The sequence below is a fragment of the Alistipes sp. An66 genome (assembly GCF_002161445.1).
GTDB lineage: Bacteria > Bacteroidota > Bacteroidia > Bacteroidales > Rikenellaceae > Alistipes > Alistipes cottocaccae.
The window spans coordinates 1-57,671 of sequence record NZ_NFHT01000008.1; the positions used below are offsets into that span (position 1 = coordinate 1).

42 protein-coding genes, 1 pseudogene and 1 riboswitch (1 of these 44 running past the window's edge) are annotated in these 57,671 nt (G+C 61.0%); of the genes and pseudogenes, 29 read left to right on the forward strand and 14 right to left on the reverse strand.

Annotated features, from left to right (window positions below; all coding sequences use genetic code 11):
• Positions 1–443 precede the first annotated feature (443 nt).
• The 7 genes from B5G16_RS06855 to glpA all read right to left on the reverse strand — a co-directional run bounded on the left by B5G16_RS06855 (position 444) and on the right by glpA (position 7,869).
• A complete protein-coding gene (locus tag B5G16_RS06855) occupies positions 444–674 on the reverse strand; it encodes a hypothetical protein (protein WP_087262582.1) in 231 nt (76 codons plus the stop codon).
• Between the two features lie 17 nt (positions 675–691).
• Entirely contained in the window at positions 692–1,063 is a 372-nt protein-coding gene (locus B5G16_RS06860) for a hypothetical protein (protein WP_162612035.1), read from the reverse strand.
• 96 nt (positions 1,064–1,159) lie between these two features.
• On the reverse strand, positions 1,160–1,894 hold the full coding sequence (locus B5G16_RS06865) for an MIP/aquaporin family protein (RefSeq protein ID WP_087262588.1): 735 nt from the start codon (positions 1,892–1,894) through the stop codon (positions 1,160–1,162).
• 98 nt (positions 1,895–1,992) lie between these two features.
• Complete coding sequence (gene glpK / locus B5G16_RS06870; RefSeq protein WP_087262590.1) at positions 1,993–3,489, reverse strand: glycerol kinase GlpK; 1,497 nt, start codon at positions 3,487–3,489, stop codon at positions 1,993–1,995.
• Between the two features lie 69 nt (positions 3,490–3,558).
• Positions 3,559–4,782 carry an anaerobic glycerol-3-phosphate dehydrogenase subunit GlpC gene (gene glpC / locus B5G16_RS06875; protein WP_087262592.1) on the reverse strand — a complete coding sequence of 408 codons (1,224 nt, stop codon included), beginning with the start codon at positions 4,780–4,782 and terminating at the stop codon, positions 3,559–3,561.
• A gap of 208 nt (positions 4,783–4,990) precedes the next feature.
• Positions 4,991–6,253 carry a glycerol-3-phosphate dehydrogenase subunit GlpB gene (gene glpB, locus B5G16_RS06880; RefSeq protein WP_087262594.1) on the reverse strand — a complete coding sequence of 421 codons (1,263 nt, stop codon included), beginning with the start codon at positions 6,251–6,253 and terminating at the stop codon, positions 4,991–4,993.
• The gene (glpA, locus tag B5G16_RS06885) at positions 6,250–7,869 is read right to left on the reverse strand and encodes an anaerobic glycerol-3-phosphate dehydrogenase subunit A (protein WP_087262596.1); all 1,620 of its coding nucleotides are present in this window, start codon (positions 7,867–7,869) and stop codon (positions 6,250–6,252) included. Before glpA ends, glpB begins: the two co-directional genes overlap by 4 nt.
• A 483-nt stretch (positions 7,870–8,352) precedes the next feature.
• On the opposite strand from glpA, the gene B5G16_RS06890 reads away from it, so the two are divergent.
• The 11 genes from B5G16_RS06890 (at position 8,353) to B5G16_RS06940 (ending at position 25,895) form a co-directional block, all read left to right on the forward strand.
• Positions 8,353–9,360 carry a glycoside hydrolase family 130 protein gene (locus tag B5G16_RS06890; protein ID WP_087262598.1) on the forward strand — a complete coding sequence of 336 codons (1,008 nt, stop codon included), beginning with the start codon at positions 8,353–8,355 and terminating at the stop codon, positions 9,358–9,360.
• Positions 9,360–11,618, forward strand: coding sequence for a GH92 family glycosyl hydrolase (locus tag B5G16_RS06895; protein ID WP_087262600.1), 2,259 nt, complete (start codon positions 9,360–9,362; stop codon positions 11,616–11,618). The genes B5G16_RS06890 and B5G16_RS06895 overlap by 1 nt, the downstream gene beginning before the upstream one ends.
• Entirely contained in the window at positions 11,615–15,160 is a 3,546-nt protein-coding gene (locus B5G16_RS06900; protein ID WP_087262602.1) for a GH92 family glycosyl hydrolase, read from the forward strand. The genes B5G16_RS06895 and B5G16_RS06900 overlap by 4 nt, the downstream gene beginning before the upstream one ends.
• Positions 15,161–15,170: 10 nt before the next feature.
• The gene (locus tag B5G16_RS06905; RefSeq protein WP_087262604.1) at positions 15,171–17,438 is read left to right on the forward strand and encodes a GH92 family glycosyl hydrolase; all 2,268 of its coding nucleotides are present in this window, start codon (positions 15,171–15,173) and stop codon (positions 17,436–17,438) included.
• Between the two features lie 433 nt (positions 17,439–17,871).
• Entirely contained in the window at positions 17,872–19,614 is a 1,743-nt protein-coding gene (gene rho, locus B5G16_RS06910; RefSeq protein ID WP_087262606.1) for a transcription termination factor Rho, read from the forward strand.
• 160 nt (positions 19,615–19,774) lie between these two features.
• Positions 19,775–20,548: a S1/P1 nuclease gene (locus tag B5G16_RS06915; RefSeq protein ID WP_087262608.1), complete on the forward strand. Its 774-nt coding sequence runs from the start codon at positions 19,775–19,777 to the stop codon at positions 20,546–20,548.
• A 198-nt stretch (positions 20,549–20,746) separates the two neighbouring features.
• Positions 20,747–21,895 (forward strand): aldo/keto reductase, encoded by a 1,149-nt coding sequence (locus tag B5G16_RS06920; protein WP_087262610.1) that lies wholly within the window; start codon positions 20,747–20,749, stop codon positions 21,893–21,895.
• A 127-nt stretch (positions 21,896–22,022) separates the two neighbouring features.
• Entirely contained in the window at positions 22,023–22,445 is a 423-nt protein-coding gene (locus tag B5G16_RS06925) for a DUF1893 domain-containing protein (protein ID WP_442856540.1), read from the forward strand.
• Positions 22,446–22,561: 116 nt separating this feature from the next.
• Positions 22,562–24,397 carry a TonB-dependent receptor gene (locus tag B5G16_RS06930; RefSeq protein ID WP_087262614.1) on the forward strand — a complete coding sequence of 612 codons (1,836 nt, stop codon included), beginning with the start codon at positions 22,562–22,564 and terminating at the stop codon, positions 24,395–24,397.
• Positions 24,398–24,408: 11 nt separating this feature from the next.
• On the forward strand, positions 24,409–24,915 hold the full coding sequence (locus B5G16_RS06935; protein WP_087262616.1) for an ECF transporter S component: 507 nt from the start codon (positions 24,409–24,411) through the stop codon (positions 24,913–24,915).
• Between the two features lie 32 nt (positions 24,916–24,947).
• Positions 24,948–25,895, forward strand: coding sequence for a DUF362 domain-containing protein (locus tag B5G16_RS06940; RefSeq protein ID WP_239406022.1), 948 nt, complete (start codon positions 24,948–24,950; stop codon positions 25,893–25,895).
• 55 nt (positions 25,896–25,950) lie between these two features.
• Here the strand turns inward: B5G16_RS06940 and B5G16_RS06945 are convergent, their stop codons facing one another.
• A complete protein-coding gene (locus tag B5G16_RS06945) occupies positions 25,951–26,319 on the reverse strand; it encodes a hypothetical protein (RefSeq protein ID WP_087262620.1) in 369 nt (122 codons plus the stop codon).
• 73 nt (positions 26,320–26,392) lie between these two features.
• Positions 26,393–26,587, reverse strand: a riboswitch (cobalamin riboswitch).
• 260 nt (positions 26,588–26,847) lie between these two features.
• On the opposite strand from B5G16_RS06945, the gene B5G16_RS06950 reads away from it, so the two are divergent.
• The 5 genes from B5G16_RS06950 (at position 26,848) to B5G16_RS06965 (ending at position 35,062) form a co-directional block, all read left to right on the forward strand.
• Positions 26,848–28,530 carry a hypothetical protein gene (locus B5G16_RS06950; protein ID WP_087262784.1) on the forward strand — a complete coding sequence of 561 codons (1,683 nt, stop codon included), beginning with the start codon at positions 26,848–26,850 and terminating at the stop codon, positions 28,528–28,530.
• Positions 28,531–28,713: 183 nt separating this feature from the next.
• Complete coding sequence (locus B5G16_RS06955; protein ID WP_087262622.1) at positions 28,714–29,796, forward strand: DUF5036 family protein; 1,083 nt, start codon at positions 28,714–28,716, stop codon at positions 29,794–29,796.
• Positions 29,797–30,253: 457 nt separating this feature from the next.
• The gene (locus B5G16_RS06960) at positions 30,254–30,826 is read left to right on the forward strand and encodes a DUF2284 domain-containing protein (RefSeq protein WP_087262624.1); all 573 of its coding nucleotides are present in this window, start codon (positions 30,254–30,256) and stop codon (positions 30,824–30,826) included.
• Positions 30,827–30,873: 47 nt separating this feature from the next.
• Positions 30,874–32,556: a hypothetical protein gene (locus B5G16_RS12730; protein ID WP_162612036.1), complete on the forward strand. Its 1,683-nt coding sequence runs from the start codon at positions 30,874–30,876 to the stop codon at positions 32,554–32,556.
• Between the two features lie 187 nt (positions 32,557–32,743).
• Positions 32,744–35,062 (forward strand): TonB dependent receptor, encoded by a 2,319-nt coding sequence (locus B5G16_RS06965; protein WP_162612037.1) that lies wholly within the window; start codon positions 32,744–32,746, stop codon positions 35,060–35,062.
• A gap of 277 nt (positions 35,063–35,339) precedes the next feature.
• Here B5G16_RS06965 and B5G16_RS06970 read toward each other — a convergent pair whose 3' ends face one another.
• A complete protein-coding gene (locus B5G16_RS06970) occupies positions 35,340–36,542 on the reverse strand; it encodes an alpha/beta hydrolase-fold protein (protein ID WP_087262628.1) in 1,203 nt (400 codons plus the stop codon).
• A 296-nt stretch (positions 36,543–36,838) separates the two neighbouring features.
• Between B5G16_RS06970 and B5G16_RS06975 the strand changes: the two genes are divergently transcribed.
• The 13 genes and pseudogenes from B5G16_RS06975 (at position 36,839) to B5G16_RS07035 (ending at position 48,084) form a co-directional block, all read left to right on the forward strand.
• The gene (locus B5G16_RS06975) at positions 36,839–38,182 is read left to right on the forward strand and encodes a site-specific integrase (RefSeq protein WP_087262630.1); all 1,344 of its coding nucleotides are present in this window, start codon (positions 36,839–36,841) and stop codon (positions 38,180–38,182) included.
• Positions 38,183–38,219: 37 nt separating this feature from the next.
• Positions 38,220–39,185 (forward strand): DUF6043 family protein, encoded by a 966-nt coding sequence (locus B5G16_RS06980; protein ID WP_087262632.1) that lies wholly within the window; start codon positions 38,220–38,222, stop codon positions 39,183–39,185.
• Positions 39,186–39,305: 120 nt separating this feature from the next.
• A complete protein-coding gene (locus tag B5G16_RS06985) occupies positions 39,306–39,617 on the forward strand; it encodes a helix-turn-helix transcriptional regulator (protein ID WP_087262634.1) in 312 nt (103 codons plus the stop codon).
• A gap of 132 nt (positions 39,618–39,749) precedes the next feature.
• Positions 39,750–40,103 (forward strand): plasmid mobilization protein, encoded by a 354-nt coding sequence (locus B5G16_RS06990; RefSeq protein WP_087262636.1) that lies wholly within the window; start codon positions 39,750–39,752, stop codon positions 40,101–40,103.
• Positions 40,093–41,159 (forward strand): annotated as a pseudogene (locus B5G16_RS06995) (relaxase/mobilization nuclease domain-containing protein). Before B5G16_RS06990 ends, B5G16_RS06995 begins: the two are co-directional and overlap by 11 nt.
• A 20-nt stretch (positions 41,160–41,179) precedes the next feature.
• A complete protein-coding gene (locus B5G16_RS07000) occupies positions 41,180–41,893 on the forward strand; it encodes a hypothetical protein (protein ID WP_087262638.1) in 714 nt (237 codons plus the stop codon).
• A gap of 291 nt (positions 41,894–42,184) precedes the next feature.
• Entirely contained in the window at positions 42,185–42,799 is a 615-nt protein-coding gene (locus B5G16_RS07005) for a TetR/AcrR family transcriptional regulator (protein ID WP_087262640.1), read from the forward strand.
• A 117-nt stretch (positions 42,800–42,916) separates the two neighbouring features.
• Positions 42,917–43,396: a hypothetical protein gene (locus tag B5G16_RS07010; RefSeq protein WP_087262642.1), complete on the forward strand. Its 480-nt coding sequence runs from the start codon at positions 42,917–42,919 to the stop codon at positions 43,394–43,396.
• 27 nt (positions 43,397–43,423) lie between these two features.
• Entirely contained in the window at positions 43,424–44,110 is a 687-nt protein-coding gene (locus B5G16_RS07015) for a hypothetical protein (RefSeq protein ID WP_087262644.1), read from the forward strand.
• Between the two features lie 12 nt (positions 44,111–44,122).
• On the forward strand, positions 44,123–44,755 hold the full coding sequence (locus tag B5G16_RS07020) for a hypothetical protein (RefSeq protein ID WP_087262646.1): 633 nt from the start codon (positions 44,123–44,125) through the stop codon (positions 44,753–44,755).
• 129 nt (positions 44,756–44,884) lie between these two features.
• Positions 44,885–45,991 (forward strand): helix-turn-helix transcriptional regulator, encoded by a 1,107-nt coding sequence (locus B5G16_RS07025; protein WP_087262786.1) that lies wholly within the window; start codon positions 44,885–44,887, stop codon positions 45,989–45,991.
• A gap of 190 nt (positions 45,992–46,181) precedes the next feature.
• Positions 46,182–47,243 (forward strand): DUF3575 domain-containing protein, encoded by a 1,062-nt coding sequence (locus tag B5G16_RS07030; protein ID WP_162612038.1) that lies wholly within the window; start codon positions 46,182–46,184, stop codon positions 47,241–47,243.
• 4 nt (positions 47,244–47,247) lie between these two features.
• Positions 47,248–48,084 carry a hypothetical protein gene (locus B5G16_RS07035; protein WP_087262650.1) on the forward strand — a complete coding sequence of 279 codons (837 nt, stop codon included), beginning with the start codon at positions 47,248–47,250 and terminating at the stop codon, positions 48,082–48,084.
• Positions 48,085–48,453: 369 nt separating this feature from the next.
• Here the strand turns inward: B5G16_RS07035 and B5G16_RS07040 are convergent, their stop codons facing one another.
• The 5 genes from B5G16_RS07040 to B5G16_RS07060 form a co-directional block, all read right to left on the reverse strand.
• Complete coding sequence (locus B5G16_RS07040) at positions 48,454–49,641, reverse strand: DUF1735 and LamG domain-containing protein (protein WP_162612039.1); 1,188 nt, start codon at positions 49,639–49,641, stop codon at positions 48,454–48,456.
• A 26-nt stretch (positions 49,642–49,667) separates the two neighbouring features.
• Positions 49,668–51,953, reverse strand: a complete 2,286-nt coding sequence (locus tag B5G16_RS07045) for a glycoside hydrolase family 18 (protein WP_087262654.1) — start codon at positions 51,951–51,953, stop codon at positions 49,668–49,670.
• Positions 51,954–51,992: 39 nt separating this feature from the next.
• A complete protein-coding gene (locus tag B5G16_RS07050; RefSeq protein WP_087262657.1) occupies positions 51,993–53,573 on the reverse strand; it encodes a SusD/RagB family nutrient-binding outer membrane lipoprotein in 1,581 nt (526 codons plus the stop codon).
• A gap of 13 nt (positions 53,574–53,586) precedes the next feature.
• Entirely contained in the window at positions 53,587–56,805 is a 3,219-nt protein-coding gene (locus tag B5G16_RS07055; protein WP_239406013.1) for a SusC/RagA family TonB-linked outer membrane protein, read from the reverse strand.
• 261 nt (positions 56,806–57,066) lie between these two features.
• On the reverse strand, positions 57,067–57,671 hold the 3' portion of the coding sequence (locus B5G16_RS07060) for a FecR family protein (RefSeq protein ID WP_087262788.1). 397 nt of this gene lie beyond the right edge of the window; the window shows 605 of its 1,002 coding nt (coding positions 398–1,002); the start codon falls outside the window, past its right edge — the gene reads right to left on this strand; the stop codon is at positions 57,067–57,069.

Below are 57,671 nucleotides of genomic sequence, written 5' to 3' on the forward strand. Positions count from 1 at the left end.
CCGCCCGCGGCCCTCGACGCCCCTTTCAGGGGCCGGGGGTGTCGACAAACAATCGCGGAACCGCTCGCGTGAAACGCGAGTTCGAATCCCGTTTTCCGCTCCAAGAGGGAGGGAGAGCCGAGAGGCTTTCCCTGTTGTTGTATTATGCAGACGCGGGATCCGCTGCCCGCGGCCCTCGACGCCCCTTTCAGGGGCCGGGGGTGCTAACGCTGTCTTGAATTTTGCAGACGGAGGGATTCGCTGCCCCGGCCCCCGACGCCCCTTTCAGGGGCCGGGGGTGCTAACGCTGTCTTGAATTTTGCGGACGGAGGGATTCCCGCCCCGGCCCCCGACACTTCTTTTGGGAACGAAATGAAAAAGCCCGACCTGAAAAGTCGGGCCTCGATTCCATAAAACCGATCAGAAGGCAAACAGATTGATACCAACCTGCAAGTAGCCGTCTTTCAGATCCGGATTCCACATCGCATGCGCAAAACCGGCATATCGAAACGTCCCAGCTTCAACTTGTAGGTCGTGCGCAGCGAAATCTGGTTGATCCCGTCATTCCCGTAGAAATTCGCATCGCCGTCGAGATCGTCCCGGTTGAACGCAAAGGTGCCGCCCAGACCCACATCCACAATCCAGTGCTCGTTGCGGTAGACACTGTATTCGGCCGAAACGAAGGTCGAATACATGTTCTCGCCCGCCACATTCAGGTCCGGCCCGCGAAAATCGTCGCCCAGTAGAGGCGCAGGGGAACGTTCAGCTTCGTGTCGAAGTTGTAGGCCACGCTGAAATCCAGGAAATGGCTCGTCGAGTACTTGTTGTAGTTGAAGATGTCCTTGCTGAACGGCAGTTCCGGCGAGTAGTTGAAGATGTCCCACACGGCGAACGTGAAGCCCGCTACCGAATAGGAAACGTAGTAGTCGAACTCCTTGTAGTCGCCCGTGAAGTCCGTACCGCCCCACAGACCGATCCGAAGTCCGTCGTCGAAGAGCCCCAGATTCAGGTCTGCGGCCAGCACGCCGCCGTCGGCAACCTGCAAGCCGCGCCACAGGTGCATGTTCTGCAAGGTTCCGTTCAAATGCATCCGTGCGGTCTGTCCGAAGGCCGACGCCGAAAGCAGCAGTGCGGCAAAAGCACTGCAAGATGTTTCAGGTTCTTCATGGCTGTACGTTTTTCAGCAGTAAATCACACAATAGAGGGCTGCGGCGAGGAATCCGCCGATGATCGGGCCCACGACGGGAACCCACGAGTAGCCCCAGTCGTTCGAGCCCTTCTCCTTGATCGGCAGAACGGCGTGCGCCAGACGCGGTGCGAGGTCGCGGGCCGGATTGATGGCGTAACCCGTCGTACCGCCCAGCGACATGCCCAGCGCGACGATCAGCATCGCAACGGGGAAGGCCCCCAGAGCACCCATGCCGACTTCCGAAGTGTTGCCGTCGATCGAGAGCGCGAGAATCACGAATACCAGCACGAACGTGCCGACGATCTCACAGAAGAGGTTGCGGCCGTAGTTGCGGATGGCCGGAATCGTACAGAACGTCCCGAGTTTGGTCGCGGGATCCGCCGTGGCGTCGTAGTGGTCCTTGTAGAAGGCGTACACGAGAATCGCACCCACGAAGCCGCCCAACATCTGCGCAACGATATACGGAATGACCATCGGCCACGCGAAGGTCCCGGCGGCTGCCAGTCCCAGCGTCACAGCCGGATTCAGATGCGCTCCGGAGTAGGGGCCCGAGATGAACACACCCAGCATGACGGCAAGACCCCACGCCAGCGTGATAACCACCCAGCCGGCATTCTCGCCCTTGGATTTTTTCAACGTCGTACAGGCGACGACTCCGTCGCCGAAAAGAACCAGCACGGCCGTGCCGATAAACTCGAACAGGCACTTTACAAATACGTCGTTCATGGCTATCAGTTTTAAGGTTTTCAGGTTTTTTCAGGCCTTCCCGGAGTCCCGAAATGCGGGACTCCGGGAAAGCCTTTTGTGCGGGCCGCCGTCGGCGGTCAGCGCTTGGTATAGTCGCTCAACGTGCGCTTCACGGCATCCTCCCAGCCGGATTTCGCCGTGCGGATCCGCTCTTCGTCCCACGAGGGTTCGAAAGCCCGGTCGATCTGCCACTGCTTGCGGATCTCGTCGATGCTCGACCAGTAGCCCACGGCAAGGCCCGCCAGATAGGCCGCACCCAGCGCCGTCGTCTCGACCACCTGCGGACGGATCACCCGTGTGCCCAGAATGTCGGCCTGGAACTGCATCAGCAGGTTGTTGCGCGAAGCGCCGCCGTCGACTTTCAGCTCTTTGAGCGGGATCCCCGCGTCGCGCGACATCGCGGCCGTGATGTCCATCGTCTGGTAGGCGATGCCTTCCAGCGCCGCACGCGCGATGTGGGCCGTCGTCGTGCCGCGGCTGATGCCGATGATCGTGCCGCGCGCGTACTGATCCCACCACGGGGCGCCGAGACCCGTCAGCGCCGGCACGAAGTAGACGCCGTTCGTGTCGGGCACCTGCGAGGCGAGGGCCTCGACCTCCGACGAGGAGTTGATCACGCCCAGACCGTCGCGCAGCCACTGCACGACCGAACCGCCGACAAAGATACTTCCTTCCAGAGCGTAGTTCACCTTGTCGCCGATCTTCCACGCCACGGTCGTGATGAGGTTGTTCTGCGAGAGGATCGGCTTCTCGCCGCTGTTCATCAGCAGGAAGCAGCCCGTGCCGTAGGTGTTCTTCACCATGCCCGGCTCGGTGCACATCTGTCCGAACAGGGCCGCCTGCTGGTCGCCCGCGATTCCCGCAATGGGCACCTTGTGGGCGAAGATCGTCGTCTTCGTGTGTCCGTAGACCTCGCTCGACGACTTCACCTCCGGCATCATCGAGCGCGGGATGTTGAACAGATCCAGCAACTCCTGGTCCCATTCCAGCGTGTTGATGTTGAAGAGCATCGTCCGCGAAGCGTTGCTCACGTCGGTCACGTGCACCTCGCCGCGCGTCAGGCGCCAGATCAGCCACGTGTCCACCGTTCCGAACATCAGCTTGCCCTTCTCGGCGCGTTCGCGGGCCCCGGGGACGTTGTCCAGAATCCATTTGATCTTCGTGGCGCTGAAATAGGCGTCGATGATCAGACCCGTCTTCTGGCGGATCATGTCCGTAAGTCCCTGGCTCTTCAACTCATCGCAGTAGTCCGACGTGCGGCGGTCCTGCCACACGATGGCGTTGTAAACCGGTTCCTCGGTCTCCGAATCCCACACGATGGTCGTTTCGCGCTGGTTCGTGATGCCGATGCCGGCGATGTTCAGTCCGTTGATGTCCAGCATCGTGATCGCCTCGGCGATCACCGAGGCCTGCGACGACCAGATTTCGTGCGGGTCGTGCTCCACCCAACCCGATTTCGGGAAAATCTGACGGAACTCCCGCTGCGCCACGGCGCAGGCCGATCCTTTCTCGTCGAAAACGATGGCCCGGGAGCTGCTCGTCCCCTGGTCAAGTGCAAGAATGTACTGTTTCATAGTCGTTTTATGGTTGGTTTCTGGGGGAAACATCCGTGTCGGGGCCGAAGTCGCTCCGACGCGGCTCCGCTACGCCAGCCGCGAGGCGAGGATGTGCAGCGGGTGTTCGCAGGGTTTCGAGGTCGACATCTCGATCTGCCACTTGCAGGTCTCGCAGTCCGTGGCCACGAGGTCGGCCCCCGACTCCTCGATCTGACGGAACAGCGGAGCCCCGATGGCCTGCGAGACCTCGTAGTTCTCCTTCTTGAATCCGTAGGTGCCGCCGATGCCGCAGCACTGCGAATCGAGCACCGTCACCTCCACGCCGGGAATCATCCGCAGCAGCTCGATCGAGTAGTAGCCCCAGCCCATCTTCTCCATGTGGCACGGCGTGTGGTAGGCCACGCGCAGCGGCGTCGTATCCTTGAATTTCAGCTGCGCCTCGCCCGACCGGATCAGCCGGTAGAGGTAGCGCGTCGCCAGTTCGATGCGGTCGCGCACGTCGCCGTTTTCCAGCCCCAGCAGGTGCGGATACTCGTCGCGCAGCGTGAAGGTACAGGTCGACGAGGTGGTGATCAGATCCAGGTCGCGGCCCTTCACCGACGTGCGGATCGACCGCAGGTTCGTCTCGGCCTGACGCCGCGCCTGCTTGTAGAGTCCGTTCGAGATCAGCGCCACGCCGCAGCACTTCTCCTTGTCGAGCAGCTGCACGCCGTAGCCCAGCGCATTCATGATCCGCAGCAGATCCTTGCCCAGCTGCGGGTTGTTGTAGTTCACGTAGCAGCCGTGGAAATAGGCCACCTGCTTCGGGAAGGCCTCCTGCGCCGCGGCGGCATGCTTGCGGTACCACGACGTAAAGGTGCCGTGGGCGTATTTCGGGAAGATGCGGCGGTGGTCGATGGCCATCACCTTGTCCATCACGAAGCGCACGGGTTTCAGCGCCACGGTCGTGTTGACGATCGGCGCAAAGGGCGTGGCCAGCGTCCCCACGAGGTCCGTATTGGCCAGCACGAAGTTGCGCAGCGACGTGTTGTGCTGCGGCCCGTACTTGATCCGCGCCGCCTGGATGATGTCGCCGATGCGCACGTTCGACGGACACGACACCTCGCAGCGTTTGCAGTTCATGCAGTATTTCAGGGCGCTGTCGAAGAAGTCGGGGCGTTTGAGCCGCAGACGCTCCCCGTCGGGACCGGCCTGTTTCGGCCCCGGATAGTCCGGATTCGCCGCAGCCACCGGGCAGTACACCGTGCAGATCGTACATTTGATGCACTGCTCGAAATTATTCTCGCTGACGCTGTTCTGCTGAATATTCATGGTATGTCGTTTTATTTTGTACCTTTATTTCTCCAATCGGCGTCCGTTGCTTTTCCGGCCGCCATTGCTCGCGGCCCGTGGCCGCGTATTCAAATCCGACCCACCCCCAAACCCCCGCCCCAGGCGGGGGCTTTATGTGGAAGGTTATTCCGCCTGTGGAGTGCCGAAGCCTTCGGGACTGTTTCCTTTAAATTTCAATTCTCCATTCTCAATTTTCAATTTTCAGAATGGTTTCCGCCACATGGAGCGCCGAAAGCAGCGAGACGCCAGCACCGCACTCCTCCTGCACCGGATGGAACCCGGCCAGCCCGGCTCCCGCACAGTAGAGGTTGTCGAGCGCCTTTCCCTCCTTTATGACCCGCAGCGCGGGGTCGGTCTTCACGCCGAAGGCCTGATAGGCCTGCCGGTCGAAGAAGCGCAGCGTGTACCACTCCGAACGGGAGGGCACGAACTCCGTGTCGGCCCCGAAGACCGGCTCGACGATCCGGTCGGGAGTTGCCAGCAGCCCCTTGCTGAAAAAGCTGCCCGTCGCCAGCACGAAATGCGCCGCCTCGAAGGGGATGTTGCCGTGGTTGGCGGTGTAGATCCGCTCCACGCGGGATCCCCGGGTCTCGGCCGACAGCACGCTGTCTCCCAGAAAGTATTCGCCGCCCAGCGCCCGGAAGCGGTGTTGCAGGGCCTGCTGCGCCCGGATGCCCGGGATCGACGGCGGCAGGGTAGGCAGCAGATGGATCGGACACCCGACCCGTGCCCGCAGGAGTTCCAGCGAGTCGTTGCGGTTGATGCCGATCAGCGCCGGAAGGATCAGCGCATCGCACCCCTCGGAGCATCTGTGCAGCTCCGCGGCCAGCGCTTCCAGATCGGCGTCGCGGTCGAAGACCCGGGCGATGTTCGCCGAGCGCATCTCGCTCGGATTCCGCCGGATCTGTTCCAGGTCCGGATGGTTGAAGCTCCCGAAACGGCACTCGACGCCCCGTTTGCGGAACTCCTCGGCGATGAACTCCGGATAGAAGTCCAGAAATCCCTCCACGTTGACGATGCACACCGTCTTGAAGGGCAGCCGGTCCGCGTCGTCGGTCGTGAGGTAGCCGTCGATGGTCAGCCACGTACGCTTCGCCTTGCCCATGGGCGTGATCCGGAAGTGGTTGCGGCGGCTGTCGCCCGCAACCCGGATCCCCGCACTGCGCAGCAGCTCCGCCGCCGTCTCCGCATGGCGGGCGCACCGCTCCGCGCCGATCACGGAGTAGGGGTGCGCCGGAGCGCTCTCCGCCAGGGCGGCGATCCCCGCCACCGGGTCCGTCACGGGCGTCCCGTCGGGCAGACGCCCCAACAGATCGAACGACCCCGACGAGAAGTGGATCGCACTCTGCCCCTGCGAGACGATCGCGCAGCGCTGTCCCGCTTCCGCCAGGCGGATGCCGCACGCCATGCCGGCCAGTCCGCCACCGATGATGACTGTATCGAATCTCATTTTGATGCTGTTTTTGCTTCGTCCGACAATCCGCACACACTCTCGTAGACCCACGTCATGTATTCGCTTTCACGCAGCGTGTCGCCCCAGGCGATCGGGGCCATGCCCTTCCAGCGCTCGTTCAGGAACGACACCAGATCGGCCTTCGCCTTCCGTGCGCAGACCGGGTCGCGGTGACCCATCAGTCCGGCAGCCCGGCAGGCACACAGTTCGCCCTGACACGTTCCCATGCCGATGCGCGTGCGGCGCCGCAGGTCCACGAGGTTGTTCACCGCAAGGTTCTCCAAAGCGTATTCCACCTCGCCGATCGAGACCTCCTCGCACTCGCACACCAGACTGTTCTGGATCGACGTCCGGCTGTCGATCTTCACCGCCTGGTCGCCGTGCCGCGAGATCGACGAGCGGCGCTGCGCCACGGGTTTGTTCCGCAGTTTGCGGTCGACCTCCCGGCGGTCCTCCGTCGAGCCCGGAAGGGGAATCTCCGCCGTGCGGCACCGCTCCGGATTGCCGATCTTCTTGCAGACGAGATCCGTGGCCCATTCGGCCATCAGGCGGTAGGTCATCAGCTTGCCGCCCGTGATGGTGATGAATCCCTCCATGCCGTCGCGCGTGGCGTGGTCCAGCAGTACGATGCCGCGGCTCACCGTGCGGCCGCTCGGATCGTCGTCCGAGGCCACCAGCGGCCGTACACCGGCGTAGGCCCGCAGGATGCGCGTCGTCGCCAGCGACGGAGCCAGCTTCTCGCCCTCGCGCAGCAGCAGATCCACCTCGTCGGGCGTGATGATCATGTTGTCGATCTGGTCGTAGGGGACCTTGCTCGACGTGGTGCCGATCAGCGAGATCGTGTCGCCCGGGACCAGAATGTCGGCATCGGCCGGCTTGCGGCAGCGGTTCAGCACGAGGTTGTTCACCCGGTGTCCGAAGATCAGCAGCGCACCCTTTGCCGGGAGCATGTTGACCGTGATGCCGGCCTTCGCGGCGATGCCGTGGCCCCAGATTCCGCCCGCATTGACGACCACCTGCGCGTAAAACTTCAATTCACAGCGGTTCCGATGGTCGTAGGCCCTTACGCCGACGATGCGGTCCTGTTCGCGCAGCAGCTCCATGACCTCCGTATAGGTTCGGATCTCGGCGCCGTGGGCCCGGGCGTCGAGGACGTTCGACGACGTGAGCCGGAAGGGGTCCACCGCGCCGTCCGGAACCCGCACGGCGCCGATCAGCGCCGGGTTGGCCGACGGTTCCAGCCGCAGCGCCTCCCGGGGGTCGATAATGTCGGCCCGGATGCCGGCGCGGCGGCAGGCATTCACGAAAACGGACTGATATTCCAATCCGTCCTCCGGCAGTGAAATGAACAGTCCGTCGGTCTCCTCGACGCAGTGTGCCGCAATTTTGCGCAGGATCATGTTTTCGCGGATGCACTCCTCGGCCGATTCGTGATCCGTCACGGCATATCGGGCGCCGCTGTGGAGCAGTCCGTGGTTGCGGCCGGTGGCGCCGGTCGAGATGTCGGAGCGTTCCAGCAGCAGGGCCCTGACGCCGCGCAGCGAGCAGTCCCGGGCAATGCCTGCGCCGGTGGCGCCGCCGCCGATGATGATGACATCGTACGTATTGTTCATGGGTCAATGAATTAAGCTACCACAAATATAAGATACTTTTTCGAGAAAAACCAAAATAAAACGAAATATTTTTCATTTTGTTTGGTTTCGAAACAAACGAATATAGGTTTCGAATCGGGATTATACTTCTATTTTATAGGAATTAAATCCGATTATATATTTCGATTCAAAACATCCGGAGCAAAACAGCCTCCCCGACGGGATATGCGCCGCTTCCCGAACGAAAGCGGAAATGCGGGCCGCAGCGCCGCGCCGTCCGTTGCAAAAAACATGTCGGAATCGCTCCGGCCATCCAAATTGTGAATTTTTTAACACTTCCCCGGCCGGACTTGCCAAATAGAAAGGTTTTCGCTACCTTTGAAGGGTATTTCGGCACAGAAGGCCGCTCGCGGCGACATCCGGCGAAACGGCCTCTCCCGCTCCGCGGAGAACGGCACGGGAGCCATCCGGAACCGAAGAAACAAAACACCAAAACCCGAATAAATGGACAACCTGAAAATTGCGGGTCCGGCGCTTCCGGACATGCCGTGGGAGGATCGCCCCGCGGGCTCGAACGAAGTCATGTGGCGCTACTCGGCCAACCCGATCATCGGGCGCCATGCGCTACCGACGTCGAATTCGATCTTCAATTCGGCGGTCGTACCTTTCAAAAAAGGGAAATACAACTACGCCGGGGTCTTCCGCTGCGACGACACCAACCGCCGCATGCGCATCCACGTGGGCTTCTCGGTCGACGGCCTGAAATGGGACATCCGGGAGGAGGACTTCCGACTCACGGGCGCCGACCCCGAAGTGGGCGAATGGGTCTACGGCTACGACCCGCGCGTGGCGAAGATCGACGACCGATACTACGTGACGTGGTGCAACGGCTACCACGGCCCGACGATCGGCGTGGCGTGGACCGAGGACTTCGAGACCTTCCACCAGCTGGAAAACGCCTTCCTGCCCTATAACCGCAACGGTGTGATGTTCCCCCGCAAGATCAACGGCAACTACGCCATGCTGTCGCGCCCGAGCGACACGGGACACACGCCCTTCGGCGACATCTTCTACTCGGAGTCGCCCGACCTCTGCTTCTGGGGGCGCCACCGCCACGTGATGTCGCCCGCCGCGTTCGAACAGTCGGCCTGGCAGTGCATGAAGATCGGCGCCGGCCCCGTGCCCATCGAGACGTCGGAGGGGTGGCTGCTCCTCTACCACGGCGTGCTGCGCTCGTGCAACGGCTATGTCTACGCCTTCGGCTCGGCGCTGCTCGACCTCGACCAGCCCTGGAAGGTTCTGGCCCGCAGCGGCCCCTACCTGATCTCGCCGCGCGAGACCTACGAGTGCATGGGCGACGTCCCGAACGTCACGTTCCCCTGCGCCGCGCTCCATGATCCCGATACGGGGCGTATCGCCGTCTACTACGGATGCGCCGACACGGTTACCGGACTCGCCTTCGGATACATCCCCGAAATCATCGAATTCACGAAGAAAAACTCGATTCTCTGATGCTGCTGCGACGAACGCTCACTTTGGCTGCGCTCGCCGCAGCCTTTTTCGGAGGGCCGCTCCGCGCCTCCGAACCCGCTGCCTGGGTCGACCCCTTCATCGGAACCACCAACTTCGGAACGACGAATCCCGGGGCAGTTCTGCCCAACGGCATGATGTCCGTCGTGCCGTTCAACGTCATGGGCTCCGACACGAACCTCTATGACAAGGATGCCCGCTGGTGGTCGACGCCCTACGAGTACCATAATCGGTTCTTCACGGGATTTGCCCACGGGGCGCTGAGCGGCGTGGGATGCCCCGACATGGGGTCGCTGCTGACGATGGCCACGGCGGGTGAGTTGAACCCCGACTACCGCGAATACGGCTCGGAGTACCGCGACGAGACCGCCTCGCCGGGCTACTACGCCGTGACGCTCTCGAAGTACGGCATCCGGGCCGAAGCCACGGCCACGGCCCGCACGTCGGTGGAGCGCTACACCTTCCCGGGCGGCAAGGGCCATATCCTGTTAAATCTCGGCGAGGGGCTGACGAACGAATCGGGGGCCGTGGTGCGCCGCGTGAGCGAGACGGAGATCGAGGGCATGAAGCTCCTCGGGACCTTCTGCTACAACCCGCAGAAGGTCTTCCCGGTCTACTTCGTGCTGCGCGTCTCGAAGGCGCCGCGCGCCGCGGGCTACTGGAAGAAGCAACGCCCGATGACGGGTGTCGAGGCCGAGTGGACGCCCGACAACGGCAAATACAAACTCTACAACGAATACGGCCGTGAACTGGCCGGCGACGACATCGGCTACTGGTTCACCTACGACGACCTCGCGGAGGGCGAGCAGATCGAGGTGCGGATGGGTATCTCGTACGTCTCGATGGAGAACGCCCGGCGGAACCTCGATGCCGAACAGGCGGCCGGTGCGACCTTCGACACGATCCGCGCGGAGGCCCGCGCACGCTGGAACGCCGACCTGGGGCGCATCCGCGTCGAGGGCGGCACGGACGACCAGCGGAAGGTATTCTATACGGCGCTCTACCACGCGCTGATCCACCCGAACCTGCTGAACGACGTCAACGGCGAATACCCCGTGATGGAGCGTTCGGGAGAGGTGGGCGTGACGGAGGGCGAGCGCTACACGGTCTTCTCGCTGTGGGACACCTGCCGCAACGTCCACCAGCTGCTGACGCTGGTCTATCCCGAGCGGCAGGTGGAGATGGTGCGCTCGATGATCGACATCTCGCGCGAGTGGGGCTGGATGCCCCGCTGGGAGCTCTACGGCCGCGAGACCTTCACGATGGAGGGCGACCCGGCCATTCCGGTGATCGTCGACACCTGGATGAAGGGGCTGCGCGACTTCGACGTCGAAGCGGCCTATGCGGCCTTCCGCCGCTCGGCCACCACGCCCGGTGCGCAGAACCCCCTGCGCCCCGACATCGACCCCTATATTGAAAAAGGGTATATTCCGCTGGGGCTCTACGCACAGGATCTGGCCGGAGACCTCTCCGTGTCGCACGCACTGGAATACTACGTCGCCGACGCCGCGCTGGCTCGCCTGGCCGACTCGCTCGGGAACAAGGAGGATGCGCAGACGTTCCGCCAGCGCTCATTGGGTTACAGACACTATTACTGCCCGGAGTACGGGACGCTGCGCCCGATCAATGAGGACGGTTCGTTCCTCACGCCCTTCGACCCGCGGGCGGGCGAGAACTTCTCCACGGCACCCGGATTCCACGAGGGCTCGTCCTGGAACTACACCTTCTACGTGCCGCACGATGTCGAGGGGCTCGTAAAGTTGATGGGCGGTCGCAAACGCTTCGTCGAGAAGTTGCAGATGGTCTTCGACGAGGGGTTGTACGACCCGGCGAACGAACCCGACATCGCCTATGCGTACCTGTTCAGCCGCTTCCCCGGCGAGGCGTGGCGCACGCAGCGCGAGACGCGGCGCCTGCTCGACAAATACTTCACCGTGCGGCCCGACGGCATTCCGGGCAACGACGACACGGGCACAATGTCGGCCTGGGCTGTATTCACGATGCTGGGCTTCTATCCCGACTGCCCGGGCGAGCCGGCCTACACGCTGACGGCCCCGACCTTCGACCGTGCCGAGATCGACACCCCGCAGGGCGTGCTGGTGATCGAGCGGCAGGGCGAAGGTTACATCCGCCGCATGACGCTCGGCGGCAAACCGCTGACACGATACCGCATCAGCCACGACGCCCTGCTGCGCGGCGGAAAACTCACCTTCGAACTTCAAAACAGCAACCGCAAATGAACCTGCAACGACTTTTGAGCGCAGCCACGCTGCTGACGCTCCTTGCCGCCTGCACGCAACCGCAGGCCACGGAGAGCCCGACCCGCTGGGTCGACCCCCGGATCGGAACCGGCGGACACGGTCACGTCTTCGTCGGGGCGAACGTCCCGTTCGGACTCGTGCAGGTGGGGCCGACGAGTATTCCCCAGGAGTGGGACTGGTGCTCGGGCTACCACATCTCCGATTCCACGGTGATCGGCTTCTCGCACACGCATCTCTCCGGAACGGGCATCGGCGACCTGTTCGACGTCACGGTCATGCCCGTCGTGGGTGAGGTCGTCTGTGCCCGCGGCACGGAGGAGGACCCCGCGTCGGGGCTCTGGTCCCATGCCGACCGTTCGAAGGAGGTCGTACGGCCCGGATACTACGCGGTGCCGCTCGTTCGCTACGGCATTACGGCCGAGATGACCGCCACCTCGCGCGTCGGACTCCACCGCTACACCTTCCCCGCCTCGACGGAGGCCGCCGTGCTCTTCGACCTCGAAAACGGGGGCTGCTGGGACAGGGCCGTCGGAACACACCTCGAACAGATCGACGCGCGTACGATCGCCGGCTGGCGCTACTCGACGGGCTGGGCCCGGGATCAGTGCGTGTGGTTCGTGGCGGAATTTTCGAAGCCCTTCGCGAAGTTCGAGACCGCGGGCGAACACTACGGACGTGCCTCGTTCACGACGACCGACGGCGAACAGCTGCTGGTGAAGGTGGCCCTCTCGCCCGTGAGCATCGAGGGCGCCCGTGCCAACCTCGCGGCAGAACTCCCCGGCTGGGACTTCGAAGCCGTGGCCGCGGCAGCCGATGCGGCGTGGGACAAGGAGCTCTCGAAGGTGCGCATCACAACCTCGGACGAGACGGCACGCCGGATCTTCTACACGGCGCTCTACCACACGATGGTCGCCCCGTCGGAGTTCTGCGACGCCGACGGCACGTACCGCGGGGCCGACGGCCGGGTGCACGAAAATCCTGGCTACAAGACCCATACGACCTTCTCGCTGTGGGACACCTACCGCGCGGCGATGCCACTGATGACGATCCTCCACCCGGAGCGCATGCCCGACATCGTCAACACGATGCTGGCCATCGCCGACGAGCAGGGGCGCCTGCCGGTCTGGCACCTCTGGGGCAATGAAACGGACTGCATGGTGGGTAATCCGGGTATTCCCGTGGTCGCCGACGCCATCGTGAAGGGGATCGGAGGGTTCGACCGCGAGCGCGCCTTCGAGGCGATCCGCCGCACGGCGATGAACCCCGGCCGCGGCAACGGCCTGCGCATGGAGCACGGCTACATTCCGTGCGACCTCTTCAACGAGGCCGTGGCCTACGACATGGAGTATGCGCTGGCCGACGGCGCCGCAGCCCGTGCCGCCGAGGCACTGGGCAAGGCCGACGATGCCCGCTGCTTCACGGAGCGCAGCCGCTCGTACCGCCGCTATTTCGATCCGGCGACGGGCTTCATGCGCGGACGCGACAGCCGCGGCGGGTGGCGCACGCCGTTCAATCCGTTCGCCTCGACGCACCGCGCCGACGACTACTGCGAGGGCAACGCCTGGCAGTACACGTGGCTCGTGCCGCACGATGTCGAGGGGTTGCAGGAGCGCTTCGGAAGCCGCGAGCGGATGCTCGAAAAGTTAGATTCGCTCTTTACGGTGAGCTCCGTCATCGAGGGCGGCGACACGTCGCCCGATATCTCGGGACTGATCGGGCAGTATGCCCACGGCAACGAACCCAGCCACCATATCCTCTACCTCTACACGATGCTGGGCCAGCCGTGGAAGACGGCCGACCGCGTGCGCGAGGTGCTCACGACGCTCTACCATGACCAGCCCGACGGTCTCTCGGGCAACGAGGACGTGGGACAGATGTCGGCATGGTACATCCTCTCGGCAATGGGCATGTACGAAGTCGAGCCGGCAGGCGGACGCTACTGGTTCGGCGTGCCGCTCTTCGACCGGGTCGAGATCGACGTCCCGAACGGAACGTTTGCCATCGAAGCGCGAAACCTCACCCCCGAAAACCGCTATATCCAGCGCGTATGGCTCAACGGCGAGCCCTACACCAAAGGGTGGATCGCGCACGCCGACGTGATGCGGGGCGGAGAACTCGTCTTCGAGATGGGCGCCGAGCCGAAGGTGTGGTACTGCCCCGACGAGCCGGAAGCCTACGCCGACCGGCGCCCCGCCGAGGAGGATCGGCTTTTTAAGTCGGAAGCCGTGGAGGAGGAGATCGCCCGCGTGTGCGGTCTGCTGACCAACGAACGCCTGCGCTGGATGTTCGCCAACTGCTTCCCCAATACGCTCGACACCACGGTCCACTACCGCGAGGACGAAGCGGGGAATCCGCTCACCTATGTATATACGGGCGATATCCCGGCCATGTGGCTCCGCGACTCGGGGGCCCAGGTGTGGCCCTACGTGCAGTTGTGCGGCCGCGACCCGAAGTTGCAGCGGATGATCGCCGGGGTGATCCGCCAGCAGATGCGCCTGATCACCATCGACCCCTACGCCAACGCCTTCAACGACGGCCCGACGGGCGCCGGGGAGGATGTCGGCTATCCGGGGCACGTGCAGAGCCCGTGGGTCTTCGAACGCAAGTGGGAGATCGACTCGCACTGCTATCCGATCCGCCTGGCCCACCACTACTGGAAGACCACGGGCGACGCGTCGGTCTTCGACCGGACGTGGGTCGAGGCCATGCGGGCCGTCCTCCGCACGCTGCGTGAGCAGCAGATGAAGGAGGGTCCGGGCGACTACACCTTCCTGCGCGTCACGGACCGCCAGCTCGATACGCGCTGCCACGTCGGGCGCGGCAATCCCGTGAAGCCCGTGGGGCTGATCGCGTCGGCATTCCGTCCGTCGGACGACGCCACGACCTTCGGATTCCTCATCCCGTCGAATTTCATGGCCGTGACGTCGCTCGGCAAGGCTGCCGAGATTCTCTCGACGGTCAACGGCGAGGAGGAGCTGGCCGCCGAGTGCCGGGCGCTGGCCGACGAGGTGGCCGCCGCACTGCAACAGCATGCCGTGGTCGGCCACCCGAAATACGGGCGGATCTACGCCTTCGAGGTCGACGGCTTCGGCAGCGTGCAGCTGATGGACGACGCCAACGTGCCGTCGCTGCTGGCCATGCCCTACCTGGGCGACGTCGCGCGCACGGATCCCGTCTATGAGAATACGCGCCGCTTCGTATGGAGCGGAGACAACCCCTATTTCTGGCGCGGAGCGGCCGGCGAAGGGATCGGAGGTCCGCACATCGGCGTGGAGATGATCTGGCCGATGAGCATCATGATGCGGGCCTTCACCTCGACCGACGACGCCGAAATCCGCGACTGTCTCGTCGCGCTGATGACCACCGACGCCGGAACGGGCTTCATGCACGAATCCTTCTCGCGGCACGACGCCGCGAACTTCACCCGCGCGTGGTTCGCCTGGCAGAATACGCTCTTCGGCGAGCTGATCCTCAAACTGGTGAACGACGGAAAAACCGACTTGTTGAACTCCATTAACTGATACGAACCGCATGAAAAGATTCTGGATCCTCGCCTGTGCGCTCGGAGCGGCCGCCTGTTGCCAAACGCCGCAGCAGGGGGCGCCGATGCGTCCGACGGAGCATGTCACCACGCTGATGGGCACGCAGTCCGACTACGCACTCTCGACGGGCAACACCTATCCGGCCGTAGCCCTGCCGTGGGGCATGAACTTCTGGACGCCCCAGACCGGTCGGATGGGCGACGGATGGACCTATACCTACGGCGCACATACGCTCCGCGGCCTGAAACAGACCCACCAGCCCTCGCCGTGGATCAACGACTACGGGCAATTCGCCGTAATGCCCGTGCGCGGCGACGACAAACTCGACGAGGAGTCGCGCCAAAGCTGGTTCTCGCACCAATCCGAGGTGGCGAAACCCTATTACTATTCGGTCTATCTGGCCGACCACGACATCGTGGCCGAGGTGACGCCCACGGAGCGCGCCGCCATGATGCGCTTCACGTTCCCCGAGAGCCGCGAGAGCGGGGTGGTGATCGACGCCTTCGACCGCGGCTCGCGCGTGGAGATGGTCGACGACCGAACCGTGGCGGGTTACACCACGCGCAACAGCGGCGGCGTGCCCGACAACTTCCGCAACTGGTTCGTCATCCGCTTCGACAAGCCTTTCGATGCCATTGAACTGACGGACTCCCCCTCGTCCTACCGGGCCGGCAGCCGGCCGCTGTACCCCGAGGGCGGGAAGTCGGTCGAAGGGGAGCATGCCGTGGCGAAGGTGCACTTCGCGACCGAGCGCGGCGAGCAGGTGACGGCCCGCATCGCCTCGTCGTTCATCTCCGCGGAGCAGGCCCTTCGCAACCTCGAAACCGAACTCGGAGCGGATGACTTCGAGACGGTGAAGTCGAAGGCGCAGGCCCGCTGGGACGAGGTGCTGGGACGTATCGAGGTCGCGGGCGGCAGCGTCGACCAGCTGCGCACCTTCTACTCGTGTCTCTACCGCTCGGTGCTCTTCCCGCGCAAGTTCTACGAGATCGACGCCGCAGGGAAGCCGATCCATTACAGCCCCTACAACGGCGAGGTGCGGCCCGGGTACATGTATACCGATACGGGCTTCTGGGATACGTTCCGTTGTCTCTTCCCGCTGCTGAACCTCGTTTATCCGTCGGTCAACGCCGAGATCCAGGCCGGACTGGCCAACACCTGGCGCGAGAGCGGATTCCTGCCCGAATGGGCCTCGCCCGGACACCGCGGCTGCATGGTGGGCAACAACTCGGCTTCGGTCGTCTCGGACGCCATCCTGAAAGGCGTAACGCCCGCAGAGGATGTCGGCGAACTTTACGAGGCGATGATGAGCGGCCGCACGAAGGTCCACCCGGAGATCTCCTCGACGGGACGTCTCGGACACGAATACTACAATACGCTCGGATACGTGCCCTGCAACGTCGGGATCAACGAGAACGTCGCCCGCACGCTGGAATATGCCTACGACGACTGGTGCATCGCCCAAGTGGCCGAAAAGTTAGGCAAGACGGAGGATGCCGCCATGCTCGAAAAGGCGGCGCAGAACTACCGCAACGTCTTCGATGCCGGGACCAAACTCATGCGCGGCCGCAATGCCGACGGCACGTTCCAGACGCCGTTCAGCCCCTACAAGTGGGGCGACGCCTACACCGAAGGAAACGCCTGGCACTATACGTGGTCGGTGTTCCACGACGTCGGGGGACTGGCCGAGCTGATGGGCGGCAAGGAGGAGTTTTCGAAAATGTTGGATTCGGTCTTCGTCGTGCCGCCCGTTTACGACGACAGCTACTACGGAGTGCGCATCCACGAGATCACCGAGATGCAGGTGGCCAACATGGGCAACTACGCCCACGGCAACCAGCCGGCACAACACATGATCTACCTCTACGACTATGCCGGCGAGCCCCACAAGGCGCAGTACTGGGTGCGCGAGGTGATGGACCGTCTCTACAAGGCGCAGCCCGACGGCTACTGCGGCGACGAGGACAACGGACAGACTTCGGCCTGGTACGTCTTCTCGGCCCTGGGGTTCTATCCCGTCTGCCCGGGCGCCGACGAGTACGCCGTCGGAGCCCCGCTGTTCCGCCGCGCGACGATCCACCTCGAAAACGGCGCCAAAATCGAGATCGAGGCCCCGGAAAACAGCCCCGCAAACCGCTACGTCGGCAAGATGTCGGTCGACGGGAAACCCCTTGCGGAGCCTTTCCTCCGCTATTCGGAGTTGAAGGAGGGCGCCACGCTGCGCTTCGACATGCAGGCGGAACCCGCCGTGAAATAGCCAACGACCCCGGATACGGGGCGGACATCCCGAAAAGCGGTGTCCGCCCCTCTCCGGTACGATGCGTCAGGACGGAGAAGGCGGTCAACCAGGCGCGTTTCCGCACATGACCGCAGCCGCGGCGCTCCAAAACGAAAAAACCTTCCGCCGCAGACGGAAGGTTTTCCACACACAAACATTAACAATACAAACAATGCAATGGCTGAAATCTCCGGTTTCATTGTTTACGGAACAAAGGTCGCGCAAAATACCCGAACGGGCAATCGCCATATTTAGGTATTTTTCAAATCCGGCACAGCCAAATTGTCCCTGTCCGGGGCCTGTAAGCCTCTTTTTGTTTTGCAATTCAAAATAATGCACTATATTTGCAGGTGAATTCCAACGAACCGGACGACCGTCCGGTTTCAGAAAATCTCTTTGAACGGAACATTATATGCAGGATCTGAAAGCGCTCGAAGGTAAAACGCTGGCCGAATTGCGCGAGATAGCGAAGGCTGTCGGCATCGGCAATGTCATGGTAAAAAAGCGCCAACTGATAGAAATGATCGCCGGGATCCCGGCGGACACGCCGTCCGCGGAGCCCGCACAAACGGCCCCGGAAACTCCGGCTGCGGAAACCGCAGCGAAGTCCAAACGCGGCCGACGGCCCCGTCTGGCCAAGTCAGAAAAGGCGGCCGGAGAGCCGGAGCCGAATGCCCGCCCGGAGCATGCGGAAGCAGTGACGGGCGAACAGCCGGAGGTGGCAAAGGAACAGACGGCGGAGAAAAAGGACGCGAAATCGGGTAAATTCCAGAAATCACAGAAAAAGGGCGCGGGGCGGCGCACCGCAGCCGCCGACGCGGAACTTGCAACGGATGCGGCGGAACAGCCCGCAGAGACGCTCCCGGCAAACCCGGCCGCAGAAGCCGCAGAGGCCAAGTCCGAAACCAAACGCCGGGGCCGCAAGCCCAAGAACCAGCAGCAGAACCCGCCGTCGGACGACGAGGCACAGGCCGCACAGCAACAGACCGGGCATGCCGAACGGTCGCTGGACGACGAGATCATCACGAAGGATGACTTCGCCGGCGAGATCGAGGGCGAGGGCGTGCTGGAAATCATGCCCGACGGCTACGGATTCCTCCGTTCGGCGGACTACAACTACCTCAATTCCCCGGACGACGTCTACGTCTCGCCCTCGCAGATCAAGCTCTTCGGGCTGAAACCCGGCGACACGGTGAACGGTGCGATCCGTCCCCCGAAGGAGGGCGAGAAGTACTTCCCGCTGGTGCGCGTGAACGAGATCAACGGGCTGAAACCCGAGTATATCCGCGACCGCGTGCAGTTCGAATACATGACCCCGCTCTTCCCGAGCGAGAAGTTCTGCCTGACGGGCAACGGACACAACAACATGTCGACGCGCATCGTCGACCTCTTCTCGCCGATCGGCAAGGGGCAGCGCGCGCTGATCGTCGCACAGCCCAAGACGGGTAAGACGATGCTGCTGCAATCGATCGCCAACGCCATTGCGGACAACCATCCGGAGGTCTACATGATCGTGCTGCTGATCGACGAACGCCCGGAGGAGGTGACCGAAATGGCCCGCAACGTGAAGGCCGAGGTCGTCGCCTCGACCTTCGACGAGCAGGCCTCGCGCCATGTGAAGGTCGCCGAAATGGTCCTCGAAAAGGCCAAACGCATGGTCGAATGCGGCCACGACGTGGTGATCTTCCTCGACTCGATCACGCGCCTGGCACGCGCCTACAACTCCGTGCAGCCGGCATCGGGCAAGGTCCTCTCCGGAGGTGTCGACGCAAACGCCCTGCACAAGCCCAAGCGCTTCTTCGGCGCCGCGCGCAACACCGAGGAGAAGGGTTCGCTGACGATCATCGCCACAGCCCTGATCGACACCGGTTCGAAGATGGACGAGGTGATCTTCGAGGAGTTCAAGGGTACGGGAAACATGGAGTTGCAGTTGGACCGCAAGCTGGCCAACAAGCGCGTCTACCCGGCCGTCGACGTCATTGCGTCGGGTACGCGCCGCGAAGACCTGCTGCTGCCGCGCGACGTGATGAACCGCACGTGGGTGCTGCGCAAATACCTCTCGGACATGACGCCCGTCGAGGCCATGGAGTTCCTCCAAAAGCAGATGGGCCTGACCGATACGAACGAGGAGTTCCTCGCCACGATGAACCATTAGTCCGGAAGGGGCCAGAGAGAAGGAGAGAAGGGGAGAAGGAGAGAAGGAGAGAAGGAGAGAAGGGGAGAAGGAGAGAAGGAGAGAAGGAGAGAAGGAGAGAAGGAGAGAAGGAGAGAAGAGTGGGGAGACAGGAAGAAAAAGCGAGAGTTCGGAAGCAACGATGAAGAAGCTGATTACAATAGTGTTGGGGCTGGTTATTTCCAGCGCTGCTTTCGGTTGGGGACAAAAGGGACACGACGTCGCGGCCGCCATTGCCGAGCGGCATCTCACCCGGAAGGCGGCCAGAGAGGTGCGGCGCGTACTGAACGGGCTCTCGCCGGTCTATGTCGCCAACTGGATGGACAATGCCAGCCATACGCCCCTGTATGCCCATACGAAGACGTGGCACTACTTCAATATCGCCCCGGATGGAGAGATCGAAACCACCGAACGTCTCCCCGAAGGGGATGTCCTGCGGGCCGTAACCGATCTGACCGCGCAGCTCAAAAGCGGGAGTCTCGAAGCCGGGGAGGAGGAGACGGCCCTGCGGATGCTGATCCACCTGGTCGGCGACATGCACTGCCCGATGCACCTGGGACATGCCGAGGATCTGGGCGGCAACCGGATCAAAGTCCGCTTCTTCGGCCGCGAAACGAACCTCCACACGGTCTGGGACACCGATCTGGTGGAGGCTGCGCACCGTTGGAGCTATTCCGAATGGGCCGAACAGATCGACAACGGACTGAAAAAGAACGACTTCCGGCAGATCGCCTCCGGCACCCCGGAGGAGTGGGTGCGCGAAACCCTCGGACTCTGCACCCGGATCTATGCCGACACGCCCGAAGGAACGGAGATCTCCTACGACTACGTGGCACGCTATGCCCCGATCATCGAAAGCCAGCTGCTGCGGGCCGGGCTTCGGCTGGCGCATCTGCTGAACGAAATCTACGGATAACCGGACGGGGCAGGCAGACAATCAACGACATACGCCCGCAGGTCGCCAAACCTGCGGGCGTTTTCGTGCAGACACCCGAACGAAGTGCGGCGGCCCGAAATCCGGAAAATCGGTAACAAGATCCGTAATTCGGGGCGTTCGGAATCCGACTTTTCGACGTATCTTTGTGCGGACAACGGAGAAACCGATAGAATAGATATGGAATACAGGACACTGGGCCGAACGGGCCTGCGCGTGAGTGCCGTGGCGCTCGGATGCGAGGGGTTCATGGAGAAGAGCGCCGAGGAGGTCTGCGCGGATTTCGACTTCGCCATCGCCCGCGGCATCAACTTCGTCGACATCTACTCGCCGAACCCGCAGCTGCGCGAAAACATCGGCGCCGCTCTCGAAGGCCGCCGCGGGAATTTCATCATCCAGGGACACCTCTGCACCGTCTGGGAGGAGGACCAGTACCTCCGCACGCGCGATCCGGAAAAGACCCGCGCGTCGTTCGAAACCCAGCTGCAACAGCTCCGGACCGACTACCTCGACATCGGGATGATCCACTACATCGACGCCGAGGAGGATTTCCGCCGCGTCTTCGACGGCGAGATCCTCCGCCATGCCCGCCGGCTCCGCAGCGAAGGCCGCATCCGGGCTCTCGGCATCAGCAGCCACAACCCGAAGGTGGCCCGCATGGCCGTCGAAAGCGGGGAGGTCGACGTGGTGATGTTCTCGATCAACCCGGCCTACGACCTGCAACCCGCCGGCGACGACGTCGATGCGCTGTGGGCCGAGGAGAGCTACGCCCGGGCGCTGCACAACATCGACCCCGAGCGCGAAAGTCTCTACGAACTCTGCGAACGCCGCGGCGTAGGAATCGACGTGATGAAGGTCTACGGCGGCGGTGACCTGTTGAGCGAAACGAACTCGCCGTTCGGACGGGCGCTGACTCCCGTGCAATGCCTCGAATATGCCCTGACGCGCCCCGGCGTGGCTGCCGTGATGGTCGGATGCCGCAGCCGCGGGGAGATTGCCGCCGCGCTGGCCTGGTGCACGGCTCCGGCCGGGGAACGCGACTATGCACCGGTCTTGCAGGGTCTGGAACGCTTCACCTGGCAGGGACACTGCATGTACTGCGGACACTGCGCCCCCTGCACCGCCGGAATCGACATCGCTGCGGTGAACAAGTTCTATAACCTCACGGTTGCCGAAGAGGGCCTTCCCGAGACGGTCCGCGAACACTACCGCACGCTGCGGCACCACGCCTCGGAGTGCGTCGCCTGCGGGGCCTGCGAGACCCGATGCCCGTTCGGGGTGGAGATCATCGCCGCGATGCGGCGGGCCGCAGAGCGGTTCGGATACTGACCGGAGGAGCCGGAAAAAGGACAGCAGGAACAGCTTCCCGCCCCGACAAGACACGACAAGACAAGACACAACGATTGAACCATCCCAACACATGAACACAAACCCGGACAACAAAGACCGACAAGCCGTGGAACGACTCCTCGCCGAAGGGTGTTCGTGCGTCATCCGCAACGGTGAGACGATGCGTTCGTTCCATGAGCGGGGCGTCAGCGACCTCTGGCGGCTCCTGCACGAGGAACCCGAACTGCTGCACGGCGCCTTTGTCGCCGACAAGGTCGTCGGGAAGGGTGCCGCAGCGCTGATGGCCGCCGGAGGCGTGCGGGGCGTCTTCGCCCGCACGGTGAGCCGCCCGGCCCTCGACCTGCTCTCCGAAGCCGGCATCCCCGTGGAGTACGAACGCCTCGTCCCGAACATCATCAACCGCGCCGGCAACGGCATCTGCCCCGTGGAGAGCCTTTGCGCCGACGCCCGAACCCCGGAGGAGTGCCTGCCCCGCATCGGGGAGTTCGTCCGCCGGATGAAGATGCAAAATACCCCCACAGCACAATGAGAAGAGGTCGAAAAATAGGGATTCTTGCCGCCGTCGGCCTGGGATTCGCCGCGGCGGCCCTCGGGGCTCCGGCTCCGGAGCGATTTCCTGCGGCGGCGACACCCGCCGAAACGGCCATGCCCGCCGCCGAAGTGCGTATCGTCGAGACGGAACGCCCGGCCCGTGATCTGCCGATCGACTCGGTCGTGGTCACCGGAACGCGCTACGCCGCGGACATCCGCCACCTGCCGATGTCGGTGTCGGTCGTCGGACGCCCGGCCATCGAACAGCGACACGAGGCATCGCTGCTGCCGCTGCTCACGGAGCAGGTGCCGGGACTCTTCGTCACGGCGCGCGGCGTGATGGGATACGGGGTCTCGACGGGTGCGGCCGGCGGCATGAGCCTGCGCGGCATCGGCGGAGGCTCGGCAGCCCAGATGCTCGTGCTCATCGACGGACACCCGCAATACATGGGGTTGTTCGGCCATCCGATCGCCGATGCCGCGCAGTCGATGCTCGCCGAGCGCGTCGAGGTCGTACGCGGCCCGGCGTCGGTGCTCTACGGTTCGAACGCCATGGGCGGCGTCATCAACATCGTCACGCGCCAGCAGCGCGAGGAGGGCGTGCGGACCGATCTCGACGTGAGCTTCGGTTCGTGGAACACCTTGCAGGCAGAAGCGGCCAACCGCATCCGCAAGGGGCGCTTTTCGAGCGTCGTGACCGCCTCGTACAACCGCACCGACGGCCATCGCGCCGACATGGGGTTCGAGCAGTACGGCGGCTATGCGAAAGTGGGGTATGCGATCTCGCGTCACTGGAAGGCCTCGGCCGACGTCAACGTGACCCATTTCAACGCCTCGAACCCGGGGCCGGTCACCGGGCGGATCTACGACAACGACTCGCGCATCACGCGCGGCATGACCTCCGTGGCGCTGACCAACGAATACGACCGCACCTCCGGAGCGCTGACCTTCTTCTACAACTGGGGCCGCCACCGCATCAACGACGGCTATAAAACCGGCGAAGAGCCGCTCGACTACCGGTTCCATTCGCGCGACCGGATGCTCGGCCTATCGCTCCACCAGAGCACGACGCTCTGGCAGGGGGCCCGGCTGACGGCCGGCATCGACTGGCAGCACTTCGGCGGCGAAGCCTGGAACCGCGCGGTGGCGGACGGCAGCGAGACGTCGATCATCGACCGCACGGAGGACGAGGTGGCCGGATATGCCGAATTCCGGCAGCTTGTCGGACGCTTCACCTTCGATGCCGGGCTGCGCGTCGACCACCACACGCGCACCGGCACGGAGTGGGTGCCGCAGTTCGGCATTTCGTGGCAGGCCACCCGCGACGGCGTGCTGAAAGCCTCGGCAAGCAAGGGCTTCCGCAATCCCGTACTGCGGGATCTCTACATGTTCGGGGTCAAGAATCCCGCCCTGCGCCCCGAACGGCTGTGGAACTACGAACTGGCGTGGAGCCAGCGCCTCGCGGACGGACGCCTGTCATACGGCGTCAACCTCTTCTATATCAACGGTGAGGGGATCATCCAGACCGGCATGCGCGACGGTCGTCCGATCCTGTTGAACCAGGCGCGGATCGAGAATACGGGTATCGAGGCCAACGTCGCCTGGCGGATCGCCGCGGCCTGGAGCCTCGACGCCAATTACAGCTGGCTCCGCATGGAGTATCCCGTGCTGGCATCGCCCGAGCACAAACTCTACGCCGGAGCGAACTTTTCCAAAAAGCGCTGGACGGTCGCGGCCGGCGTGCAGTATGTCGAAGGACTTTACACGTCGGTGGATCCGGAAATTCAGGAAAATTTCGTACTTTTGAACCTGCGGGCCTCATTCCGGGCGAACCGCCGGCTGACGATCTACGCCCGGGGCGAAAACCTCCTCGCACAGGCGTATGAAATCAATGCCGGATATCCCATGCCGCGCGCCACGGCATTCGCCGGCGTAAGGTTGAACTTTTAATTGAAATGAATATGGCAACAAATTCTGTTTCACTCCACTCCTTGGAGTACAAGAACGCAGCGACCTACTGGATTGCCGCACTCTTCGTCATCGGCAACATCGCCCTGCCGCAATTGTGCCACCTCGTGCCGTCGGGCGGCCCGATGCTCCTGCCGATCTACTTCTTCACGCTCGTCGCAGCCTACAAGTACGGCTGGAAAGTCGGGGTGCTGACCGCCGTTGCGTCGCCGCTGGTCAACTCGGCTCTCTTCGCCATGCCGGCCCCGGCCGTCCTGCCGGCCATCCTCACGAAGTCGCTCCTGCTCGCCGCAGCCGCCGGATTCGCAGCCCGGAAGTTCCGCCGCGTATCGCTGCTCCTGCTCCTCGGCGTGGTGCTCTTCTATCAGGTGATCGGCTCGGCTGCCGAATGGGCCCTGACGGGCAGTCTCTCCGCCGCCATGCAGGACTTCCGCATCGGGATTCCCGGCATGCTGCTCCAAATCTTCGGAGGATATCTCTTCATCAAACACCTCAAATAATGATCGCAAAAGTCTGTATGTGTGCGTTTTTCATGCAGTTCGCAGCCGCAACTGCCGGATGTGCCGCCAACCCCGGCAAGGAGGATGCGACAGCTGCGCCTGCCAAGGTCTACATGACCCGCGACATCTCGCCCGCCGGTCTGAAAGCCGTCTATGAGGCGCTCGGACGTCCTGCCGAAGGCCGGAAGGTCGCCGTGAAGCTCTCGACCGGCGAACCCGGCGGCAACAACTACCTCAAACCGGCCCTGATCGGCGATCTGGTCCGCGAAGTCAAGGGCACGATCGTCGAATGCAACACCGCCTACGGCGGAGGTCGCGCCGCCACGGAAGACCACCTCAAAGCTGCGGCCGACCACGGTTTCACGGCCATTGCCCCGGTCGACATCATGGATGCCGAGGGCGAGGTGCGGCTGCCCGTCGAGGGCGGTCGGCACCTGGCATACGACATCGTCGGATCGCACTTCATGGAGTACGACTTCGTCGTCGTGCTCTCGCACTTCAAGGGACACGCCATGGGCGGATTCGGCGGCGCCATCAAGAACATCTCCATCGGCATCGCCTCCTCGGCCGGAAAGGCCTGGATTCACTCCGCCGGAAAAACCACCGACGTCGGCAAGGTCTGGGGGAACCTTCCCCCGCAGGACGACTTCCTCGAAGCTATGGCCGAAGCCGCCCGGGCAATCGTCGACCACTGCGGCGAACGGATCCTCTACATCAACGTGATGAACAACCTCTCGGTCGACTGCGACTGCGACGCCCATCCCGAACCGCCCCGCATGGGCGACATCGGCATCCTCGCGTCGCTGGACCCCGTCGCCCTGGACAAGGCGTGCGTCGATCAGGTCTACGCCTCGCCCGACGAGGGAAAGGTCCATCTGATCGAACGCATGGAGTCGCGACACGGCATCCACACGCTCGAACATGCCGAAGCCCTCGGCATCGGTTCGCAGCAATACGAACTGGTCGATCTGGACAAATAGGGGAGGAACCCCGGCGTGTCCGGCATGTCCGGCGCGGGCAGAAGGCCGGGAAGAATCAGATGCCCTCGTGGGCGCAGACCCGGCCCAGTTTGGTCTCCACGATGCTGGATATGGCGTATTCGAGCGCCTCGTCGTCCTCGTCGCGGCTCACGGTGAAGAATTTCCCCTGCGGCGAGCAGTACTGTACCGTGCTGACCGCATTGCACGAGGCCGGATCGCAGACGATCACGGCATCGATCTCCTCCTCGCGTGCCAGCATCGCGTTGTAGAAGGCGAGCAGTTGGCGCGGCGAACCCATCGACGGAATAAGCACCAACATCCCGGAACAGCCGGTGTCGGCCAGCGAAGAGCCCAGTTGCAACGAATAGCGTTCGGCGATGCGCTCGGCGATTTCGGCCGGAACACCATATAACAGAATATTCATAAGCTTCAAAATTTAAAACAGGTACGGCAGCCCATACTACGTCCGAACCCGCATACCCATCCCCCGGGGCGCACGGAACCGAATTGATTTGGCAGGTCTTCTGACTTACTCCCGTTCCGAAGCCTTCCCGATCGCGGAGGATCAGTGGCGAGATGTTCGGAACGTCCGCGGAGTTTCACAGCAGCGGGACTGTCCGGGACTTGCACCCGGTTCCCTTTTCATTCCCTCCCCGCACGGGGAGCAGGAAACCAAATCCGGAGCAAAGATAGCGGATAATCCGGAAAAACAACGCTCCGAAGCAAAAAATCGAACCCGATCGCCCTTCCACGGCCCTCCAAAGGCGATCCCGGAAGAAGGCTGAAAAGGCCGAAACCTCCGAAAACAGGAAAAAAGAGCGACGGGCAAAAGCGTCGATCGGAGTCAAAAGGGCGAAGAAAAGGGTGCGCTGCGGGAAAGATCCGCCCGCCGGATTTGCACAGATCGCGGCGATTCATTACCTTCGATGCCGACATACACCCCGACCCGATGATGAGACCTTTCATATACGGAGCCCTGCTCCTCCTGTTCTCCGGCTGTTCCGGAGGAGGAATACGACTCGCCGAAACTCTCTCCCATGCCGAGAAAATCGTCGCAGAGGCGCCCGACAGCGTTCTGCGGCTCCTCCGGGAACTTCCGACCGACGCCCTCCGAAGCCGGGAGCTCCGGGCCCGTTACGCCCTGCTCCAGGCCGAAGCCGCAGAACGCGCCGGAACACCCAACAACAACGACTCGATCCTGCGGATCGCCTGGGAGTACTACCGCAAGCATCCGCACGAGATCCGCGGCATCTGCAAAACCCTCTACTACCGGGGGCAGAGCCGGCTGCGCCAGGGCGACAAACCCGGAGCCCTGCGCCTCTTCCTCGAAGTCGAGGAGAAACTCCGCCCGATCGACGAACCCTATTATCTGGGGCTGCTCTACCTGCGCATCGGCGGCGTCTATCGCGCCGAGCTCAACTTCGTAAGGGCTTACCGCTATTACCGCGACGCCCGCGATCTCTTCATCCGTTCCGACGCCTCCCGCCAAACAACCGAAGCTCAACTCGGCATGACGGTCTCGGCACTGCGGATGCGCGATCTGGGACGTGCCCTGCGCGACTGCTCGATGGCGCTCGAACGGGCCGACGAACTGCATGACGACACCCTCGTCCGACGGAGCCTCGCCCTCTTCGCCACGATCTATACCGTTGCGGAGACCGAGCGGATTCCCCATGACCTGTTACACCGCATCGAAGCCTCGATCCGCAGCGACACCTCCGCCGCAGAATGCTGTACGCGGGCACAGACCTTCCTGCTGCATAACCGGCCCGACAGCGCGCGGTACTATCTGCAACAGGCCGAAGCGCTGGATCCGGACGACGACATGCAGTCCATGATCGAATACACGGCCTACCGCGTCGAGTCCCGTGCGGGCCGCTACCGGGAGGCCGCGCGGAAGATCGACCGCTTCATCTTCCTGAACGACTCGCTGACCCGAACGGCCTTGCAGACTTCGGCCGGGATGATCGAGCGCGACTACTTCCGCGAACGCGCCGCTTTCGCCGACTTCCGGATGCAGAACCGCCGCCTGGGCGAATGCCTCGTCGCAGCAGTCGTACTGCTGGTGCTCCTGATTGCGGGGCTGATTCTCCGCCAGCGCATCCGGCTCCACAAGGAGCGCAACGAACGTTATCTGCTGCTCGTCCGCGAGGCCGAAGCCGAATACCGCAACCTGGCCCGCAGTCTCCAACAGCGGGACCGCGACGAAGCCCGCATGAAGGGGCTCATCGCCTCGCGGTTCGACATCGTCGACCGACTCGGAAAGACACTCTACGAACGCGAAAACACCGTCTCGGGACAGGCTGTCATGACCCGCGAGGTGAAACGCATCATCGAGGGGTTCGCCGAAAACGGAGACATGTTGCAGGAGCTCGAACACATCGTCGACATGGCGCACGACGGCGTCATGCGGAAACTCCGCCGCAACTTCCCGAAGATGAAGGAGTCCGACGTGCGGCTGTTGTGCTACATCTTCGGCGGATTCTCGCCCCAGGTCATCAGCCTCTTCATGGAAGAGAACGTCGCCAACGTCTATGCCCGCAAATCGAGACTGAAATCCCGCATCAAGGCATCCGAAGCTCCCGATCGGGAGCTGTTTCTCACCCTGCTCGGAACGGTGTCAGAACGGTGTTAGAAATACGGACGGAAGGCGAATTGCAATAATCTGCAAATCAATATCTTATATCGAAAGGTGTTAGATCTGGAGGGTTTGTCGTGCAATCCGAAACGCGGCAAAACCGCTAATTTTGCATCCGGAAATCCGATCTGCCACCCCCCGGGGCAACCGGAATTCACGACACCAAAATCGAAATAACAAATGCGTAAATTCATCATTGCAATTCTGATCACCGTACTGAACGGTATATTGTTTCTGACCTCCTGCGACAAAAAGAACGACAGTCCCAACGACAAGGATGCCGTGGCTCGGATCACGGTGGTCGACGAAAAGGGCGTTCCGCAGGGAGGACTTCCCGTCCTCATCTACGACGAGGAGGGATACGAGAAATTCCGCAAAGACCGCAATACCGAAGCGAAAGCCTTCACCGTGACCCTGCCGAACGGCCAGGTCAATTACCGGCTTCCCTATTCGGAGTGGTTCACCGCAGGAAGCCGCCTCGTGGCATTCGTCATCCGCGAGGAGCTCGACGCGGAGAATTACAGGATCTGGGCCATCAGAAAAAACATCAAGGCGGCCGAGCAGATACGGATCGATTTCCGGATCGACCGGACGGAAACTCCCGCCGATCCTGACGTCCCCGCCGTTCCCGAAGAACCGACGGGCACCCCGATCGACATGTATGACGAGGAGAACGGCCGCACGACGCTCTTCGGCGAGACCCTCACCCTCGACGCGGAGCACCGTCTGGCTGGCAACAACCGCTATTCGTTCATCGACGCGGGCGCCGTCCAGGGACTCGACGACATGGGCGAGCTCCGGCTCGACAAACACGCCGGAACAATGGCAATACGCCCCGGAAACGGCTATTTCGTCTGCAAGGATATCGCTCTGATGGAATTCCCCTCGGGAAAATGGGCGCTGGCCATCATCTCGGAACTCGCCCGGATATACGTCTCGGAATGGATCTCGAAAGAGGAGCGGATCGTAGGCGCCCGACTCCGCTATACGGTCGGTCAGCCCGGAACAGGAGAACTGCCCGAATGGGGATCGACCTACGAAATGAAACTTTCGGGCGATCGGTCGGTGACCATACCGCTCCCGGAGTCGTCCGATGATTCGGAATGCGCTCCGCGAGGCAATACTCCGGTCCGTTTCAGCTATGCAAAGGATCATGCGACAGCGCAGATTACGGACCCCGACATGGCGGAAGGAAAAGAGTATACGTTCTTCATCCGTTCGGGAAGCCGGTACACCGAAGCCCGAATCCGGATTCTGAAATAATCCGTCCCCGGATGCCGACAGCCTTCGGGCCGATTGGATAGCGGAGAGATGACTCGCCTTGGGCGAATGGAGGATGGGAGAACCTCCAAAGGCCCGAAACGGCTGCCGCATCCGGGGACTTTTTTTCAACATCCGACGCAACGATCCGCCGGCCGGATCCGACGATTCGATTGCGGGCATGCTCGTCTCTCCCCACGATCCTGCACGATCTCCCGCAACCGGAATACCGCCGAAAACCGACCGACAGATGCTGATTCTACTGCTGCTTGCACTCCTGCGCCTCTCCGGACCGCTGCTCCTGAAATCCATAAGGCAGCTCCGGCGGCGATGAATCCGCCAACCCGAATCCCCGGTTTGCCGCCGGACGCACGCGGAGTCCCTCCGGTTTTTCCCCTTTTCCGACAAATTCCTGCTTCCGGAATGATCCTCCGAAGGCAGGATTTCGTATCTTTGCCGTATGAACCGCTCGTCCGAACATACGGCCCTCGATTTTACCGCCACACTGCCCGCCGCCGACTTTATCGCACGCTTCCGCGATCCGGAGCGCATCGCCGCGTATTGCCGCGCGTGTCCCAACTACGGCCGCAGCTGGGCCTGCCCGCCCTTCGGATTCGACATGGACGACTACCTCGCAGGCTACCGAACGGCGTTGATCATCGCTACGAAAATAACCCCCTCAAACCCGGGGCTTCCCTTTCGCGAAGCCGGACGGCTCTTCCGACCCGAACGGGTGCGGCATGAAAGCCGGCTGCTCGACATGGAGCGCCGGTACGGCGGCCGGGCGTTCGCCTATGCCGGGACGTGTCTCTACTGTCCGGAGGGGTGCTGCACCCGTCCCGCAGAGGCCCCGTGCCGGCACCCGGAGTGGGTGAGGCCCTCGCTCGAAGCCTGCGGTTTCGATCTCTGCCGCACGTCCGAGGAACTGTTCGGAATCCCGCTGCTGTGGAGCTGCGACGGGCGGATACCCGAATACCTGATGCTCGTGAGCGGTTTTTTCCACAACGCCGGAACGATCGAATGGGAGGAGTGACGATGAAGACACGGATGATACGAAGTTTGCGGGTGATACTCGGGATTTTGGCCCTGGCAGCCGTCGGATGTACGGCCCGGGAAGGGACTGGCGTCTCGGTCGACGGCTTTCTGGCCGTGGAGCATCCCGACAGCGCCCGGCGGCTGCTACGGGCCATGAACCCGGAGCGGATGAGCCGCAACGACCGGGCCCGCTGGTCGCTGATACTGGGGCTGGCCGAAGTCTCGTCGGGCGACACCCTGGCAGGCAAAAAGTTCCTTGACCGTGGTATGCGCTACTACGACCGTCACGGTTCGGACAGCGAGCGGGCCGCGGCGTGGTACACCTACGCCCAGGCGCACGTCAAGACGGGCAATCTGGAAGAGGGAATCCGGGGCTACACCCAGTCAGCGATTCTGGCCGAAAAAGCCCTTGCTGCAAAACGGCTTGACGATTCGCTGCGGAGGAGAACCGAGACGCTGCTTGTGGCCGTCTACCATACGCTGGGACTGCTCTATTTCGAGCAGGGGTACGACGCCGTGGAGCCCTTTGCGAAGGCCGTCGAGGCGGCCCGCGCGAACGGCAACACCGAGCAGGAGGGATACAGCCGCTTCATGCTGGCCTCGTCGTACTGTGCCAACGGGGATTACGAACAGGCCGTAAAGACGCTGGAACCGCTGGTCGAGGCGGCCGATACGATTCCGTTCCGTTACTTCGCCCAGCAGATCCGCCTGCAAAACCTCGTGTTCCACGCCTACCTCGGGGACTGGACACCCGAGCAGCTGTTGGCCGCACGCGACAGCATCGATCTCGACGTGATCCGCAAGGCCCCGCTGTCATACGGAACGGCCGCATCGGAAGATACCGGACGCTCTTTCTACAACGTCGCCTCGGCAATCATCTTCCAGCAGGACAGGCAGCTCGATTCGGCACGCTACTACATCGAACAGTCGCTCGATTGCCGGGATACGTTCCATCAGGGCGATGTCGGGCTGTTCGACCTGGCTGCCGAAATCTACCACGACCGGGGCGACGACTCCCGGGCCTACGACTACATGAGGCAGTATGTCTCGGTGAAGGATTCGCTCTTCGAGGTGCAGCGCGGGGCGCAGGTCGCCGAGCTCGAACGACGCTACCGCACGGCCAACGAGGTGGCGCTGCGCGAGGCGTCGCTCCGTTACCGGGCTTGGATTACGGCGCTGGCGGCCGTACTGGTCGTCACGGCGGCGGGGTGGGCCGTAGTCAGCTACCGCCGCAAGCTGCGCCGACGCGACGAGCAGTTGAGCGAGTCGCTGGCCCTCGTGGACTCCTACCGCGAGTCGCACGACAGCCTCACGTCGCGGCTCGACGCGTCGGATGCCCGCGAAGCGGCCGTGAAAAGGCTTCTCGAAGGGCGTGTGGCCGCCGTGCGCGACATCGCCGCGACGTATTACACCTTCGGCGAGGGCGAGCGGCTGACGGCCAAGATGCGCGAACTGGCGTTGAGTCCCGCGGTGCTGGCCGACGTCGTGGGAATGGCCGACCTGTACAGCGACCGGGCCGTCACGCGGCTCTGCGAACAGCTGCCCGGATGGACGGCGCGCAACTATGACTTCGCGGCGCTGGTCATCGCCGGGTTCTCGCCGCAGGAGATCTGCGTCATGCTCGGCATGTCGCTCAACGGCGTCTACACGCTCAAATCGAAACTCAAACGGCGCATCGCCGAATCCGGAGCCGCCGATCGCGAGCGGCTGCTCGCGTTTTTCAACTGATCGGCCGCCGTCGGGACGGGTTCGGCGGCGGAGCAAGGCGACGGCCGTTGCCGGCAAGATTTTTCCGGAATTCGGCATTGCACATCAGGCAGTTGGGATCGGGCCGGCAAGATCCGATCCGCACCGGAAAGGTCCTTTCCGATGTAATTTTGCAGCAGAAAGAACCCCCTTCGAAAACTGCAAAACGATGAAATTCCACACGCTCTGCCGGCTGCTGATTCCGGCCCTCCTTTTTCCCGCGTTCGCCGCACATGCCCAAACTGCCACCCGTTCGGACACGCCGTCCGACGCCACGATCCGCGGGCGGATCATTGATTCGTCGGACGCGCCCGTCGCGGGTGCTGCCGTCGTATTGTTCGACCGCGACTCGGTCTATCTGGACGCCGTCGCCTCGGGTGCGGACGGGCGTTTCGAGATCCGCTCGGCGGTGCGGCCCTACCGGTTGCAGATCCAGCATCTGGTCTATGAGTTGTATTGCATCGAGTCTGATCTTTCCGATTTGGGCGATATCCGCCTGACGGAGGCGAATACAGCCGTCGATGCCGTGGTGGTCAAAGGCGAGCGTCCCGTGGTGCAGGTCGAGCAGGGGCGGCTCTCGTACGACCTCGAAAGGCTGGTCGAGGGGCAGGCCGTCAACAACGCCTACGAGGCGCTGACGCGGTTGCCGGGCGTTGCGGAGCAGGAGGGCGCGCTGACGTTGGCCGGAGCGTCGTCCGTCACGGTGATTCTGAACGGGCGCCCCTCGACGATGACCCCGGAGCAGCTGGCCTCGCTGCTGCGTTCGACGCCGGTCGATCGGGTGGAGAAGGCCGAGGTGATGTTCAGCGCCCCGCCGCAGTACCACGTCCGCGGAGCGGCGATCAACGTCGTGCTGCGCCGCAGCCACGAGACAGCCTTCTCGGGCGAAGTCCATGCCAACTACACGAACCGCTGGTACGATACCTACGATGCCGGCGGAAACTTCGTCCTTACGTCGCCCCGATGGTCGGCGGATGTTACCTATTCGGCGGCCCGGAGCAAGGAGCTGTCGAGTTTCGACCTGCGCTCGCTGCACACCTTCGAGGGGAGGCAATACGACATCCGGCAGGATGAATGGATGACCGACGAGGGGTGGAGCCATCAACTCCGGGCCGCCGTCGAGTACGCCCCGAAGCAGCGGGGGCGGGTGAGCGCCGCCTACACCGCGTCGTTCTCGCCGAACACCGACGGTCTGTCCCGTTCGACGGGAACCTATGTCGAGTCGCTCTCGAAGAAGTTGAGCGACCGGACGCTGCACAACCTCGCGCTGCGCTATACCTCGGCATTCGGGCTCGACCTGGGCCTCGACTACACCCATTACGACAATCCCGGGCGTTCGACGCTCGAAAACGACTATGCCGACGGGTCGGCCACAGCCTTCGATATTGTCTCGGGGCAGCGCATCGACCGGCTGAACGCCACCGTCGACGAACGTCACGTATTCGGCTCGGGCTGGGAGCTGACGGCCGGCGGGGCCTTCGCCTTCGCCCGTTCGCACGACCGGCAGCACTACACCGTGCTCGAAGGCGCGCCCACGACCTCGGACACCGACGCCCGGCTCGACGAATACACCGCAAACCTCTATGCCGGTTTCGGGCGTCAGTTCGGAAAGATGAGTTTCTCGGCCTCGCTCGCCGGGGAGTATTACCGTCTGGGCGACTACGAGAACTGGTCGTTGTATCCGCAGGCGTCGCTGAACTGGATGCCCTCCGAGCGGCATATCGTGCAGCTGAACTTCTCGTCGGACAAGGAGTATCCTTCGTACTGGGAGATGCAGGGCGCCGTCTCCTACATCGACGGCTATTCGGAGATCCACGGCACGTCGGGACTCCGTCCGTCGTGCAGCTACGAAGCGCAGGCCGTCTACATCTATCGCCAGAAGTACATCTTCGTGCTCTTCTGGAACGAACAGCCCGACCACTTCGTGCAGGCCGCCTGGCAGGCATCCGACCGGCTGGCGCTGATCTACCAGTCGCTCAACTGGAACTTCAACCGGCAGTGGGGCGCCAATGCCGTCATTCCGTTCCGCATCGGGCGGTGGCTCGACTCGCGGCTGACGCTTACGGGGATGCGGATGCGGCAGAAGTGCGATCCGTTCCACGACATGTCGTTCGACCGCTCGAAGTGGGTCGGCATCGCACGCCTTGTGAACACCTTCCATTTGAGCCGCAAGCCCGCCCTCGACCTCGAAATGAACGGCTTCTTCCAGTCGGGGGCCATTCAGGGGACCTTCGACATCGAACCGCTCGGATCGGCCGACGTCGCCGTGAAGTGGACCTTCGACCGGGGCCGCGCAACCCTTTCCGTGCGCTGCAACGACCTCTTCGACAGCGGCATGCCCAATACGAAGGTCCGCTACCGCGGGCAGTGGCTCAATATGGGTGCACAGCGCCATACGCGCACGGCGACCGTACACTTCTCCTACCGCTTCGGCGGCTACAAGGAGCGCAGGCATAAGGAGGTCGATACTTCGCGATTCGGACACTAAACCAACAGGGCTGCCCGACACGGAGGTGATCTGCAACGGGACGGATGCCGCCACGCTGCTCACCGTCGGGTCACTGGGCGCCGACTTCGTACGCACCTTCCGGCAGCTGACAATCAATTACGAACGGATGTTTATCCGCGGGGAATAGGGTAGCCGCAAGCCCGCCCCGGAACGCCGCGGAACCCCACGACGCCGGCAGGTGTCGGCAGGCCGGCATCGGGCGTCAGTTGAATGTTTGTCAACCGGCGGGCGGGTGTCAGCAGGACATCGGCAGGCGTTACTCGCGGTTCAACGCGTATTCGGGCGACCGGCGGCCGTCCCACCCGAAGCGGAAGGTCAGGCGTCGGCTGCCGGCCGGAAGCCCGAACCGGAACTCCCGGGGATTCGTCGCGGACGACAGCCGGACCGGCGCCCCGTCATCCTCCCGGTAAACCAACTCCACGACACGGCACGAATCCGTCGGCAGGTCGGCATAGATGCAGGCCTGCTGTCCGGGCGTTCCCGAGTCGACGACCATGCCGAACCCGGCGACCGCTTCGGCATCGACGTAATCCCGCTTCCAGACCTTTACCCCTTGCAGCCGGTTGTCGACCCGGCGGAGCCAATAGCGGATCCGGGCACTCTCCGGAAGGTCGAACGCCGGCCAGCAGTCGTTGTGCGCACTCCCGAACCAGTCGTTCGGGATCGTCGGGAAACGCTTCCGGATGTCGACCGTCGCAAAGAAATAGTTCCCGAATCCGGCCACGCCCATCGTCCCGAGCACCTCCGGGTAGGGGCTGCGCGCCCGTCCGTTCGACGAAACGTACCAGTCCCGTCCGCCGACCCGTTTCAGGCGTTCGGCAGCCTCCTGCCGGTATTCCGCCAGCGGGAAACCCCACTCCTGACCCGGCCATTCACGCTGGCCGTCGAAGTGGTCGTGCGAGAGGAACCCGCACCACAACCGTGCGATCTCGTCGTCGTGCAGCCCGATGTAGCTGCATCCGATCGCCCCGCGCGAAAACCCGCACAGGAAAATACGCCGCGGATCGGCCTGCCAGTTTTCGACCAGATGGGCCGCCAGTTCTTTCAGATAGGCCGCCGTCCGCTCGGCATCGCCCCACCAGGTGGTCTCATTCGCCGTTCCGGCCCGGTTGACATAGGGCGGGACCACCCAGATGAAATCGCGTCCCAGCGTGATCGAATAGCCCAGATGCGCCTCCTCGACCGTGCCGTTCCCGTAGGCCCAGCGGTTGCCCGTCAGCTCGACAAGGACCGGATACCGGCGCGAAGGGTCGTAGTTCTCCGGCAGATACAACAGATGATGCACCTCCGTGCCGCGGTACGCGGGGAGCGTCTCGGCAACCTTCCGCCCCGGAGCAGGGGCTCCCGGCACCGTCTCCGGCCAGGAATCAATCAACAGGGTCTGCGCTTCGAGCGCATGGGACAGGCTTCCCGAAACGAAGATCGTCAGCAGGAGGCACAAGGTGCGGAGCGGTTTCATCGCGTCACAGGTTCAAGGTCGGTCGCTTCGTCCCAATAAAAAATGCCAAACAGCGACGAAGCAACCATTTGGCATCCCTTGCGTACCCGGAACCGCATTTGAATATACTAAATTCTATTAAACCTAAATAGAAGTCAAAATAGATGACTTTGCATTTATTTTATTTATTATCAATAGTATATAAACATTCAATAATTTTACCTGACAAATCCCGATTGAACATTTTTTAGCAGACGTGGGGAAAATGTGGGGAAAGATTTCTATCTTTGTCTCAAGCCCCTAGATCTTGCTGAACCATGAAAGTAACCCTCATTCTCAAAAAGAGCGTCACCCGTTACGACACGGAGTCCCAGGCGACCATCTACGCGCGTCTGCGCGACGGCCGGCAACTCGATCTGGTCGCTCCGACCCGTCTTACGATCAATCCGAATCTTTGGGATGACAAGGCCGAGCAGGTCAAGAGCAAAGTCGTCTGCGACGAGGCCATGCGCACCCGCTACAACAACGAAGCCCGCAGGCTCAAGACCTACATCGAGAGAGCCTATCAGAACCGCCCCGAAGAGACGGTATCAAAGGGTTGGCTGAAGGAGGCGCTGGACCAATATTACAATCCGCAGAAGTACAACCTGGAGCAAGTATCCACCATCAAACCGACCTTGACCGCGCTGTTCGACGAGTTTCTCGAAAAGCACCGGCTTTCGGAGGTTCGCAAAAAGAACTATCGCGTCATCAAGCGGGCTTTGCAGCGTTATGAACTCTACATCCGGGCTACCCAGATGGGAAAGGAGGACTTCACGCTGGATGTGGACCGGGTAACGGCCGACACCCTGCGGGACATCTGGAGTTTTCTGGAGAACGAATACCGCTACTGCGCCATCTATCCAGAGATTTACGAGGCCATTCCCGAAGCCCGCACGCCGCAACCCCGAGGAAAGAATACGTTATTGGATTGCTTCTCGCGTATCCGAACCTTCTTCTATTGGTGCAACACCCATAAGAAGAGCCGGAACCGGCCGTTCGACGATTTTCCGCTGGAGGAGTGCACCTACGGGACGCCGTATTATATCACCATCGAGGAGCTGCACCGGATCTACGCCACCAATCTGAAGCGCCATCCCCAGTTAGCCATCCAGCGGGATATCTTCGTTTTCCAATGTCTGATCGGCTGCCGGGTAGGCGACCTGCTGAAGATGACGAAATCGAATCTCATCGGCGGCGCTATCGAATACATTCCGCGCAAGACCAAGGAGGGACGTCCGCTGACGGTACGGGTACCGCTCAACGCCATGGCCACGGAGATTCTTGCCCGGTATGAAGCCTGTGACGGCGACAAGCTGCTGCCGTTCATCTCCGAACAGAAATACAACCTGGCCATCAAGCGGATCTTCAAGGCGGCCGGGTTGAAGCGATTGGTTACGGTCATCAACCCGACGACCCGCGAAGAAGAGAAGCGGGTATTGTATGAGATCGCCTCGTCGCACCTGGCGCGTCGGACCTTTGTCGGCAATCTCTACCGGCAGGTCAAGGATCCCAATCTGGTCGGCGCTCTGAGCGGACACAAGGAGGGCAGCAAAGCCTTTGCCCGCTACCGCACCATCGATGATGAAATGAAAAAAGAATTAGTAAATTTGTTGTCATAATTGAACGCAGTGCGTTCACTATTCAATAGCGAGATCCATGGGGCAGGTGGAATACGAAGCCTTCAAGGCAAAGTTGCGGGAGTGGATGGAGGCCCATCCCGAAGAATATGCCGCATTCGAAGAGTCGATGAACACCCGGGATATGGCCGGGTGTCAGGCCGTATTGCTTCAGGCCATCGCCCTTATTCCGCAATATCGGAAGCTCGCGACGGCCAAGGCCAATGAAGGGCTGTTCGACCATGTCGACGAGATCGAACAGGCCGCCCAAGACAACGACCTCGCCCGCAAACTGATCGGAGAGTGTGAGCAGCCGGTTGCCGGATCGCCGGTTCCGGCAATGCTCTGCTGGCTCTACTTCGGAAAGAGCTTCGAACGCATGGTGGAGCATTGTGAAGAGTTACGCCGATCTCCCGACCTGGGTTACTTCCAGAAGATCACCATGAGCGCCACAATCCGATTGCTGATTGCCCGTTCCATCAAACTGGGGCTTCGGACCCGGGAGGAGTGGAAAACCCACCGCGAAGCCATGCGCCTGGCAGAAAGCGATCAGGTGCTGGATTGGGCCATGGAGGAGTCGTCGGACGACAGGAACGGCTCAAAACGCAAGCCGGGGCGTCCGGGAACCACCCGCTCTTTGACGGAGATGTTCGCCCCGACGGTATCCCGTCCCGAGGAGTTGCGACGTAAGATCGGGACGTATCTCCTCACCCGGCATACACAAACCGATATTGCCCGACTGAAGATCGCCCTCGAAGAGTTGCGTTATCTGACGCTCCCGATTCCGATCAAACCGTTCCGCGACGCACTGCAGGAGGAATACAGCCGAGAGATTCGCATCGTCCACGAACGCGGTATTCAAGAGGCATACAGCCGGCTGACCGAGCCGCTGCTTGCCGGAAAATCGGTCCGAGATCGAGGTCCCGAAGCCGTCGCCATTCGCGAAATCAAAGATTTTCTATCCGAAACGAACTCGTTTAATTCGTCCGAACCTGCCGCGAATTAAACGCTTAAAGTTCGTTCAATCAAGTTATTATATTTGCGCCGTTACTCGGATATCCGGGTGACGGCGTCGCTTTTTGTTCCGCCGGAAAGCGCCGTCCCACCCGCGCGGAAACAGCAACTTATGAAAGACTTATTATCCATCCTCCGCGAAGCGCCCGGAAGCATTCGTCTGGAGGTAAGCGGCGAGGATCTGCTGGCCTTCTCCAGCAATCTGATCAATCGCGCCAAAGAGGAGTTGGCCTCCCAGGTCGCCGAAGCTCGCAAGGTACGCTTCCTGACCAAGGAGCAGGTCAAGGAGCTGTGCGGCGTATGCGATGCAACGCTCTGGCATTGGAACCGGAAAGGGTATCTGAAGGCCGTCAAGATCGGCAACAAGATCCGATATCGCTCATCGGATATTCAACGGATTCTCGGTGAGCGAGAGAGCAAATAGTCGATTGAGAATGCCGGGGAGATCCCCGAGCATTCGAATAGCAGAGGTAACAGAGGCAAGTTTGTGTTTTTGTCAGCCAAAAACCGGCCGCAAGGCCCTATCCCGATGGTCTCAACTCAAAAATTCCAATCCATGAATACACCGAAGAAAGGGGGCCGTCCGCCTTTGGGACGCGCCCGAAAACAGGAGTACCGCATTACCCTGCGGTGCAACACCGCCTGCAACTTCAAGCTCCGCGCCCTGGCCCGTGCGGCCGGCACCACGCGCACCGAGGTGCTGCGGCAACTGATTCTCCACGGCTCGGTCCGCGAGCGGCTGCGGAGTGAACACCTCGAATGGCTCGCCCAGCTCAAGGGCCTTGCCCGCAATCTGAACCAGCTGACCCGGCTGGCCCACGCCCAGGGATTCGCCGCCGTCGCAGCGCGACATGCGACGCTTCAGGCCGAGCTGGTGCGGATGATCGAAGCCCTGCGCCGTGATCGGTAAGGTCATTTCGGGAGGATCGTTCGGCGGCACGGTCGGCTATGTAATGAAGGAGCAGTCGCGCGTGCTGGAGGCTCGGGGTGTCGAGCCGCCCGGCGTACGGGAGATGGTCGAGGATTTCGAGGATCAGGCGCGCCTCAATCCCCGCTTGAAGCAGAACGTCGGACATATCTCCCTGTCGTTTTCGCCGGAGGATGCCCCGAAGCTCACCGACGAACGGATGACACAAATTGCCCGGGAATACATGCAGAAGATGGGCATCACCAATACGCAATACCTTTTGGTGCGACACCTCGACCAGCCCCATCCCCATTGTCATCTGGTCTACAATCGCGTAGGTGATCACGGGCAGACCATCTCCGACCGCAACATCAAACTCCGTAATGCGAAGGTCTGTCGCGAGCTGACCGAACGCTTCGGGCTGCATCTGGCTCCGGGCAAGGAGGCCGTCCGGCGGGAACGGCTGCGTGAGCCCGACCGGACCCAGTATGAGATTTACGATGCGATCAAGGAGTGCCTGCCCAAGTGCAGGAACTGGAACGAACTGGAAGGCAAGCTAAAGGAACAGGGCATCAATGTCCGCTACAAGTATTGCGGTTCTACCAACCAAAAGCAGGGCGTTCTGTTCTCGAAAAACGGGCTTGAGTTCTCCGGCTCGAAGGTCGACCGGGCCTTCAGTTTCTCGAAGCTGGATCGCCACTTCGGACAAGTGCAACAGCGACAAGCAACCCTGATGTCGGGACTCAAGGCGGCAGTCGGGAGCTTCCGGGCTGCTTTTGCTGGTCTGTTCGGAGGCGGGCGTCCCTTCTCCGCAACGGGAGGCGGTGGAAGCCATGGCGCAGGATCGGTGTCGCTCGGCAGTGCCGGGTCGATTCCACTGCCGCCGTTCGACTCGCCATTTGCCCTTTCACCCGAGATGATGCAGCGACGTGAGGGCGAGAGCCCCGAGGAGCATATAGCCCGCATCACGGCACTGATCAACAAGGCGGCCGAGGCGATGGCCGTGCCCTCATGGAGCGCAAGCGTCGCATGGAGGCACGCTCCCGCAAAATCGGATAACAAACCTAAAATACGAAAAGATGAAAGAGAACACCCTGGAGCTCTCCTTCGAGATGTACGAAGAGTTGAAGGAGACCCTTATCAAAACGCTCCGCACGGAGTTGGCCGAGGCCCGATCGCAACCGGTAGCAACCATTGATACGGACGCGATCAAGCATCTGCAGATTCGGATTCTGCAATTGGAACAGGCCCAGACAAGGGTAAGCGAGGCACAGCAGGAACGGGGCCATCGGATCGAACAACGGCTGCAAGCGATCTCCGAGCGGCAGGAGCAGATTAGCGAAGACCTCGGAGTGCAGATTTCGGAGATCGACGAGAAAGTGGCTGAATTGGAGATTCCCGAGGAGCTGCCGCCGCGGATGGTTCAGCACCGCTTCTCGTTCTCACTAGACGCAACTCGCAACTTCTGGCTCTTCATGTCGATGTTTATCGTGATTGCAGTGCAGTCTGTCGGGCTCTACCTGGACTGGCGGCCCGACCGCAGCCGGTATGACAACGACCTGAAGTATCGCTATGTGCTGATGAAAGGCGAGGCATCGCCGAAGCGGCTGTCGGAATTGGAGGAGTTGTTCGAGACTGAGCGGGACCAACGACGTATCGACTCAATGCGGCAGGATGTCGAGAAGTACGAGCGGTTGGTACGCAGAAGGGCCGCTCTCGACGAGCAGGCGCGGCTGAAAGCTCAAGAGGCCGAACAGCTCAAACGCGATGCTGCGAAGTTAAAAAACAAGTAGCCCTTCCCTTTCTGCCGCAAAGATAAGCTGCCGGACGGACCGCGCAAGGTCAGAACAAGTTGCCACAGGCAAACCTTGCGCAAATCCCTCCGGCGGCTTTGGCTTGTCGCTACCAAACGGGAAGGGCGGAATAAAAGGTAAAAGCGACACTTGAGCGATACATCTCTTTCCATTCATGAACTAAAAAATGTTGATCAGGACGAGTTTTTCAAGATTGTCTTATGAAAATTTGGGAAATCTTCGTTTTTCCCCGAAATAGCACGTATCTTTGAAATCGAAAAACAAACGGCCATGAAAACCAATCGGGAAGAGATTCTGCAAAATGCCCTGCAACTCTTCATGTCGATGAACTACGAGAGCGTCAGCCTGCAAATGATCGCCCACAGCGTCGGGCTGACCAAAACCGGGATCTTCAACTATTATCCCTCGAAACTCGATCTGTTCATCGCCGTGGCCGACCGCTATCTCTTCCATCTCCAAGACCCCGAAAACAAGTTCGCCCCGTCGGACGGGTCGCTGCGCGACTTCATCGACAAATACGTCGAGGGCGTGGAGCGCACGATGGCCGAAATCGTGCGCCTGGGCAACATCCAGCGGGAGAAGATGCCCGGACAGTTGGCCAATGCCGGTTACTTTCACCTCTACCAGCAGGTGCTCTTCTACTATCCCGACGGCAAGCAGAAACTCCACGAGTGGATGGAAAAGGAGGAGCTACTCTGGAACGACATCATTCGGGGGGGGGTCGAACGCGGCGAACTGCGCGAAGACACCGACATACAGGAAGCCGCCGCTCTGTTCCGGCAGGTCTTCATCGGACTGGCCTATCAGATGTCTTTCTCCGACGGCCTCGATGTCGGAATTCTCCGCAAGCGTTTCCACCATATATACGGGCTGTTGACGCGGTAGGGAGTCCCCGTAGGGCCTTTTCCCAAAAATCGAAGCAAAAATATGACCGATCGGTCATATTTTTGCTTTTTTATGCTATCTTTGCCTCCATAAAAAACTGACCAACCGGTAACTTTTATGGAAAACAAACCTTTCGAACGCATCCAAAGGAGCTTCAACTACACGCCTGCGAGCATCTTCACGAACCAGTGGTCGAATCTGGCCTTCGGCGTGGGGATGATCGTCATTCCGGCCCTCTTTCCCTTTGGTCTTCGTATCCGCCATCTGCGGATTCTCTCGCCGGCAGTCTTCTCGACCATTCTGATTGTGGGCGGCGTGCTGCTGCTCTTCTTCACCTGGCGGGGCATACGCAATGCCCGGGCGCTGAAAGCCGCAGGCGGGCGGATCACCGTCGACGGCACGCGCGTAACCTACCCCGAGGTCGAAAAGGGGAAGGTCGAATACCGCTCGTTCCTCACCTCCGACATTGAGTATGTGAAGGATGACGAGGAAGAACACCAGTGCAAGGTCAAGACGCCGGACAACTACATCATCTTCGAGGCCAAATATTTCGATTCGTGGGAGGAGTTCGAAGCCTTCCGTTCGCTTTTGGGATAAAAAACAATAAACAAAAAACATACGGATATGATGATCAAACTGACGAAAATTGCCGTGGCGATTGTTGTCGCCGCCTTGACGCTTACGGCCTGCGGCTCGGGCGAAACCTTCCCGATGGCCTCCGCCGAGGGACTTGCCAAAATCAGGGAACTCGTTGCGGAGCATGTGGACACTTCGAAATACAAGATCTACGAGGTGGAGTGGCGCGAGGACAACCGTGACCGCCAACTGGAGAACATCCTCACGTATATCGACGTCTATTATATCGACGCCGACAACAACAACTACCACCTCGCGTTCCAACTCACCAACGGGAAGTTCGAGACCGACGGCCCGGAGCAGAACGATCGTCAGACCAACTCCTACGCCTGTTCGACACCGCTTGACCTCGCGGCCATCGACTTTGACTACCTTCAGAAAATCGGCGAAGCGGCGGATGCGCTGGTGATGTCCGATGAGGAGGGCAAGAAGCTGACATTGAAGTCGGCCGGGATGTTCCGTTTCCGGGTCTGGCCGGTGTCGTTGAGCAACGTCGACCGCTGGAACCGCAGCGAGGAGTACCGTGCGGAGTCGCAACAGATGCAGGTACAGTTCGAACTGAATTACGTCGACGAGAGCGAGTCGCCCGAATACCAGGGCCGCTTCACCGTGACGAACTACTACACCGTCGCCTTCACGGCCGACGCTGCTGGCGAGGTTGCCATCGACGACTGACCGGCACGGATCATGGGACCCAAACGCTGGATCTGCGCCGCCATGCTGCTGACAACCGCAGGTTGCGCTACCACCCGGAGAACCGCGCGTCTCGAACCGACCGTCGCGGTCAGCGAATCAACCCGATGGCACGACTCGGAGGATGCCGACCTTGTCAACCGCCGGCTGAAACCCCTCGAACGTCCGCAGGTGCGCTTCGAGGTCGAGCACGCCATCCGGCATGCGGATTCGGTCTGGGTGGTGGCCCGCGCGACGATTCCCCACCGCTCGATCCGCCGCAGGGAGTGTTTCAAGGCGACGTGCGTCCTTCAAGCCCCCGAAGGGTTCATGGAGCTGGGCGAACTGTCGCTCGACTCGGGCCATTTCACTCCCGATGAAGAAGAGGGCGTGGATGTAGTGACCCGTCCCGGACGGATGCAGAACCTCTATCTTTCGTGGCGCTTTGCCTGGGACGAGCGCATGCGGATGAATAGTTTCATCGTGGTCTTCGCAAGTCTGACCGACGGCCGCCACCTGTTCCAGTATCTGCCTCTGATGCTGCCGCTCTTTTGGTGCGACGATACGGAGGATGAATTTTTCTGGCCGCAGTCGGCCGGAATCCCCGCGGAGGCCCTGTTGGAACACTCCCCCTTCGGAAAACAATAACCCGGTCGGTTTCAAAACGTGTCGGGCAGGAGAGCCGACACAGGAAAAGGGACAAAACAAGGTTTTCGAGAACTGTTTCCGATTTTTTTGTACCTTTACCTGATCTTCAAGCCCAAGTACGCACGTTCCATGAACCACCCCTTATACGGATACTCCCTCTGTGCCGCCCTGGCCCTGATGCTCTTCTTCGGCATCTACTTCCTAACGGCCCGAACCCCCGACAAACCCATTTTCAGCAACTACCTCCGCTCGCGGCGAATCATGGGCGTGGCCCTGCTGGTTCTGGCCGCCAACTACCTCGTACACCTGCTGTGCGAACTGCGCTTCTCGCATCCGGACCAGGCCATCTTCCTGAACCTCTCGACCTACTACCTCTCGGCCTGGCTGTTCAGCTCGGCCCTGACTTCGCTGCTCGACCGGAACTACCTCTGCCGGAACCGCTTCCTGCGGCACATCCTCGGATGGCTGCTCTTCACGGGCGTGTCGGCCGTCGTGCTGCTCCTGATGCCCGCCGGAATCCCCCAGTTCATCGGACTGCTGATCATGGCCATCTGGTTCTTCGTCTACGCCTTCCGCCTCGCCCGGAGGCTCGTACGCACCTACCGGAAGGCCGTGCGCATAGTCGATGACTTCCACTCGGACCACATCGCCGCCTATATCCGCTGGCTCTCGATCTTCACCTACTGGGCCGTCGTCTACGGCGTCGGGTGCGGAGTGCTGACCTTCCTGCCGAAACGCTACGTCTTTCTGTGGGTCCTCTCCTCGATCCCCTTCTACATCTACCTCTTCTGCTCGTACATGAACTACCTGCTCTTCTACGAACAGGTGGAGCGCATCCTCGAATCCGAAATGGAATGCAAGCCCGATACGAATCTCCCCGACAGCGAGGATACCGCGCCGATCGGGCACCTCACCATTCCGCCGAAACTCACACTCTGGCTCAACGGGCACGGATTCACACAGCCGGGACTCACCATCGAGGAGCTGGCCGAGGAACTCGGGACCAACCGGACCTATCTGGCCGATTACATCAAGACGACTTACCACACCTCTTTCCGGGAATGGATCACGATGCTGCGTCTGGAATACGCCAAGAGCATGCTCGTGAAGCATCCCGAGCAGACCGTCTCCTGGATCTCCGAAGCCTCGGGGTTTCTCTCGCAAAGCCACTTCACGCGGATCTTCACCGAAAAGGAGTCCTGCACCCCCGCCCGATGGCGCAAATTGAAGGATTAACACGGCGGGATGATTCCGGAAAAATTTGTCTGTGTAACAATTTTTTTTGCCTGAACCACAATTTTTCTTGCCTGAACCGCAATTTCTTGCCTAAACTACAAAAGGAGCCTTTGCCGATTTTGACCGGATGTTTTTTGTTCGTATTTTTGGTAAAAATGTTCAATTCCCGAATATCTCCAAAAACTTCCGTATGAACAAAAAAATCCGCTCTCTGCTCGCAGCCTTCGCTGCATTGTGCTGTATTGCCGGAATTCGGGCCGCAGAGCCCGAGGTCATCGGTGAATACACCGTCCAGTTCCGCTGGAACAAATGGACCGTCACGGACGAAACCCAGATTCAGGCGCTGGAACCGCTTCTGGCCCTCCTCGACAGCCATCCCGAGGCCACGGTTGAGATCGTCGGATGGGCCGACCCGACGGGTACCGTCGCAGCCAACCGCATCGTCACGCAACGCCGTGCGGACAACGTCGCCGGCTACCTGATCCGAAAGGGTTTCCCGGCCGGACAGATCTCCGCCCGGGGTGCCGGCATCGACACCGCAGAGCCCGACTACGGAAAGGCCCGGCGTGCCGTCGCCACGGTGCGCATCCTCGTCGAACCCGCACCGCAGCCCGAACCCGCCCCCGAACCGACTCCCGCCATGGAGACCCCGGCCCCGACCCCGGCCGAGACAACGGCCGAGACAACGGCCGAAGCCGCAACGGACATCGCGCCGGAACCGGCCCCCGTTGCCGAAGTTCCCCAGACCGAAGCCGAGCCGTGGAATCCCGGAAAGTTCGCCCTGCGCACCAATGCGCTCTACTGGTTGGGACTGATGCCGAACCTCGGCATCGAATGGCGGCCCGCCGAACGGGTGGGAATCGTCGTCAACGGAGGCTATGCCATGTGGAAAAAAGACTCGTGGGAACACAACTGGGCCGGATGGTTCGTGGCACCCGAAGTGCGCATCTACCTCGGTGAGAAGATGAACTGGTTCGTAGGCCCGCAGTTCCTGGCCGGAGGTTTCAACCTCAAACCCGGCGACAAGGGATATCAGGGCGACGTGCTGGCCGGAGGCGTCATGGGCGGCTACCGCATGAAACTCTCCCGCTGCTGGGACCTCGACTTCACCCTCGGAGTGGGCTATGTACACCTCGAATACGAAAGCTACCGCCGGGAGGGAAACATGAACGCCTACATCAACGACAATCTCGAAAAAAATACCGTCCTGCCGATCCAGGCCGGCGTAAATTTCATCTGGAAAATCAACTGACGCCATGAAAAAGACTCTTTTCTCAATATGCGCGGCGATCATACTCGCCGGATGTGTCAAGGTCGAGGTCGACTGGAGCCACCCCGGAACGGGGAAAATCACCCTCATCACCGACTGGTCGAAACGCTCCCCGGATGCCGCCATGCCCGACCGGTACGGCATCCGTCTGTTGAGCCCCGAATTGGCCTGGCTCGTCTCCGAGACCCGTTTCGAAATCCCCAACCTCCTCGAACCCGGGACCTATTCCCTGCAAGTCTGCAATGAGGCCGACAACCTCCAACTCAACGGTTCGATCGTTTCGCTCTACGCCCAAATCGAAGCGCTGTCCCACAGCACAAGAGGTCCGGTAAGTCCCGAGGTCTACTACTTTTACGAAGTTCCCGGATACTTTTTCTGGGGCAGCGTGACGCAGGCCATCGAGGCTGACCGCGATTATGAGATTACGGTGCCGATGCGCCAGATCACCCGCCCGGTGGAGATCGACCTGACGATCGAGGGAGTCGACCTGGAAGATTACAACTCCTTTTTCGTGTATATCAACGGAACGACCGATGCCTGGGATTGCGAAGCCAACAAACCGGCCGGACAACAGATGATTACGGCAATCGAGTGCGAACCGCAATCGGGCAACCGACTGACGGGCCAAACCCGGATGCTGGGCGTCATGGAGGATCTGACCATCAAAATGGAGCTTGAATTACTCATCGAAACCGAAACGGTTTTTGATTGGATAACGAGTGATCCGATCGACCTCTCGGAGGAGTTCAAGGATTTCAACACCACAGACCGGACGGTTCCGCTGGTTATCAAAAAGACCGTTACGATACGTACCTCCCGGTGATTCCTGCCGTGCGGACGGGACGACGTCACGCCGCCCGAATCGGGACAGACAGGCGCCCGGCACCGTCTTCCCGACGGCCGTGAGGTGCGGCCCGTGCCAGCACTCTGAACGACCGACCTCCCAAGAGCGAAGGGGCGGCTCCGTACAGGAGCCGCCCCTTCGCTCTGTCGGACCCGCTGCAACCGGAACTCCGACGAAAGGTCCCGGGCCCGACGGGCCCGCACGCCCCTCTCCGGACAAAAAAACGGACGGCCCGAAGGCCGTCCGTCCCCAAAAAAATTCCCATCCCTATCGTCTTGTCGCAAGTCCGGGCCGACGAGGGGGTCTACCGACCCTCCGCCGAGACCCGTCCCTGCGGAAAACGCACTGTTACCACGTCGCCTCCTTGAACGACGGATTCCCGGAAAGGCCGCAGGCATCGTATCCATGCCCGGTCTGATCGACAATCTTGTTGTTTATCGTCCAACTCGAATTGGGGTCTTGGTAGTTGGTCTTTTCACACTCGTCCATCTTCCAGTAGGCCAGCAGGTCGGGAGACTGCGGATCGACAACCACCAGATCCTTGACATTGGCGATCTCGTTCGCCGAGAGTGCCCGCGTCCAGACCCGCGCCTCGGCCAGATAGCCGTCCAAAGGCCGGTTGCCCTGGTAAATCGAGGCACACCCGAGGCCAAATCCGATCTTTCCGCTGGGCGAACTGTGGACGGTCGAAAGGTTCACCGTCTCGCCCTTGTGCTTCATCTCGGTGACGAACTGTCCGTCCAGGTAAATACGCAGCGTACTCCGGCTCCAAACGCCGGCCACATGATACCACTTCCCGGTGGAACACGGAGATGCGGTCGCCGCCGGCTGGTAGTCGCCCTTGCAGACCTGGAAGACATTGTTGTCGATCTTCACGTCGCCGAAACGCAGGCAGACTTCGCCTTCGAGACCCATGATCGACGAAATGTAAGGATTGTTGTTCTGGAAGTTCTCCACATAGACCCGGCATTCGAGCGTAACCTCCGGAAGAGCCGACAGGTCGCTCTGGTTGTAGAACCCCGGCACGACGTATTTGTTGCCGGACCCGATGTAGACGCCCTTGCCCCGAGCCGGAGCCCGCAACACAAGATAAAGCGTGCTCGACGATGCGAGAATCGGCATACTGCCATCGGTATGCACAATCCGAAGCGGCAGACAATAGAACTTTCCCGGATCGAGCGGCTGATTCATGGTAATCTCTATATCATCCGAGACATTGGTTCCGGCCTTGATTGTCGCCTCATTCTTCGAGAAGTCATACAACGTCTCGTCAAGCAGTATCGACGAGCGTCCGGAAGAGATGTTGTAGGATTCGAGCAGTTCGGGGCAAACCTCGACGGTCACGCGGGTATCCCTGTCCACAATCTGCGAAGCGGAGATCGAAAACCGGGCTTTCTCTCCGGCCGCAGAGATCGTTACGACCTTTGCCTGTTCCCGCTGGGCCTCCGTGATGTAGATCGAAGGCTCGTATTCAGCAGCTTCCTGACATCCTGCAAGGATCAAAACAGATGCCAGTGCGGCCCATATTCGTTTCATTTCCATAGTTTCTGTTTTTTAGGCAATTAATTTTTCGGCGCGTAAGCCTCAAACTCACAGCTGTTATAAGCCCAAGAATAGGGGATAATGGTCATCCGGATATATCGGCACTCGACCGGGCTGCGCAATTGCAGATATCGCCAGTTTCCCTCCGTAAGCGCAAGTTCAACGTCACCCGAAGCTTGCGACTCCCATTTCTGTCCGTCAACACTTACCGCAACATCGCGCAACTGCTTGAACGAATAATCGATGAATCCCATACGCCAGCCAACGATCGTCCGTACCGACGCCATATCCACCTCTACCTTCACTTCGGGCGTTTCATCCGTAAAAACGGTCCATCCATCTTTTAAATCACCATCAAACATATCTTCCGAGTAATCGGTGCCGTTAGCCGTGTACTTCCAGCCCGTCCGATCCTCGATAATCGTTCCATCGACAGAATCGACCTTTTCCTCCACATTGGTCTGCGACTTCGAGATAATGACATAGCGCGTCAGCTGGCTTTCGTCATAAAGCCAATAGTCGTCCGAATTCCCCAGGTCAATCCGGTAGGCGATCATGTAGTCGCCGTTCTCGAGGGTTTCGGGATCCCTGACGCCGATGGTGATCGTCGGGGCCGTCTTCTCGCCCTGCCGCAGGACGATCGACTCGGGCCGCGTCGTCTTGTCCACCGACAGGAGCTGATAGGAGGTTCCGTGGGTCTTATTGTACTGTTCGACCAGGGTCGGATCCACATCCAGCGCGAAGGTGACATCCTCCGAGGCTCCGTATTGCAGGGAGAATCCCAGCTCGCAGGTCCCCGCCTCGATCAGCGTACCGTCGCCCAGCGCAACGATCTCCAAATTCTCGATCTGTTTGCCGGTAAGACCCACGCTGTTGGTCTTCGTATCTTCGCTCACCGACACCTTCACGTAGAGGATCTCGCTCGCCGTGTTGGAGGCAACGCCCGCAATACCCGAATGGTCGGCACGCACGACGGCCAGATACGACTTGCCGGGTTCCAGGTTTCCACCCGTAATGGTCATCCGCACGGGCAATTCTTCCGACGAATGCCGTGAGCCGGCCGCAAAGTGGAACGACCCCGAGAAGGATACGTTTGCAGGATCGATCGCCTCGTAATCGGTATAGTTGTATTCATTGTAGGCCTGGACAAGCGAGGGATCCAGCACCAAAGGAATGGTCATGTCCGTGGCGGCAAAGCCCGACAACGACCCCGTCAGCGAAACGGCAACCGCCTCGGTGGCTCCCGACGGGAAACGAACCAGGTTCACACTCATCTCACCCGCCTGATCCAGCGTCAGCAGATTCTTCGAGTAATCGCCCTGCGGTGCCGGATTGGCAATCTGGATCGCCTGACGCATGTACTTGTAGGGCATCTCCGCATTGCCGTACTCATACTCCATGTGGTAGGCGCCGAAGCCGCAGGAGGTCTCCTCCATGGCGAAGTAGGCCATACCCAGCAGCGAGGGGATCGTCTGGCCGTTGTAGGAATAGTTGGCGCCGCCGGTCTGCCAGAGCGACTCGAAGTTCTCGGTGAAGATGATCTGCTCGGGACGCCAGCTGCGCGAGGCGGCATTGGACGTTCTCTGACGGAGATTGGCCGCTCCATAGCAGTTGTAAGCCTGCGAAACGGCATAATCACAGAGCTCACCGATGTTGGCCGGAAGCCAGTCGCTGTCAATGTTGCCGTCGATCAGGAACAGACGTCCCGTTCCCGACTTGGGGCCGATATACTTGCTCAACTCCTCGGCAAACTTCTTGAAATTCTCCGGGTTCTGGTTCATCGGGCCAATGTGGTCGGAAGCCGTTTCGAAGTCGATATCCATACCGTCGTACTGATACTTGTCCATCGAATCCTTGCCCCACGCCTTGGCGTAGGCCACGATACCCTCCTCGGTGATCTGTCCGTTGACCTTGAACTCCTCGGGCATGTCCTTCGCCGAGATACAGAAGACGACCTTCGTCCCCTTGACCTGCTGCACGAAGGCCTTGTCCTCGATCTGCTCGGGGCTCAGACTGTGCCACTGGCTCCAAATCGAGATGATGTCCATCGAGTCGGGAGCGCTGCGCAGGCGGCTCTGCTCCGAGGCTCCGATCCCCGTCCAGGATCCGTACCACCCGAAAGCCAGTTTGTGATCGGTCTTTTTATAGGCCCGCAGACGTGCATAGTAGGCATCGTCGCGCGGGAAGGGCGACTGCTTATCCGGATACTGGATCCGGACCGGTTCGGGGGTCGTCTGCTTCTCACAGGAGAAAAGCAGGGCCAGACCCGCAAGCAGCGTCAATATCTGAATGAATGCTCTTTTCATGAGTTTTTCGATTTTCTTGGAAACAATTCACTCCTTTTTTCAATTCTTCTTGTCCCACCAAAGCTTCGTACCGCCGTTGTCGGAACCGCCCAGCAGGCGCACGGCCGCATTCACCGCACCCGCATTGTTCGCATATTCGAGCTTGGGGAAGACCATGCGGCGGATCTGCACGTTCTTGTCGATGCTCGGGTCCTGACTGGGCTCCACAATCGGGAAGATCCGCGGGAAACCCGTGCGGCGGAACTCGGCCCAGGCCTCCATGCCGTTCGGGAAGAGCGCAATCCATTTCTGCGTGATGATGCGTTCCAGTTCGTTGCCGTCATTCTCCCACTTGACCGCAACCTTGCCCAGCGCTCCGGTCGAATACTTCGTCGGATTCTCCGAAACGTCCGTAAAGTAGGCGGGAAGATTCTCGCTCTGTGCATAGGTATCGGCGGCTCCCGTCGAGAGTCCATTCTCCGCGAACGACAGGCGGATGCCCTCCTCGTAGTTGGATTTCGCCCCTTCGTTGTCGCCCGTCATGAGGCAGTATTCGGCCTTGAGGAAGGCAACCTCCGAGGCCAGCAGCCAGTTCATCGGCGTATTGGTCTGGATGTTGGGGGCCGACATATTCGTGTAGTACTTCTGCTCGGTGTTGCCCAGGCCGTTCCGCACGCCGTGATAACCGCCGCCGTCGATCGTCGCCGCCTGGAACATCGTCTCCCGGCGCGGATCCTCGTAACCGTTCAGGTAGGAGTCCATCGAAGCACTCATGCGCGCGTCGTTGTAGGAGTTCCAGATCATCTCCATCGGATTGCTGATCGTAATCTGGCGATAACTCTTCAACATGGCATTATTCTGCGTCGAGGTGATGACTCCGCTCTCGATCGCCTCCGAAGCGTACTGCTTCGAGAGTTCCGGTTCGACGTAGCGGATCCGGATTGCCAGACGCAGTTTGAGCGAATTGGCGAACAGCAGCCACTTTTTCAGATCGCCCCCGTAGATGGCGTCGACCTTTTCCAGCGAGCGGTCGTCCGGAGCGACCTCGATCCGCTCCCGGAGCGTCTTGATCGACTGGTCGAGCGTCTCGAAGAAGTGGTGGTAGAGCGTCTCCTGGGAATCGTAGGGATTTTTGGCCTCCCCGAAATGCAGCACCGGCAGCGGCCCGTACATGTCGCTCGCACGGTGCAGCGTCAGCACTTTGAGAATGTCGGCCACGGCCATCGCATGGGCCGTCAGGATGCCCTCCTCATAGCCCGATTTGAGCATCAGCCACGCCGGCATCACCTGCGTAAAGGCCACCTGGAAGACCGTATTGCTCCAATTATTGGCCGTCAGGTTGTAGACCATCGGGTTGCTGCCGCCGTCGAAGTGGTTTGCACAGGCCATGTATCCGGCATAGTGGTCGGCCAGCAGGTTCCAGCCCGTCTGGTAGCGGTTGACGGGTTCCGTCGTGTCGCCCGTCGTCGGATAGGCCGCATCCAGCTGCATCGTGGTGATGAGCGACGCCTGGTCCACCTCCTGTGCAGCGTTGGGATCGGTATTGAAATATTCGAAGTCTCCCGTACAGGACGATGCCGCAACGGCCAATGCGAGAACAACGCCCAGACATATCTTGATTCTGCTTTCAGTCTTTTTCATAGATCACGCTGTATTAGAATTGAAGCCTTACGCTGAACCCGATCGTCCGCACGCTGGGCTGCATGAAGAAGTCGAGATTCTGATAATAGGTGCTCGTCGAGGGCGTCACCTCCGGATCGAACGGCGCCTTGTTGTAGAACATGAACAGGTTGCGGCCGATGAGCGACACCGTAGCCCGGAGTTTGTCGTTGAACCACGACGACGGGAGGTCGTATCCGAGCGTCAGTTCGCGCAGGCGGACGTTCGTCATGCTGTACACATACTGCGACAACATGCCCATGCCGTCGCCCGTATTGGCATAGAAGTCCTTGACGCCGAGAATCGTCTGTTTCTCGGAGATGCGCACGCCGCCTGCCTCACGGGCATCGGCCGAAGCCTGCGATACGCCGAAACGGTCCATCAGCGCCTGCGTCACCGAGACGCCGCGGCCGCCGATGCGTGCATCGACCAGCACGCCGAGCGATATGCCCTTCCAGGAGAACTGGTTGTTCCAGCCCATGCGGTAACGGGCGTCGGTGTTGCCCGCATAGATCCACGTATCGGGATCGATCGAGACCGAACCGCTGTTGGGATCGACATAGATCTGGCCCTGATCGTCGGTTTTGAGACCCGTGACATAGAAATCGCCGATCGAGCCTCCCTTGCGGAGTTTCACGCGGTAGCCGCCGAAATCCATATTCACCTCCGGCAGCGAGACCTCGGCACCCGTGACGGGATCGATCGTCCCCTCGGGAACCAGTTCGCGGATCTTGTTGCGGTTCAGCGAGAAGTTGAACGCCGTCGACCACGAGAATCCGTTCCACGTGTTCTTGTATCCCGCAACGGCCTCGACACCCCAGTTGTTGACCTTTCCGGCGTTCAGGTACGACTGCTTGTAGCCCGTGCTGGGAGGAGCGTCGTAGAGGAAGAGCTGGTTGTAGGTGTTCGTATCGTAGTAGGTGGCATCGAGCCAGATCTTGTTGCCCAGGAACTTGGCGTTCATGCCGACCTCGAACGACTTCGTGCGTTCGGGACGCAGGTGCGTGGCCGGAGCATAGGTCTGGGTGGTGGTGACGCCGTTCTTGATCGCGTAGTTCGCCGCCGTGATGAAGCGCTGCGGCGGGTTGCCCACCTCGGCATAGGAGGCGCGGAGTTTCAGGAACGAAATGCCGGCTTTCGAGAGGTCGGTCATCGACGAGATCACGGCCGAAAGTCCCACCGACGGGTAGAAGATGTTCATCTGCTGCGTGAAGGCCAGCTGCGAGGCCCACTCGTTGCGGAACGTGGCGTCGAGGTAGAGCATCCCCTTCCAGCCCAACTGCAACGTGGCATAGATCGCCTGATTCTGATCGTGGTAGTTCTCCTCCATGGGCAGGGTGTTCAGATCGCTGGTCACGATGTTGTTGAAGGTGAACTTGTTGGGAATACCCGCCAGGTGTCCCTCATAGCCCGTCAGCGTATTCTTGTCGTCGGTCAGGCTCGCACCGAAGTTGAACTGCACGGAGAAGGCGTTGTCCCAGAAGCTCTTGTCGATCGACAGCAGCGCATCGGCATAGAGGTTGCTGTGGCGCGACGTGTGGTTGAGGTAGTTTCCGTATTCCGAAGCGAAGAGCAGGTTCGACGAAGCCGCGATCTTGCGCGTGTAGTTCATCACCATGTTGTCCGTGCGCACGCGGCCCGTGAGGCTCAACCAGTCGAGCAGGTCCCATTTCAGCGTCGCATGGAACGTATAGCGGTTCGAGGTATTCTCGAAGATCTCGCGGTTGACCACCCAGTAGGGATTCTCGACGCCGTTGATGAATTCCAGGCCCCAGAACTGCTCGCTGTAACCCAGATTCGGGTTGTAGCGCTCGTAGACCTGATATTTCCGGATATCGTCCCCGCGCGGGAAGAGGTAGACGCCGATGAGCGGGTTGTGGTAGATACCCTGAATCAGCGGGTTGCGGCTGTACTGCTTCATGTAGGAGGCACCCAGGTCGAGCGTCAGTTTGTTCTCGACCAGTTCGGCCGTGTTGCGCACCGAGAAGTTGTAACGGTTGTAGACGTTGTTCGGGATGATGCCCCGCGTATTGACCGATGCAGCCGAGAAATAGGTCTGGTTGCGCTCCGTACCGCCCGTGATGCCGATGGCATTGGTCTCGTCGAATCCCGTCTGGAAGAAGTCCTTCGGATCGTAGGACGAGGGAGTGGCGAGTTTCTCACCCCAGCTCATCGACGGCGAGTTGACATCCGTGCCGTAGGTATTCTGGAACTTCGGCATCACGAACGGCGACGAGAAGGTCGTGCTGTTCGAGTAGTTCACCCGTACGCGCCCCTCCTGGCCGCGTTTGGTCGTGATCAGGATCACGCCGTTGGCGCCCTGCGATCCGTACAGCGCGGCAGCCGTAGCACCCGTCAGCACCGACATCGACTCGATATCCTCGGGGTTGATGCTGGATATACCCTCGTAATCGCCGCCGTCGGGCGTCTCGTAGATGCCCTCGGTCTGCTTCGAACGCAGGCTCGGCAGCGGAATACCGTCGACCACGTAGAGGGCGTTGTTGTCGCCGTTGAGCGATTTGACGCCACGCATCACCACGCGGGTCGAACCGCCGGCTCCCGAGGCGCTGGCATTGATCTGCAAACCGGCGATCTTGCCCGAGAGCGAATTCATGAAGTTGGCATCCTTGACCGTGTTGACGATCGAGCCGGAGACCTCCTGCACGTTGTAGGTCAGGGCCTTCTCCTTACGCTTGATACCGAGGGCCGTCACCACCACGGCGTCGAGGACCTCGTTGTCCTCGCGCATGACGATTTCGAACGTCGTGACCGCGCCCGTCACCGGAATCTCCTGTTTCGCATAGCCGATCAGCGAGATTTCGAGCACGTCGCCCGCCTTGGCCTGCGGCAGGGAGAAGTTGCCGTCGAGATCGACGGCCGCGCCGATCGTCGTTCCTTGAAGGAGCACCGTGGCACCGACCAGTGCCATGCCCTTCTCATCCTTCACCGTACCGCTGACGCCGCTCTCCGCGGTGCGGGCAGATGTCTGCGCCTTGCGCGACAGTACGATATGCTTGTCCCGAAGGGTATAAGCGATGTCGAGGTCGGCGAACAGCCGGTTCAGGACCCCAGTGAGCGCCTCGTCACGGGCGACGACGGTCACTTTCCGTTCAGTATCGATATCGGAGGTATTGTAAACGAACGAATAGTCCGTTTGTTGTTGAATAGTCTGGAAGACCGTGATGATCGCAACGTCCCGAAGATCGAGGGTCACATGCGGGGCCGATTGCGGCATCTGTGTCGCTGCCCGAAGGGTAAAGCCCGACAGTAGCATCGAAACAAGAAGCAGGCAACGAAGACGGCAAAAGACGGACCGTCTCTCCCTGCCTGCGGCAAGGTTGAAGTTTTTCATATAACAGGTTGAAGTAGGTTTTGATTACAAGGTTGTCTGAAATCATCGCGAAGATCCGCGAATCTCATGATTGAGCGATTATTCCCCCATAGGCAACAAGTTTTAGGTTTCGAAGTGGTCAGGTTACAGATCTGTATTGGTGTAAATTTCGATGTCGTTTCCGACGATCCGATAGTTGAACTTGTAGGTCAGTTGCAGGACCGACATGATGTGGTAGATGCCGTCCTCAACCTGGAAGTCTCCCGAGAAGCGCATCTGACGCAACCCGTCGTCCTGGAAGCGGATATCCACATTGTAATAGCGGGTGAGTTCCCGGACGATCTCCTCGAAGGTGCTGTGCTCGAAGCTGAAACGTCCGTGAATCCAGTTGATCGAGCGTTCGGCCGAGGGGATATCGGTCAGGAGCATGTTTTCCGTCTGCGTATCGAAGACCAGCTGCTGCGAGGGGTGCAGCAGCGCGGTGTTCCGCGTGCGGCCCCGGCTGGCGGCCTCGACCGAGCCTTCGAGCAGCACGGTGGTCACCGAATTGCGCTCCGGGTCGTTGTGGACATTGAAACGTGTTCCGAGCACCCGGATATCGAGTCCGCCCGTCGAAACCACGAACGGGGCCCGTTTGTCGTGCGCCACTTCGAAATAGGCCTCGCCGTCCATCGTCACCCGGCGCTTGCGGGAGAAGAACGACGCGGCATACTCCACGCGGCTCGACGAGTTGAGCCAGACCTTCGTTC

Bases quoted from the DNA above. Each gene is read 5' to 3' on its own strand.
- B5G16_RS06890 (WP_087262598.1), top strand. From the start codon at position 8,353: ATGGACAACCTGAAAATTGCGGGTCCGGCGCTTCCGGACATGCCGTGG.
- B5G16_RS06855 (WP_087262582.1), bottom strand. From the start codon at position 674: ATGTATTCGACCTTCGTTTCGGCCGAATACAGTGTCTACCGCAACGAG.
- glpA (WP_087262596.1), bottom strand. From the start codon at position 7,869: ATGAACAATACGTACGATGTCATCATCATCGGCGGCGGCGCCACCGGC.
- B5G16_RS06920 (WP_087262610.1), top strand. From the start codon at position 20,747: ATGGAATACAGGACACTGGGCCGAACGGGCCTGCGCGTGAGTGCCGTG.
- B5G16_RS07020 (WP_087262646.1), top strand. From the start codon at position 44,123: ATGGGACCCAAACGCTGGATCTGCGCCGCCATGCTGCTGACAACCGCA.
- B5G16_RS06935 (WP_087262616.1), top strand. From the start codon at position 24,409: ATGGCAACAAATTCTGTTTCACTCCACTCCTTGGAGTACAAGAACGCA.
- B5G16_RS07000 (WP_087262638.1), top strand. From the start codon at position 41,180: ATGAAAGAGAACACCCTGGAGCTCTCCTTCGAGATGTACGAAGAGTTG.
- B5G16_RS06955 (WP_087262622.1), top strand. From the start codon at position 28,714: ATGCGTAAATTCATCATTGCAATTCTGATCACCGTACTGAACGGTATA.
- B5G16_RS06975 (WP_087262630.1), top strand. From the start codon at position 36,839: ATGAAAGTAACCCTCATTCTCAAAAAGAGCGTCACCCGTTACGACACG.
- B5G16_RS07030 (WP_162612038.1), top strand. From the start codon at position 46,182: ATGAACAAAAAAATCCGCTCTCTGCTCGCAGCCTTCGCTGCATTGTGC.
- B5G16_RS07010 (WP_087262642.1), top strand. From the start codon at position 42,917: ATGGAAAACAAACCTTTCGAACGCATCCAAAGGAGCTTCAACTACACG.
- B5G16_RS06950 (WP_087262784.1), top strand. From the start codon at position 26,848: ATGAGACCTTTCATATACGGAGCCCTGCTCCTCCTGTTCTCCGGCTGT.
- glpC (WP_087262592.1), bottom strand. From the start codon at position 4,782: ATGAATATTCAGCAGAACAGCGTCAGCGAGAATAATTTCGAGCAGTGC.
- B5G16_RS06960 (WP_087262624.1), top strand. From the start codon at position 30,254: ATGAACCGCTCGTCCGAACATACGGCCCTCGATTTTACCGCCACACTG.
- B5G16_RS07040 (WP_162612039.1), bottom strand. From the start codon at position 49,641: ATGAAACGAATATGGGCCGCACTGGCATCTGTTTTGATCCTTGCAGGA.
- B5G16_RS06980 (WP_087262632.1), top strand. From the start codon at position 38,220: ATGGGGCAGGTGGAATACGAAGCCTTCAAGGCAAAGTTGCGGGAGTGG.
- B5G16_RS07050 (WP_087262657.1), bottom strand. From the start codon at position 53,573: ATGAAAAAGACTGAAAGCAGAATCAAGATATGTCTGGGCGTTGTTCTC.
- B5G16_RS06945 (WP_087262620.1), bottom strand. From the start codon at position 26,319: ATGAATATTCTGTTATATGGTGTTCCGGCCGAAATCGCCGAGCGCATC.
- B5G16_RS06915 (WP_087262608.1), top strand. From the start codon at position 19,775: ATGAAGAAGCTGATTACAATAGTGTTGGGGCTGGTTATTTCCAGCGCT.
- glpB (WP_087262594.1), bottom strand. From the start codon at position 6,253: ATGAGATTCGATACAGTCATCATCGGTGGCGGACTGGCCGGCATGGCG.
- B5G16_RS06930 (WP_087262614.1), top strand. From the start codon at position 22,562: ATGCCCGCCGCCGAAGTGCGTATCGTCGAGACGGAACGCCCGGCCCGT.
- B5G16_RS06900 (WP_087262602.1), top strand. From the start codon at position 11,615: ATGAACCTGCAACGACTTTTGAGCGCAGCCACGCTGCTGACGCTCCTT.
- B5G16_RS07035 (WP_087262650.1), top strand. From the start codon at position 47,248: ATGAAAAAGACTCTTTTCTCAATATGCGCGGCGATCATACTCGCCGGA.
- B5G16_RS06985 (WP_087262634.1), top strand. From the start codon at position 39,306: ATGAAAGACTTATTATCCATCCTCCGCGAAGCGCCCGGAAGCATTCGT.
- rho (WP_087262606.1), top strand. From the start codon at position 17,872: ATGCAGGATCTGAAAGCGCTCGAAGGTAAAACGCTGGCCGAATTGCGC.
- B5G16_RS06940 (WP_239406022.1), top strand. From the start codon at position 24,948: ATGCAGTTCGCAGCCGCAACTGCCGGATGTGCCGCCAACCCCGGCAAG.
- B5G16_RS07005 (WP_087262640.1), top strand. From the start codon at position 42,185: ATGAAAACCAATCGGGAAGAGATTCTGCAAAATGCCCTGCAACTCTTC.
- B5G16_RS06965 (WP_162612037.1), top strand. From the start codon at position 32,744: ATGAAATTCCACACGCTCTGCCGGCTGCTGATTCCGGCCCTCCTTTTT.
- B5G16_RS06990 (WP_087262636.1), top strand. From the start codon at position 39,750: ATGAATACACCGAAGAAAGGGGGCCGTCCGCCTTTGGGACGCGCCCGA.
- B5G16_RS06905 (WP_087262604.1), top strand. From the start codon at position 15,171: ATGAAAAGATTCTGGATCCTCGCCTGTGCGCTCGGAGCGGCCGCCTGT.
- B5G16_RS07025 (WP_087262786.1), top strand. From the start codon at position 44,885: ATGAACCACCCCTTATACGGATACTCCCTCTGTGCCGCCCTGGCCCTG.
- B5G16_RS06970 (WP_087262628.1), bottom strand. From the start codon at position 36,542: ATGAAACCGCTCCGCACCTTGTGCCTCCTGCTGACGATCTTCGTTTCG.
- B5G16_RS07015 (WP_087262644.1), top strand. From the start codon at position 43,424: ATGATGATCAAACTGACGAAAATTGCCGTGGCGATTGTTGTCGCCGCC.
- B5G16_RS06895 (WP_087262600.1), top strand. From the start codon at position 9,360: ATGCTGCTGCGACGAACGCTCACTTTGGCTGCGCTCGCCGCAGCCTTT.
- B5G16_RS06865 (WP_087262588.1), bottom strand. From the start codon at position 1,894: ATGAACGACGTATTTGTAAAGTGCCTGTTCGAGTTTATCGGCACGGCC.
- B5G16_RS07045 (WP_087262654.1), bottom strand. From the start codon at position 51,953: ATGAAAAGAGCATTCATTCAGATATTGACGCTGCTTGCGGGTCTGGCC.
- glpK (WP_087262590.1), bottom strand. From the start codon at position 3,489: ATGAAACAGTACATTCTTGCACTTGACCAGGGGACGAGCAGCTCCCGG.